At 45.7% G+C, this 57059-nt stretch carries 55 protein-coding genes (2 of these 55 cut by a window edge); 29 read left to right on the forward strand and 26 right to left on the reverse strand.

The features are described from left to right. The 8 genes from Q3W13_RS16560 to pta all read left to right on the forward strand — a co-directional run. Window positions 1-277 carry the 3' portion of an Hsp20/alpha crystallin family protein gene (locus Q3W13_RS16560; protein WP_302865618.1) on the forward strand. Its footprint begins 155 nt before the window's first position, so only the last 277 of its 432 coding nucleotides appear in the window; its start codon lies beyond the left edge, outside the window; its stop codon occupies window positions 275-277. 50 nt (window positions 278-327) lie between these two features. Continuing rightward, on the forward strand, window positions 328-2736 hold the full coding sequence (ppsA, locus tag Q3W13_RS16565) for a phosphoenolpyruvate synthase (protein ID WP_302865620.1): 2409 nt from the start codon (window positions 328-330) through the stop codon (window positions 2734-2736). Then, window positions 2733-3338: an HdeD family acid-resistance protein gene (locus Q3W13_RS16570; protein ID WP_302865622.1), complete on the forward strand. Its 606-nt coding sequence runs from the start codon at window positions 2733-2735 to the stop codon at window positions 3336-3338. The genes ppsA and Q3W13_RS16570 overlap by 4 nt, the downstream gene beginning before the upstream one ends. Before the next feature lie 180 nt (window positions 3339-3518). Beyond that, complete coding sequence (locus Q3W13_RS16575; RefSeq protein WP_302865625.1) at window positions 3519-4289, forward strand: ABC transporter permease; 771 nt, start codon at window positions 3519-3521, stop codon at window positions 4287-4289. 5 nt (window positions 4290-4294) lie between these two features. Beyond that, window positions 4295-5074 (forward strand): ABC transporter ATP-binding protein, encoded by a 780-nt coding sequence (locus tag Q3W13_RS16580; protein ID WP_302865628.1) that lies wholly within the window; start codon window positions 4295-4297, stop codon window positions 5072-5074. 2 nt (window positions 5075-5076) lie between these two features. Beyond that, window positions 5077-6057, forward strand: coding sequence for an MlaD family protein (locus Q3W13_RS16585; RefSeq protein ID WP_302865630.1), 981 nt, complete (start codon window positions 5077-5079; stop codon window positions 6055-6057). A gap of 92 nt (window positions 6058-6149) precedes the next feature. After that, complete coding sequence (locus Q3W13_RS16590) at window positions 6150-6908, forward strand: SDR family oxidoreductase (protein ID WP_302865632.1); 759 nt, start codon at window positions 6150-6152, stop codon at window positions 6906-6908. 6 nt (window positions 6909-6914) lie between these two features. After that, window positions 6915-9002 carry a phosphate acetyltransferase gene (gene pta / locus Q3W13_RS16595; RefSeq protein ID WP_302865634.1) on the forward strand — a complete coding sequence of 696 codons (2088 nt, stop codon included), beginning with the start codon at window positions 6915-6917 and terminating at the stop codon, window positions 9000-9002. Between the two features lie 51 nt (window positions 9003-9053). Here the strand turns inward: pta and Q3W13_RS16600 are convergent, their stop codons facing one another. Then, a complete protein-coding gene (locus Q3W13_RS16600; RefSeq protein ID WP_302865636.1) occupies window positions 9054-9437 on the reverse strand; it encodes a hypothetical protein in 384 nt (127 codons plus the stop codon). 182 nt (window positions 9438-9619) lie between these two features. Here Q3W13_RS16600 and Q3W13_RS16605 point away from each other — a divergent pair, with 182 nt between their 5' ends. Both Q3W13_RS16605 and Q3W13_RS16610 read left to right on the forward strand, forming a co-directional pair. Further along, window positions 9620-11023, forward strand: coding sequence for a L,D-transpeptidase family protein (locus Q3W13_RS16605; RefSeq protein WP_302865638.1), 1404 nt, complete (start codon window positions 9620-9622; stop codon window positions 11021-11023). A gap of 71 nt (window positions 11024-11094) precedes the next feature. Then, window positions 11095-11712 (forward strand): hypothetical protein, encoded by a 618-nt coding sequence (locus Q3W13_RS16610; RefSeq protein WP_302865639.1) that lies wholly within the window; start codon window positions 11095-11097, stop codon window positions 11710-11712. Here Q3W13_RS16610 and Q3W13_RS16615 read toward each other — a convergent pair. Both Q3W13_RS16615 and Q3W13_RS16620 read right to left on the reverse strand, forming a co-directional pair. Then, window positions 11709-12161, reverse strand: coding sequence for a pyridoxamine 5'-phosphate oxidase family protein (locus Q3W13_RS16615; protein WP_302865641.1), 453 nt, complete (start codon window positions 12159-12161; stop codon window positions 11709-11711). The two genes, Q3W13_RS16610 and Q3W13_RS16615, sit on opposite strands and share 4 nt — an antisense overlap. After that, entirely contained in the window at window positions 12151-12693 is a 543-nt protein-coding gene (locus Q3W13_RS16620; protein WP_302865642.1) for a flavodoxin domain-containing protein, read from the reverse strand. The genes Q3W13_RS16615 and Q3W13_RS16620 overlap by 11 nt, the downstream gene beginning before the upstream one ends. Window positions 12694-13083: 390 nt before the next feature. Between Q3W13_RS16620 and Q3W13_RS16625 the strand changes: the two genes are divergently transcribed. Continuing rightward, window positions 13084-13722, forward strand: a complete 639-nt coding sequence (locus tag Q3W13_RS16625) for a DUF998 domain-containing protein (RefSeq protein ID WP_302865643.1) — start codon at window positions 13084-13086, stop codon at window positions 13720-13722. Window positions 13723-13735: 13 nt separating this feature from the next. Next, window positions 13736-14431, forward strand: coding sequence for a CHAD domain-containing protein (locus Q3W13_RS16630; RefSeq protein ID WP_302865644.1), 696 nt, complete (start codon window positions 13736-13738; stop codon window positions 14429-14431). Window positions 14432-14782: 351 nt separating this feature from the next. Here Q3W13_RS16630 and Q3W13_RS16635 read toward each other — a convergent pair whose 3' ends face one another. The 4 genes from Q3W13_RS16635 to Q3W13_RS16650 form a co-directional block, all read right to left on the reverse strand. Next, window positions 14783-15391, reverse strand: a complete 609-nt coding sequence (locus Q3W13_RS16635) for a DUF4136 domain-containing protein (RefSeq protein WP_302865645.1) — start codon at window positions 15389-15391, stop codon at window positions 14783-14785. Between the two features lie 73 nt (window positions 15392-15464). Beyond that, window positions 15465-16301, reverse strand: coding sequence for a universal stress protein (locus Q3W13_RS16640; protein WP_302865647.1), 837 nt, complete (start codon window positions 16299-16301; stop codon window positions 15465-15467). Between the two features lie 79 nt (window positions 16302-16380). Continuing rightward, window positions 16381-16890 (reverse strand): hypothetical protein, encoded by a 510-nt coding sequence (locus tag Q3W13_RS16645; RefSeq protein ID WP_302865649.1) that lies wholly within the window; start codon window positions 16888-16890, stop codon window positions 16381-16383. Between the two features lie 20 nt (window positions 16891-16910). Beyond that, window positions 16911-17579, reverse strand: coding sequence for a BON domain-containing protein (locus Q3W13_RS16650; protein ID WP_302865650.1), 669 nt, complete (start codon window positions 17577-17579; stop codon window positions 16911-16913). A 336-nt stretch (window positions 17580-17915) separates the two neighbouring features. Here Q3W13_RS16650 and Q3W13_RS16655 point away from each other — a divergent pair, with 336 nt between their 5' ends. Next, the gene (locus Q3W13_RS16655) at window positions 17916-18761 is read left to right on the forward strand and encodes a universal stress protein (protein WP_302865654.1); all 846 of its coding nucleotides are present in this window, start codon (window positions 17916-17918) and stop codon (window positions 18759-18761) included. A 29-nt stretch (window positions 18762-18790) separates the two neighbouring features. Continuing rightward, on the forward strand, window positions 18791-19012 hold the full coding sequence (locus Q3W13_RS16660; RefSeq protein WP_302865655.1) for an SHOCT domain-containing protein: 222 nt from the start codon (window positions 18791-18793) through the stop codon (window positions 19010-19012). A gap of 423 nt (window positions 19013-19435) precedes the next feature. On the opposite strand, the gene Q3W13_RS16665 is transcribed toward Q3W13_RS16660, so the two are convergent. From Q3W13_RS16665 to Q3W13_RS16675, 3 genes are read right to left on the reverse strand one after another with little or no spacing between them, the layout of a single operon-like run. After that, window positions 19436-20014, reverse strand: a complete 579-nt coding sequence (locus Q3W13_RS16665) for a CDP-alcohol phosphatidyltransferase family protein (RefSeq protein WP_302865659.1) — start codon at window positions 20012-20014, stop codon at window positions 19436-19438. Next, a complete protein-coding gene (locus Q3W13_RS16670; protein WP_302865661.1) occupies window positions 20011-20832 on the reverse strand; it encodes a phosphatidate cytidylyltransferase in 822 nt (273 codons plus the stop codon). Before Q3W13_RS16670 ends, Q3W13_RS16665 begins: the two co-directional genes overlap by 4 nt. Then, a complete protein-coding gene (locus Q3W13_RS16675; protein ID WP_302865663.1) occupies window positions 20825-21694 on the reverse strand; it encodes a universal stress protein in 870 nt (289 codons plus the stop codon). The genes Q3W13_RS16670 and Q3W13_RS16675 overlap by 8 nt, the downstream gene beginning before the upstream one ends. Window positions 21695-21818: 124 nt before the next feature. Here Q3W13_RS16675 and Q3W13_RS16680 point away from each other — a divergent pair, with 124 nt between their 5' ends. Further along, window positions 21819-22829, forward strand: coding sequence for a metal-dependent hydrolase (locus tag Q3W13_RS16680; RefSeq protein ID WP_302865664.1), 1011 nt, complete (start codon window positions 21819-21821; stop codon window positions 22827-22829). Window positions 22830-22905: 76 nt separating this feature from the next. Here Q3W13_RS16680 and Q3W13_RS16685 read toward each other — a convergent pair whose 3' ends face one another. After that, window positions 22906-23655 carry an SDR family NAD(P)-dependent oxidoreductase gene (locus Q3W13_RS16685; protein ID WP_302865665.1) on the reverse strand — a complete coding sequence of 250 codons (750 nt, stop codon included), beginning with the start codon at window positions 23653-23655 and terminating at the stop codon, window positions 22906-22908. A gap of 296 nt (window positions 23656-23951) precedes the next feature. Between Q3W13_RS16685 and Q3W13_RS16690 the strand changes: the two genes are divergently transcribed. Then, entirely contained in the window at window positions 23952-25493 is a 1542-nt protein-coding gene (locus Q3W13_RS16690; protein WP_302865666.1) for a PAS domain S-box protein, read from the forward strand. A 64-nt stretch (window positions 25494-25557) separates the two neighbouring features. Next, complete coding sequence (locus Q3W13_RS16695; RefSeq protein WP_302865668.1) at window positions 25558-25923, forward strand: response regulator; 366 nt, start codon at window positions 25558-25560, stop codon at window positions 25921-25923. A 42-nt stretch (window positions 25924-25965) separates the two neighbouring features. On the opposite strand, the gene Q3W13_RS16700 is transcribed toward Q3W13_RS16695, so the two are convergent. Then, the gene (locus Q3W13_RS16700) at window positions 25966-27018 is read right to left on the reverse strand and encodes a response regulator (protein WP_302865671.1); all 1053 of its coding nucleotides are present in this window, start codon (window positions 27016-27018) and stop codon (window positions 25966-25968) included. A 217-nt stretch (window positions 27019-27235) separates the two neighbouring features. Here Q3W13_RS16700 and Q3W13_RS16705 point away from each other — a divergent pair, with 217 nt between their 5' ends. The 3 genes from Q3W13_RS16705 to Q3W13_RS16715 all read left to right on the forward strand — a co-directional run bounded on the left by Q3W13_RS16705 (window position 27236) and on the right by Q3W13_RS16715 (window position 30081). Beyond that, entirely contained in the window at window positions 27236-28243 is a 1008-nt protein-coding gene (locus tag Q3W13_RS16705) for a sensor histidine kinase KdpD (RefSeq protein ID WP_302865672.1), read from the forward strand. Between the two features lie 112 nt (window positions 28244-28355). Then, window positions 28356-29207 carry a universal stress protein gene (locus Q3W13_RS16710; protein WP_302865674.1) on the forward strand — a complete coding sequence of 284 codons (852 nt, stop codon included), beginning with the start codon at window positions 28356-28358 and terminating at the stop codon, window positions 29205-29207. Window positions 29208-29262: 55 nt separating this feature from the next. Next, complete coding sequence (locus Q3W13_RS16715) at window positions 29263-30081, forward strand: universal stress protein (RefSeq protein WP_302865675.1); 819 nt, start codon at window positions 29263-29265, stop codon at window positions 30079-30081. 4 nt (window positions 30082-30085) lie between these two features. Here Q3W13_RS16715 and Q3W13_RS16720 read toward each other — a convergent pair whose 3' ends face one another. The 3 genes from Q3W13_RS16720 to ftsH form a co-directional block, all read right to left on the reverse strand. After that, complete coding sequence (locus Q3W13_RS16720; RefSeq protein WP_302865677.1) at window positions 30086-31198, reverse strand: S1C family serine protease; 1113 nt, start codon at window positions 31196-31198, stop codon at window positions 30086-30088. A gap of 64 nt (window positions 31199-31262) precedes the next feature. Next, a complete protein-coding gene (locus tag Q3W13_RS16725) occupies window positions 31263-31577 on the reverse strand; it encodes a carboxymuconolactone decarboxylase family protein (protein WP_302865679.1) in 315 nt (104 codons plus the stop codon). Then, window positions 31543-33522 carry an ATP-dependent zinc metalloprotease FtsH gene (gene ftsH / locus Q3W13_RS16730; protein ID WP_302865681.1) on the reverse strand — a complete coding sequence of 660 codons (1980 nt, stop codon included), beginning with the start codon at window positions 33520-33522 and terminating at the stop codon, window positions 31543-31545. Before ftsH ends, Q3W13_RS16725 begins: the two co-directional genes overlap by 35 nt. 121 nt (window positions 33523-33643) lie before the next feature. On the opposite strand from ftsH, the gene Q3W13_RS16735 reads away from it, so the two are divergent. Genes Q3W13_RS16735 through Q3W13_RS16745 form a run of 3 tightly spaced genes read left to right on the forward strand, consistent with a single transcriptional unit; the run spans window position 33644 to window position 34789 of the window. Further along, entirely contained in the window at window positions 33644-33853 is a 210-nt protein-coding gene (locus tag Q3W13_RS16735) for a hypothetical protein (RefSeq protein WP_302865683.1), read from the forward strand. Between the two features lie 10 nt (window positions 33854-33863). Beyond that, window positions 33864-34364: a pyridoxamine 5'-phosphate oxidase family protein gene (locus Q3W13_RS16740; RefSeq protein WP_302865685.1), complete on the forward strand. Its 501-nt coding sequence runs from the start codon at window positions 33864-33866 to the stop codon at window positions 34362-34364. Beyond that, window positions 34361-34789 carry a hypothetical protein gene (locus Q3W13_RS16745; RefSeq protein ID WP_302865687.1) on the forward strand — a complete coding sequence of 143 codons (429 nt, stop codon included), beginning with the start codon at window positions 34361-34363 and terminating at the stop codon, window positions 34787-34789. The genes Q3W13_RS16740 and Q3W13_RS16745 overlap by 4 nt, the downstream gene beginning before the upstream one ends. Before the next feature lie 53 nt (window positions 34790-34842). Here the strand turns inward: Q3W13_RS16745 and Q3W13_RS16750 are convergent, their stop codons facing one another. From Q3W13_RS16750 to Q3W13_RS16770, 5 genes are all read right to left on the reverse strand, one after another. Further along, window positions 34843-35706 carry a universal stress protein gene (locus tag Q3W13_RS16750; protein WP_302865689.1) on the reverse strand — a complete coding sequence of 288 codons (864 nt, stop codon included), beginning with the start codon at window positions 35704-35706 and terminating at the stop codon, window positions 34843-34845. 5 nt (window positions 35707-35711) lie between these two features. After that, the gene (locus Q3W13_RS16755; RefSeq protein WP_302865692.1) at window positions 35712-36569 is read right to left on the reverse strand and encodes a universal stress protein; all 858 of its coding nucleotides are present in this window, start codon (window positions 36567-36569) and stop codon (window positions 35712-35714) included. 141 nt (window positions 36570-36710) lie between these two features. Continuing rightward, a complete protein-coding gene (locus Q3W13_RS16760; RefSeq protein WP_302865693.1) occupies window positions 36711-37550 on the reverse strand; it encodes a universal stress protein in 840 nt (279 codons plus the stop codon). A 95-nt stretch (window positions 37551-37645) separates the two neighbouring features. After that, window positions 37646-39025: a DUF3943 domain-containing protein gene (locus Q3W13_RS16765; RefSeq protein WP_302865695.1), complete on the reverse strand. Its 1380-nt coding sequence runs from the start codon at window positions 39023-39025 to the stop codon at window positions 37646-37648. A gap of 73 nt (window positions 39026-39098) precedes the next feature. After that, a complete protein-coding gene (locus Q3W13_RS16770; RefSeq protein WP_302865697.1) occupies window positions 39099-39767 on the reverse strand; it encodes a BON domain-containing protein in 669 nt (222 codons plus the stop codon). Window positions 39768-40161: 394 nt separating this feature from the next. Here Q3W13_RS16770 and Q3W13_RS16775 point away from each other — a divergent pair, with 394 nt between their 5' ends. Continuing rightward, a complete protein-coding gene (locus Q3W13_RS16775; protein WP_302865698.1) occupies window positions 40162-41043 on the forward strand; it encodes a sensor histidine kinase KdpD in 882 nt (293 codons plus the stop codon). Here Q3W13_RS16775 and Q3W13_RS16780 read toward each other — a convergent pair. Together Q3W13_RS16780 and Q3W13_RS16785 are read right to left on the reverse strand one after the other, a co-directional pair. After that, window positions 41040-42434 (reverse strand): L,D-transpeptidase family protein, encoded by a 1395-nt coding sequence (locus tag Q3W13_RS16780; protein WP_302865701.1) that lies wholly within the window; start codon window positions 42432-42434, stop codon window positions 41040-41042. The two genes, Q3W13_RS16775 and Q3W13_RS16780, sit on opposite strands and share 4 nt — an antisense overlap. Window positions 42435-42617: 183 nt before the next feature. Beyond that, entirely contained in the window at window positions 42618-43034 is a 417-nt protein-coding gene (locus Q3W13_RS16785) for a hypothetical protein (protein WP_302865702.1), read from the reverse strand. Window positions 43035-43292: 258 nt separating this feature from the next. Between Q3W13_RS16785 and glgX the strand changes: the two genes are divergently transcribed. The 4 genes from glgX to Q3W13_RS16805 all read left to right on the forward strand — a co-directional run bounded on the left by glgX (window position 43293) and on the right by Q3W13_RS16805 (window position 52073). Then, window positions 43293-45422 carry a glycogen debranching protein GlgX gene (gene glgX / locus Q3W13_RS16790; RefSeq protein ID WP_302865705.1) on the forward strand — a complete coding sequence of 710 codons (2130 nt, stop codon included), beginning with the start codon at window positions 43293-43295 and terminating at the stop codon, window positions 45420-45422. Beyond that, entirely contained in the window at window positions 45412-47190 is a 1779-nt protein-coding gene (gene treZ, locus Q3W13_RS16795; protein ID WP_302865706.1) for a malto-oligosyltrehalose trehalohydrolase, read from the forward strand. The genes glgX and treZ overlap by 11 nt, the downstream gene beginning before the upstream one ends. Next, window positions 47183-51163, forward strand: a complete 3981-nt coding sequence (gene treY, locus Q3W13_RS16800; protein ID WP_302865708.1) for a malto-oligosyltrehalose synthase — start codon at window positions 47183-47185, stop codon at window positions 51161-51163. Before treZ ends, treY begins: the two co-directional genes overlap by 8 nt. A gap of 112 nt (window positions 51164-51275) precedes the next feature. Then, window positions 51276-52073: a hypothetical protein gene (locus Q3W13_RS16805; RefSeq protein WP_302865709.1), complete on the forward strand. Its 798-nt coding sequence runs from the start codon at window positions 51276-51278 to the stop codon at window positions 52071-52073. A 291-nt stretch (window positions 52074-52364) separates the two neighbouring features. Here Q3W13_RS16805 and Q3W13_RS16810 read toward each other — a convergent pair whose 3' ends face one another. Next, a complete protein-coding gene (locus tag Q3W13_RS16810) occupies window positions 52365-52994 on the reverse strand; it encodes a hypothetical protein (RefSeq protein WP_302865710.1) in 630 nt (209 codons plus the stop codon). Window positions 52995-53393: 399 nt separating this feature from the next. Between Q3W13_RS16810 and Q3W13_RS16815 the strand changes: the two genes are divergently transcribed. Next, window positions 53394-53741 carry a helix-turn-helix domain-containing protein gene (locus Q3W13_RS16815; RefSeq protein ID WP_302865712.1) on the forward strand — a complete coding sequence of 116 codons (348 nt, stop codon included), beginning with the start codon at window positions 53394-53396 and terminating at the stop codon, window positions 53739-53741. On the opposite strand, the gene Q3W13_RS16820 is transcribed toward Q3W13_RS16815, so the two are convergent. The 3 genes from Q3W13_RS16820 to Q3W13_RS16830 form a co-directional block, all read right to left on the reverse strand. Next, window positions 53738-54886, reverse strand: coding sequence for an acyltransferase family protein (locus Q3W13_RS16820; RefSeq protein WP_302865714.1), 1149 nt, complete (start codon window positions 54884-54886; stop codon window positions 53738-53740). The two genes, Q3W13_RS16815 and Q3W13_RS16820, sit on opposite strands and share 4 nt — an antisense overlap. A gap of 170 nt (window positions 54887-55056) precedes the next feature. Continuing rightward, window positions 55057-56103, reverse strand: coding sequence for a right-handed parallel beta-helix repeat-containing protein (locus Q3W13_RS16825; protein ID WP_302865716.1), 1047 nt, complete (start codon window positions 56101-56103; stop codon window positions 55057-55059). 268 nt (window positions 56104-56371) lie between these two features. Continuing rightward, window positions 56372-57059, reverse strand: the 3' portion of a protein-coding gene (locus tag Q3W13_RS16830; protein WP_302865717.1) for a right-handed parallel beta-helix repeat-containing protein. It continues 350 nt past the right edge of the window; 688 of the gene's 1038 nt are visible here — the last part of the coding sequence; its start codon lies off the right edge, out of view; it ends in the stop codon at window positions 56372-56374.

Raw genomic sequence — 57059 nt, forward strand, 5'->3', positions numbered from 1 at the left:
CGTTGCCGCTCCCGGCTTTAAAAAAGACGATTTCAAGATCGCCACTGAAAACGGCGTACTGACCATTAGCGCAGAAACACACAAGGATGAAAAAGAGGAGACAGAAAATTATACCCGAAGGGAGTTTTCTTCATCTTCTTTTACCCGCACATTCACCCTGCCTGAGAATGTTGACGAAGATCATATCAGCGCAAATTATAATAATGGCCTGCTGGAGATCGAACTAAAAAAAACCGGCAAAACAGTTGCCGCAAAAAAAGAAATAAAAGTTGCCTAAAGGTTACTGCCCGCGGGCCAGGCCCGCGGGTTTCTTTAAAAAACCATAGCATGGGAAACTATATAAAAAAATTTAGTGAAACCACTATCGCTGATATATCTGAAGTAGGTGGAAAAAATGCGTCTTTGGGAGAAATGTATACCCAACTGGGTGAAAAAGGTGTGCTTGTTCCAAATGGTTTCGCTGTTACCGTATCAGCCTTTCAGCATTTTATCAACCATAACCAACTCAACGAAAAGCTCTGCAAACTAATGGCCGGGCTGGATAAAGTAAATTTCTCGAATTTGTCAGGTACCGGGTCCAAAGCGAGAAAGCTGGTTTTGGACGGTATTATGCCGAATGACCTGAAAATGGCTATCATAGACGCTTACGATTATCTTTTCGAGCAAACTGAACCAGCTGTAGCCGTACGCAGCAGCGCAACTGCAGAAGACCTGCCAGGGGCCAGTTTTGCCGGCCAGCATGAGTCTTACCTGAATATTAAAGGGCATGTAGCGCTGGTTGATGCCGTTAAGCGGTGCTTTGCCTCACTTTATACCGACAGGGCCATTAAGTACCGGGAGGACAAGGGTTTTGATCATAATAAGGTCTTTCTATCCGTCGGCGTTCAGCAAATGGTACACGCTGATACCGCTTGCTCGGGAGTCGGTTTTACGCTGGAACCGGAATCTGGCTTCCGGGATGTTGTTCATCTCGCAGGTGTTTGGGGGCTCGGTGAAAATATTGTGCAGGGTACAGTTACCCCGGATGAATTCCTGATTTTTAAGCCATCGCTAAAAAATGGCTTAAAATCCATCATTCAAAAAAACAAGGGCGCCAAAAGCCAAACGATGGTTTACGCCAGTGAGGGCACAATGAATAAAGACACGCCCTGGGAGATGCGAGAGAAATTTATATTAAATGACCAGGAAATTGAACAATTAGCACGCTGGGCCCTGATTATTGAAGACCATTATGAGCAGCCGATGGACTTTGAATGGGCAAAAGACGGGAATGACCATCGGCTTTATATTATCCAGGCACGGCCCGAGACGGTACACAGCCAGGAAAAAAAGCTACAGGTTAAAAGCTATACGATTATTGAAAAAGGTGAAGAAATTGTTCGCGGCGAAGCAATAGGTACCATGATTACTACAGGTACAGCGCGGTTGCTATCCTCACCGGGCGAGGCAGCGCGCCTGTTACCGGGCGATATTTTGGTGACCGATAAAACCAGTCCTGACTGGGACCCCATATTAAAAAAAGTGGCTGGCATTGTAACTAACAAAGGCGGAAGGACAAGCCACGCTGCAATTATAGCACGCGAACTGGGCGTGGTGGCCCTTGTAGGAACGGAACACGGTTCTGTAAATATCAAAGATGGCGAAACCATTACCATTAGCTGCGCTGAGGGCAAAACAGGTTACGCCTATCGCGGGAAATTGAACTGGAGGGAGACCATTACCGATGCAGGTGCAATAAAACTTCCGGGCACGGTTAAAGCCCAGTTAATCATCGGCGAACCGGAGAAAGCTTTCCAGCTCTCCTTTTTCCCAAACGATGGCGTAGGCCTGATGCGGCTTGAATTTATTATCAACAACTATGTACAGGTGCATCCAATGGCGCTTGTAAAATTCAGCCAGGTTACTAACGAGGCAGACAGCGTTAAAATAACCAACCTCACCCACACCTACCCTAACAAACAACAATATTTTGTAGATAAACTGGCTGAAGGAGTGGCCACTATCGCCGCAGCTTTTTATCCTAAAGAAGTGATTGTGCGCATGAGCGACTTTAAGACCAATGAGTATGCCGGCCTGATTGGGGGTACCTATTTTGAGCCCGCCGAAGAAAACCCAATGATTGGTTTCAGGGGTGCCTGCAGGTATTATAGTGAAAGTTACCGTGATGGTTTCCGGCTGGAGTGCGAAGCAATGAAAATTGTGCGGAATGAAATGGGCTTAACCAATGTAAAGCTGATGATCCCATTTTGCCGTACAGTAGAAGAAGGCAAAAAGGTAGTAGAACTGATGGCCTCTTATGGATTAAAACGCGGTGAAAACGGCCTGAAAATATTCGTAATGGCGGAGATTCCGAGTAATGTATTGCTGGCTGAAGAATTCGCTGAAGTGTTCGACGGCTTTTCCATTGGCTCCAACGACCTCACCCAACTCACGCTGGGCATAGATCGGGACTCGGCGCTGATTGCCGACTTGTTTGATGAGCAAAATGCTGCCAGTAAACAATTAATCGTTACCATGATAAAAAAAGCCAATAAGTTGGGCAAAAAAGTGGGTTTGTGTGGCCAGGCCGCCAGCGATTCCGAAACATTTATCCGCTTATTGGTTGAAACCGGTATCGATAGCATATCCTTTAACCCGGATGCTCTCGTCAGAGGTATCGAAAATATCAATACAGCGCTAAAAAGCGTCGGCAAAAGAAGCGAACCGGTGCTGCAAAAGACCGGCATTGAAACATGAAAACACCGGCAAACTATGAGCAGGAAAACGGTGCATTTTTAAAAAAAATTGCCGGTATCCTTCGGCATTGGTGGTTAATGCTGGTAACTGGGCTGCTGCTGCTCGGCATAGGCACATGGGTGTTATATCATCCTTTTCAATCGTACCTCAACTTAAGCTGGTTCTTTGCCATCGGAATGGTTATTACCGGCTTGCTTGATATCATTTTTGCCTTGAAGAACCGGCAAAGCAGGCGATGGATGTGGTGGCTGCTTGCAGGAATAGCCGACATAGTAGTTGGTATTTATCTATTTAACAACACCTTAATTACAATTGTTTTTTTACCCCTGGTAATCGGATTATGGACATTCTACAAAGGCTTTATGGCCATTGGCGACGCTTTTCACATCCGTACCTACAAATTCGGCAACTGGCGGCGGCTGTTATTTACCGCTGCAGTGGCACTCATGATGGCGCTGTTGTTAATGGCATGCCCGGTGATAGGTATCGAAAATATCTTTCTATTCAGCGGCCTGGCTTTTATTGCCGCCGGCATTTTCCGTATCTATCTGTCATTAAAATTATTAGCGATAGAACAGAAAATAAGGCAGACTGAAGCCTAACCATCGGTAGTGCATTACCGGAATTTTTTTTGATTCGTATCTATCTTAAAATGACGGTGGTCATTTTCTGCCTTTAGTTATATCAACAAACCTCATGCCTCAAGTCATAAATTGACAGTCAATCTCCCGCTATTTTTACAGTAAAATCATTTTTTTTATTGATTTAAACCAGTTACCGATATGGCGTTTACAACCAATATAAAAACCTTTTTTGGGGAAACAGGAAATATCGCCGGGTTCACCGGTCGCTTTTTTTCCACGGGGCTCAAACCCCGTTTCGAGTTTCGCGAGCTATTAAACCAATGCTACATTATCGGGTACAAATCGTTGCCGCTTATCGGGCTTACAGGGTTTATTATGGGTCTTGTTCTGACTATGCAGCTCCGCCCGTCACTGGTGGATTATGGCGTCGAGTCGCAACTGCCTGTTATGGTTGGTATTGCCATTGTGCGGGAGATAGGCCCGGTAATTACGGCTTTGATATTTGCAGGTAAGATAGCCAGCAGCATTGGCGCTGAGCTCGGCTCTATGAAAGTGACTGAGCAAATTGACGCCATGGAAGTTAGCGGCACTAATCCTTTTAAATACCTGGTAGCCACCCGTGTAATGGCTACAACACTAATGCTTCCGGTACTGACGGTAATGGGCGATGCTATTTCACTTTTTGGCGCCTATATTGGTGTCAACATCCGTTCGGTAACCAGCTTTCATCTTTTCTTTACTCAGGTTTTTCACAGCCTGGAATTTAGTGACGCACTGCCTGCGTTCGTCAAAACCTTTTTCTTCGGTTTCGCTGTTGGCATGATCGGCTCTTACAAGGGATATACATCCAGCAAAGGCACGCGTGGTGTGGGCAGCGCGGCTAACTCCGCAGTCGTACTATCGTCAGTTGTAATCTTTATTATAGATCTGCTGGCAGTCCAACTGACTGACCTGCTGGGATTAAATTAAAGCCAATGGAAACTGCAAGTAATCCTTTATCTGATATCAGCCCGGAGCACAAGCCCGGCACAGCCGCAATCATCATAGAAAACTTATGCAAACGCTTCGGCGACCATATTGTCCTGCAGGATTTTGGTCTTACGGTTCAAAGAGAGCAGAATGTGGTAGTGCTTGGCAAATCAGGTTCGGGTAAATCGGTGCTCATTAAATGCATTATCGGCCTCCTTAGACCCGATAGCGGTACTATCCGCGTATTTGGCGAAGATGTTACCAAACTGGATCATGACGCACTCGACAAAATCAGGGTAAAAATTGGCTTCCTCTTCCAGGGCAATGCTTTATATGATTCTATGACCGTCCGGGAAAACCTTGAATTTCCTTTGCGCCGGCACTGGTTCGATCATTCGCAGAAAGAAGTTGATGCCCTGGTTATTGAAGCACTGGAGAACGTTGGATTAGCACATACGGTTGACTTGATGCCCGAAGAACTTTCCGGCGGTATGCTCAAGCGGGTTGCACTGGCCAGGACAATGATACTTAAACCGGAAGTAATATTATATGATGAGCCTACGACAGGCCTTGATCCGGTTACTGCCCGTGAAATTGATAACCTGATAGTGAAGCTTCAACGAAAATATCATACGTCATCTATCATCATAACACACGATATGAATTGTGTTAGAAACACCGCCGACAGAGTCGCCCTCCTCCTTGACGGCCATTGTTACGCCCAGGGCACATATGCAGATTTTGAACGATCGGCAGACAAGAAAATTAAACAATTTTTTGAATAGCCATGGCAAACCAGGGAGAAAATCATATTAAGCTAGGTGTATTTGTACTGACAGGACTGTCTGTATTGATACTTTCTTTTTATCTGATCGGAAAAAATCACAACCTGTTTGGCAGTAATTTCCGGATCAGGGCACGCTTCTCGAACCTGAACGGGCTCACCGAGGGTAATAATGTGCAGTTTTCGGGTATACAGGCCGGCACCGTGAAGACAATTAATATGATCAACGACACAACGATAGAGGTGACTATGCTAATAGACAATAAGATAAAATCCTTTATCCGTCGGAATGCCATTGCGTCTATTGGGACAGAGGGCCTGATGGGTAATAAGATTGTAAATATCCTTCCGGGTAAAGTTGCCGGTCCGCCGGTTTCCGAAGGCGATCTGCTCGCCGCAGAAAGAATGGTGAGCACTGATGAGATGCTGCAAACTTTATCCAAAACAAACAGTAACATCGCGCAGATATCTGAAGCAATTAAGGCAACGGTGCTTAAAATAAACACCAGCAGCCTGATGGATCTTGCTAACGACAAGAGAATAGGCCCCAGCGTGAGGTCTTCATTACTGCGTGTTGAAAAAGCCGCCGGGAACGCTGCCCAGGTTACAGCAGGCCTGAATGAATTGATTAGAGGGATTAAAAATGGCAGGGGTGCCGCAGGGGTGTTGATTTCTGATACAGCGTTGGCAGGAAATCTGCAAATGGCTATATTAAAGATCAGGAAGGCAAGTGATAACGCAGACAGGTTAACACAGCAATTGAATAGCCTTACCCAAACTATTGATCAGCGTTTAAATCAGGGCGATGGGTCTCTGAACGTTCTTTTGAAGGATTCCGTTTTTGCTCAAAATCTTAAGCAAACTATGGAGAACCTTAAAAAAGGCACAGACGGATTTAACCAGAACATGGAAGCGCTTAAGCACAATTTTCTTTTCAGGGGATTTTTTAAAAAACAGGAAAGAGAAAAAGCTAAGCAAAAATAGAAAGCGGCTGTTATCAGGATTTTTAATGATCTGGGTCATTCTTTAAACAACAGGCGTGGGTCATTTTTGTCAGGGGTTAAATCAAAAAATTTATGAAGCTATTATCACAAAAGGTAGCCCTTGTGACCGGGGCCGGATCGGGAATTGGGAAAGCAATTGCTGAACTATTCGCAGTGCAGGGGGCGACAGTAGTACTGACTGATATTCATCAATCAAATATTGAAGCGGTGGCCGCAGAGATTACCGCGAAAGGGAATACGGCTGTATGCGTGGCCGCAGACGTTACAGTTAAGGCCGACGTACAGCTGGTGGTGAAATATGTAAAAGAGACTTATAAGGCACTTGACATCCTTGTGAATAATGCCGGAGTAATGGACAACTTTGCGCCGGTGGCAGATGTGACAGATGAATTGTGGGATAAAGTAATTGGCACCAACCTTTACGGGCCCTTCCTTACCTGCCGGGAGGCTATTCCGGTATTTTTGGAACAGGGCAGTGGGGTGATCATCAATATCGCTTCAATTGGCGGGCTGTTTGGCGGCCGCGCCGGGGCACCTTATACGGCTTCCAAACATGGTCTTATTGGCCTCACTAAAAATATCGGGTATCAGTATGCTGAAAAGAATATCCGGTGCAATGCTATTGCCCCGGGCGGCGTAAACACCAATATTACTTTCGGAATGGAGCCGCAGCCATTTGGTTTTGAAAGAATGAATGCCGGCGCCGGAAATGCCCCTGCACCGGCCAACCCCGAAGCAATTGCAGAAGCTGCATTGTTCCTGGCTTCAGAAAAGGCAGGCTTTATAAATGGCGCTGTACTAACCGCCGACGGCGGATGGACCGCCTATTGATATTATATGGGAAAGGCAATATATATTGCATGCACCGGGCCGCACAGCGGAAAGTCTGTTGTATCCGTCGGGCTGATGAATATGCTTTTGGGCAAGGCGCAGAACATAGCCTACTATAAGCCTATCACAAACTCAGAAAATGACAATCATATTCAAACCATCTTAAGCTATTTTACGCTGCCGCTAAAGTACCCTGATTTGAATGTGTGTACGTGGGATAAAGCCATCGCCCAATGGGAAAGTAATACCCGGGAAGCTTTGCTTGACCTTGTAATTCAGAAGTTCAGACGGCTTAGCGACAAGCATGACTTTACCATTGTTGAAGGCAGTGACTACCTGGGTGAAGGAGCACCGTTTGAATTTGAATTGAACGTACAAATTGCCAAAAATCTGCAGGCGCCAGTTATTCTTGTAAGTTCCGCCGAAAGAAAAACCGCTGCGCAGGTAAGCGCTTCACTTCTGGCTTCCCTGCATAATTTTGACGCACACAAAGTTCACGTATTGGCGGTGATTATCAACAAAACACCTCCGGGCCAGCGCGATGCCATAGAAAATATACTTAAGGCAAAGTTGCCGGCCAATCTATTAATCAGCATAATAGAAGAAGATATTAACCTGAGCAGCCCCACCCTTGCGGAAGTGCTTGAAGACACTGGCGGCGAACTGCTTTTCGGTAAAGAAGAACTGGCAAACCACGCCGATTACTTCCTGATCGGCGCTATGCAGGTACCTGACTTTTTGAATTATTTGCAAAAAAACGCGCTCGTTATCACCCCCGGTGACCGTGGGGATATTATCTTGTCGGTTCTGCAGGCGAATTTATCTGCAAGTTACCCAAAGGTTGCCGGGATTATTCTTACTGCCGGTCAGTCTCCTCAACCATCGGTTTTGAAACTGATCAGCGGGTTAAAAACCGTGGCGCCTATTATATCCGTCGGTACAGAAACATTCCCAACGTGCACTAAAATAGCGGCTATCCGCTCAAAAATCACACCTGGTGACACCCAAAAGATCCAGCTTGCCATACACACTTTTAACCAGGCTGTAGACGTAGCTGAACTGGAAAGAAGCATAAATACCGGCAAGGCCACGGGAATAACGCCCAGGATGTTCCAATATCAATTAACCACATGGGCGGCCAGGGAAAAAAAACGTATCGTTTTGCCTGAAGGCACGGACGAAAGGATATTGCGCGCGGCTGCTAAGCTGGTTGCCGCAAACCTGGTAGAAGTTACACTTTTCGGCCTCGAAACTGACATTCGCGCCAGGGCCAAACAACTGGATATTGAACTGGATATAGATAAGATTCACATCATTGACCCGGCAAGTGACCCGAACTTCAATGATTTTGCCGACACACTTTATAAATTGCGCAAACACAAGGGATTGACGCCGGAGGCTGCTCGCGATTTGATGATGGATTCATCATACTTTGCAACCATGATGGTTTACAAAGGACTCGCGGATGGCATGGTGTCCGGAGCAGTGAATACCACCCAGCATACTATTAAGCCAGCATTGCAGTTTATCAAAACTGCGCCGGGCGTATCTCTCGTTTCTTCGGTATTTTTGATGTGCCTGCCCGATAGGGTTTGTGTTTTCGGCGATTGCGCTGTTAATCCCAATCCAACTGCAGAAGAGCTGGCGGAAATTGCAATCGCCTCGGCCAGTACCGCTGTACGATTTGGTGTCGACGCAAAAATAGCCATGCTATCTTATTCCTCGGGAACATCAGGTACGGGCAAGGATGTAGAAAAAGTAAAACTGGCCACTGAAATAGTACGAAAAAATCGCCCTGACCTGCAAATAGAAGGCCCCATTCAATACGATGCTGCTATTGACCCGGCTATCGCTAAACTTAAGATGCCGGGCTCCGGCGTGGCAGGGCAGGCTAACGTACTAATTTTCCCCGAGCTGGATTCGGGTAATAACATTTATAAGGCTGTACAGCGTGAAACCGGCGCCGTCGCAATCGGCCCTATTTTACAGGGCCTTAAAAAGCCGGTGAACGATCTAAGCCGGGGCTGCACCGTGGATGACGTGTTCAATACAGTTATTATTACCGCTATTCAAAGCCAGGACCTTTCCACATAAACAGAAAAATGCCTGCTAATATGGAAAGGTGATTAATACCTGGAGGGGGTGTTACATCCATTCAGCCGCAAAGCGGTTAAATTCATGACGCAGCTCATTGAAAATTTTCTCTTCGCCGATGTAGCGCTCGTGAATACGCTTGTGTTCCTCAGCAATAGAATCAGAAACCAAATCCTCCGTCTTTAACAGTTCAGCCTCTATCGCCTGGTCATTAACATGAATGTCATGTTTCAATTCATCCAGGCAATTCCTATGTATCAGGAATTGATTTTGAAAGTGGTCAACCTTTTCCTGTACTTCACGCGCCGTGTTGTCACCGGCTATCTCCTGCAGCCTGTCCTGCAGAATATCAAGTTCCTGCTTGTAAAAAGCAATGCCTCTTAACCCGTCGTTATTCAGGTTCTTGATGTGTTTAATATTGGTATAAGTTTTCATAAGACAAGGTTAATACATGCCTTGCATCCCCGGAATGATTGGAAGCAGCCAGGAAGATGACGCTGGTCACGCCTGCTATAGCCAAAGTGCAAAGGTACTGTCGCCACATCAAGCCGGCGAGTGACCAAAGTCATTACTTACTCACCTGGCCTCGCGCAACTTTGTATAACAAATTCAGCATCATGAAAAAAATTGTATCAGCTGTTACAATGATACTTTTGGCCGTTACGGCATGGGCAAGTCAGGATCTGACCACCGAAATCAGACGCCAGTTAAGCACAAATGAAAACCGCAACATTTTATATTATCCGGTAAGTGTAAAACAATTTTATAACCATACCGGTTTTCAGCCGGCCTGGATCAAGCCACAGAGTGGTTCCGGACCGGCGTGGCAGGGAATGCTGTTGCTGGATTGTGTGATGCAATATGGTCTTGCGCATGACGATTACCATCCAAAAGAACTCTTATATAATCGGTTGCATGCTATTTTAGATACACCGGAAAAGGTAAGTCTAAAGGATCAGGCAAGTTTTGAAATTATATTGACCGATGCCATTGTTACCCTGATGAATCATTTGCATTACGGAAAATTAAACCCGGAATTTCCGGCAAACAGAATTGACACCATAAACACAGGCTTTCGTGCAGAAACCGCTTTACAGCAGGCGCTGCAGCAGAAGCAAGGATATGATTTTCTGGCTGCCGTAGACGATGTGCAGCCAAAGTCAAAACTTTATCGCGATATGCAACGCCAGATGCGCTTGCTTACCGGGTTATATACCGGTGACTGTTATGACGTTCCGGAAGGGAGTCCGCGTGTGATGGCCATTAATATGGAACGGCTTAGATGGGCAGATATAAGCGACAGCAGCGGCTTTATACACGTCAATATCCCGTCTTACACTTTAGAGCTTGTACTGCCCGATAGCGTGTATCAATTCAAGGTAGCTGTTGGTAAGCCTGACAATCCTACTCCAGTAATTAACAGCGCAGTAACTTATATTACAACCGCACCTGACGTGGTTATGCTGAAGAGCGTATTTCTGAATACAATATTACCCAATGTAATTAAAAACCCCGATTATCTGATACAGAACCACCTTTCCATCTACAATAAAAAAGGAGAGTTTATTGTAGTAGATAGCTCAACGCTTGCAGACATAGAAAAACATCCCGGCAACTACTTTGCGCGCCATACTTCCGGAAGTGGCCGGGCCCTGGGGAACCTTGTGTTTCATTTTGCAAATAAATTCGACGTCGACCTGCATGATATGCCCAGGAAAGAGTTTTTTACCCATGATGACAGGGCACTAAGCAGCGGTTGCATCTGGTTGGATGCCGCTGAAAAACTGGCCGCCTTGTTGCTGCAAAACGACGGAAGGGTAAATGAATTACCCAAGTTGCACAATGCAGTGACGCATTATCAGCGCGAAACATTCATCTTGCATAAACAGATTCCGATAAATATAACCTACCTCACCTGTGAGCTGAAGGCCGGCGAGCTGATCATCTATAAAGATATATATAACCTTGACAAAGGTGTAGAAGCTGCTTTGTATAATAAACCGGGGCTGGTGTCGCGCTAAGTATGACATGACTTTGAACTGCTTTACAGGGTACACGGCGGGTTTATAGCTGACGCTTATTTCGGGGTATCATGAACAGAAAAATCGCAATTGTTGGTAACTGTAGTTCATTAGCAGCATTCTTTGCGGCTGTGGGTTATGGTATTGTCCAGGTATTACAGGTAGCCGGCATTTTGGTTTATCCTTTGGATGCGCAACTTATTTATGGTTTTTCCCTCGCCATTGCCCCGCTTTTTTTATTAGCCATACTGGCATTGCATTATTCCGTACATGAGTCTCGCCGTTTTTTTAGCCATGCAGCGTTGTTATTCGCCTTGCTTTATACTGTATATGTGGTGCTGATGTATGGCGTTCAACTGGCAACGGTAATACCTGCTTCGCTAAAAGGTGCGCGGGAAACACTGCTTACTGTAACCCCGCACTCATTGTTCTGGACGGTGGACGCGCTGGGTTATATCTGTATGGGAATTTCCACTTTATTAGCATACTTTGCATTGCCCGGATCAGGGCATACGCTTTGGCTCCGCCGGTTCCTGCTCGCGAATGGTCTGGCCGTGCCGCTTATCTGCTTCGCTTACTTTTACCCGCAGTTTTCTGTATGGGTGCTGCTGGCAGGCGCACCATGGCTCATTACTGCGACCGGTTCGCTTTTGCAGCTTGCGTTATATTTTAAAAGTAAACGGGATTAAGGGTGCTCGAAACGCCCGGTTTTGGTAACCAGTACTACCTGGTAAAGTATAAGTTCCAGTTTAGTCCCGATATCCTCCTCTTTTTCTGACAAGCCGTGAGAGGCGTGGTCTGCAGGCCGGTCTGCCAGGGGCATAATGCGGTGTGTCAGTGCCTGCATGGCTCGTTCCTTTTCATCCATGTCGGTTATTTCTTCAAACCGTCCCCAGGCGATCACACTCTGCCAGTTAAAAACAGTTTTGATCTCGTCTACCTGGAAACAAACCTTCGGGTTTTTACGCATCATGTCTATCTTTTTGCCCGGCGTACTGTGGCTAACTATTCGTTTACCGTCATAAACATAATTTACCGGAACAATATAAGGCGTTCCGCGGTCTGTGCAGGCTATCCTGCCGGTAACCTGTCTTTTAAGCAATTGTTCTATCTGCTCCTGGCTCAGCTCACCCAACATATTGTACCTCCTCGTGTTTGCCCTCATTCATCAGTTCGCGGGCCCTGGCCAGCAATTGGTACAGGTTTTCACGCCCCATCTTATCAAATCCTTCTTTCATTGCCTTTTTCCTTTCAGGATCTTTTTCGCGCCATGCCCCGATTTTTAATAATAACCGGTCTATCCATGACAGGTGGGGCGGACTACACCTCCCCGGCACAAAAAATATACCGGCATACTTGCTCAATACATGGCCAAAATTATTATTAATAACCTGTTGTTGCAGAACCGGGTCGTCACACGCCGAGCCGCAAACGATGAAAAGTAAAACTTTCTTTTCACCTAATAAACCTGCATTTTCCTCAAGCCACTTTGCGATGAGCAATTTTCCGACATATAGAGGAGTACCGACGATAATGAGGTCATTACCGGCCACCATTAGCGGTGTAACGCTTTCTCTATTCACAAATGGCAGGTCAAGCGCCTCCGCTACCCATTGGGCATACTGGCTGGTCGCTCCGTATTTGCTTTGGTAAATAACTATCCCTTTCATAAGTTATTAATTAATGATCCGTTACAAGTTTACGGCTGCTAAGCGGCTGGTGGTATGATTACTGTCACCAAAAGCTGTGACTTTACTCAATCTTACCCGGACCCAGATCACCTAACCAGATGACGGGCATCCTTCATTCAATAAGCCCGCCTGCCTACCTTCGGATAAAACAATCAGATCACCAAAAAGAACAGCTATGAAAACTCACCAACGATCGGGAATTGCAGAGAAAATTTCCGGAGCAACCCGTGGCGGAATTATTAAGCCCCTCAAAGACAAACTACATGTTAAAACATTACAGGGTGACAGGCAAGCGCCGCCCCCCGCTACCCAAAATTTAACTCACCACAAGGCGAACAAGACTCTCAAATACCCGCCAAACAAGCTATTATGATTCGAAAAATTTTATTGAGTTGCGGTGTACTTTCCTCAGTACTTTATGTACTGTTAAATATTACCGTACCGTTGTACTGGCCGGCTTATAGCCCCGTTAAACAGACTGTAAGTGAACTCTCTGCCATAGGCGCGCCTACCCGATGGCTATGGAACTGGCTTTGTGCTCCTTATACTTTTCTCGTGATAGCTTTTGCATGGGGCGTGTGGTTGTCGGCCGGTAAAAACCGGCTTTTACGCGTTGCATCATTGTTGTTATTGGCATACGGTGCACTCGGTTTGATTTGGCCTTTTGCACCCATGCATCAGCGCCATGTGCTGGCTGCAGGAGGCGCCACCCTATCTGATGCCATACACATTACGCTGGGCGCGGTAACCGAGGTTCTGTTTCTTTCGGCACTGGGCCTTGCGGCAGCAGCTTTAGGCAAATATTTTTGCTGGTACTCCATCGTCACATTTACCATACTGCTGTTATTTGGCACGCTTACTTTCATTGACGCCCCGCTCATAGCCGAAGATTTACCAACACCACTTATTGGTGTATGGGAGCGGATTAACATTGGTGTTTTCCTGATCTGGATTGTTGCATTGGCCGTAAAGCTGTTACGGACAAGGATTATTATGAAGAGTAACTGATAAATCCAGCGTGATGAAAGGTAAAGAAATACGCGAATACTTAAAAAAAGAGTGGAGCCTGATGCGGTCTCATCTTGACGGCTTTTTGAATACCAGGGATCAGGAAGAGTTGCACAAATTCCGCGTAGAGATTAAAAAAATAAAAGCCCTGTTGACTTTATCGGAAAACGTTTCCCGCACCAGTTTTACCAATGCGTTTAAACCAATAAACGCACTATTTAAAAAAGCCGGAAAAGTGCGAAGTGACTATATAAAAAATACACTGACCAAAAAGGACCAGCATGACGACAAGGAGATAAGAAGTTTTTGCCGCTTGTCAGTAAAACGCGAAAAACACATCCGGTGTGCCTATCGTGAGCTACACAGTAATATCAGGCGTTTCAGTAATAAAAAAATACGGCGTTTTTACAAGGAAGAGATGCTTTCCGTAGCCAAAAAACTGGCAGACAGGCCATCGGCAGAGCAACTCCATGAATGCCGTAAGCGGATCAAAGTACTTTTGTACAATTATGCCTTAATTCATAACGCGCTCCTGTTCAACCTTAACACAGCGTACATCGACAGCCTGCAGGAAGCGATCGGTACCTGGCACGACCAATACCTTGCCGGAAAGATTACCGGGGATATGCCTTTGTCCATGAATTCGTTGGCGGGTAACTTTTACGAACGTGCAATTCAGCACGTTGACCAGCATCAGGTTCCCATCTGACGGCTGTCATCATCCAGGTATATTTTTATAGGCAAATTAGTAATATCATTTACCACAAAAACCATGAAATCGACACGCTTTACCCAACCAGGCAGGCAGCAACCAAAATGGTCCGAAAGACAAACTTATCTGGCCGCCATCATTGCCATTATTTTAGTCATTTTAGTGACCATTTATTTGTTCTTATTTCCATTATGGCGGTCCTGACCGACGACAACAACAAAATATGGCTTAGGCCACAGATCGTTAAACGGCGGACATAACTGATCAGCCGGATGAATAATATTACCGCGACAATTTAGTAAGTTAAACCTGTTGATTTTAACAGCTTTTCGGGCGTACCGGAAAAGATCAGGGGCGACGAATAGGCGCCAACGGTGTGATAGGCAATTTCTTCAAGATATTTTCAACCACTTCCGGAATATCATTTATTGCTCTTTCCGGGTCATCAACATCGCCTACGCCGTATCCTCTCCAGATCACCTGGTGGTTCCTGCGCTCAATAAGGTCGATAATCAATGTTCCTTCTTTGTAAGTAGCCTCCACAATATCTGTACCCACGTATACCGGGAATGGCCTGGCAATACTATAATAAAAATAACGTCCATACCGGTTGCGGGCTACCCCCACATAGGCAACGCCGGGCCTGTAAACATAGGTAGGATAATTGTAGGTCCTAGTCCGGTCTTTCACCTGGATGGTGTAGCGTACCAAAAGATCAGGTTCTCCGGTCTGCAGCGACAATCCGCGCTTCTCCAGTCCTGCAGTAACTTCATCTTTTATCTTCTCGTCGGCTATGTCGTTATAGTTACGTGAGCTGTCAGGCACAGGTAACCAGGCAAAAGTGCGGTATTTATTAAAGCTCGCCTTATCACTTTGTATAGCGTAATACTGATAGCTGCCACAGCCCCAAAGGCAGGCGATCAGCAATCCCGCATAAAACATATATAATTTTTTCATGGTTGATGGTTTAATGATATTTTAGACTTATCCATTTATACACTCTAAGTCAGTCAGCTGGAGCATATTCCGTTTACCGGTGCGATATAAATACCGGTAGGTTATTGATTTTAAGGACCAGTCCGGCAGTGCTGGGTTTAAACAGCCGTGAAAGCCAGTTACGCCCATACGCGCCCATTACCAGGCAGGCGTTATGCTCACGCAGCGTAAAATCAAATAATTCGTCCCTTGGTTTTCCCCGCAAATCCTTAAAATCAATGCGGCTATAATGCTCTTTAAGATATTCATAAAGCTTTTCCTTTTGTGTCTCGCTGAATACTGCGTCTTCGTCCGCCTGCAATACAATCATTTCAGTGGCATTCAGTTCGGGGAATAAATAGGTAAATTGTTTTATGGCAAACAAAGACGAAGCGCTTCCATCGCTGGCAAACAAGATTTTGGCGACAGGTTCGGCCCGCTGAGATGTAATCATAACCGGGCATTCTGACTTTATCAGCAGATCTTCCACCATGTCCGCGGGAATTTCAAGCGGCGACGCACCGAACAACATCGGTCCGGTAATAATTACGTCAGCATAACGGCTTTCTGTTAACAGTTCTTCTATCGGAACGCCCTGGTCACGGTGTACGCGGCATGCAATCCCCTGTTTTTCGGTGGCGGCTTTAAATGTCCTGATATTTTCAAGGCTCGCCTTTTCCTTGAATTTTATTTCCGGCTCACCGCCTTGTTTGTCTGTACCTGTAAATGCACTGCTATAAACGAAATCTTCGGCCTGAGTATCTTCAGCAGACAAATTTTCAAGAAAAATTCCGGTAATTCCGGACCTGGTAAGTCTTGCAAGGTAGTAACCGAACAATACACTTTGCTGATCCAGTTTTTCTGCATCGAGTGCGATCATTAACTTTCTCATATCAGTATTGAAAAAGGAAGCTTCCGTAAAAGACTTCACGTAAGCTTCCGGTCATTGTGAAAGATATGGCGGGTGAGAATTATATAAATTCTCCTTTTTCATTCAATCTTACCCTCATCCTCTTATCTCCGTTCTCCAGCAGTATCTTAAATGTCTTTTCGGCGTTATCTTTACCATCGTAATAATATACCTGGTAGGTATTCTGGGTCATTTGCCAGTTCGGGAACCGCTGAACTAAAGCAGTCCTTACGGCCTGGGGCAACTTGATGTTTTTGAATTTTTCTGCGGTGCGGAGTAACTTACCGTCTTTATCATAAGCGGCCAGTATTTTGCCGTCGGGTATATAAAAGGTTATATAATAGCCGTCGTAGTCGTCATCGTAAAATTCAGACTTTTTAACGTCGTAAGCAGCTGTTTTATACTGCAGCAGCTTTACCGGCTGGGCAGTTTCCTTATTATCCGTCGCATTCAGGTATTTATAGTTAGATGCCAGAATTTTCACTTCAGAAAGTATGATCTGCGCTGATGAACGCACTGCAAAGCCGGCTACTAACACTACCAGCATTGCCAATAATTTTAACTTTTTCATTGTCGTAAGTATTAGGATGATCAATAAACCAATTCCGGTTCCTCAACTGTCAGTTTGTTTTCTACATTATAGACCCCGGGTGCAGCCCAGGCTACGTCTTCTGCGTCTTCGCTCTCAATAAGCGATCGTACCTTGCCGGTTAAAATAACCTTGCTACCCACGGTACTAACGTTTACTTTGCTGGCATCAACAGTGGCATTTCTGCGAAAAGCCGCCGAGATTTTTTGCTCCAGCTCAAATGCGCTCAACCTGGGCTTGACTGTGATCAGGTTGATCACCGAACGCACGCCGGAGAGGTTTTGGATTGCTGTGCGGGCGTTAACACGCTGATATTCCCACTCCAGTTCACCTTCCAGGGTTACATTACCGTCTTCAACCTTTATTTTGATCTTTTCGTCAGGAACGGCCGAGTGCCATTTTAAGGCATTTAGTACCGCTTCGGCTATTTCGGCATCTGTTCTCCAGTAAGCAGGCGATACGCCGATCTGAATATCTTCTGCAATTGCCCTTACGCCCGCTACTTTTTTGGCCGCCCTTTCGGCGCTCAGTTTCTTCGAAAAGGAATCAACAATTCCCGACAAGGTCACAATGCCATTCTTAACCGCAACCCCAATTTCGGATGAATTTAAAAATGGCTGCCATTTCAATTCATCCATTACGTTTTTTTGGATTTCAATGTCTGTTTTCATGATATTTTTGATGTAAATAACTACTACAAATCACCGTAGTAAAGCCCGGGTGCGCCATGATAGTGGTCATCTGCTTTATTGACGCTCATCACCATCATTTATAAGCGCGATATAGCCTCTAACTTGACTCAGGAGACGCGTCGCTTGCTTCAAAAGGGTTTTTAATTGTGCCGTAATACTGACGAGGCAGCAAAATGCTTAAGGTCAATCCCGGCGATGCCGGCTGTCATTATTTTAACCTGCACCGCAGGGTAATTTTGATTCTGCCGGAAGGATGGCGAAAGACAGGCGGGAAATTAATTGAATTGCCGGACAGTATTTATTAAAAGACTATAGATGAAAAAAATACTTGTTTTAACGGACTTTACGCCTAATGCAGCCCATGCGGCCGAGGCGGCGTTACGGCTTTCAGCCGCCCTGGGACTCCGCATACTTTTATATCATACACTGCAATCTGTTCCATTAATTCCCGGTGACAGCGATGACCCTTATGTGGCTGAAACCGCTGGCGTACTTTTTGAAAACAGCCGGGAGCATTTACAGCAGGAGGCCGAGCGGCTGGAAAAATTGGCAGGGAACAGTTCTTATGCTGTTCCGGACATCGAAAACACAAACGGGGATGGTAGCATAAGTGACGTGATCGAAAAGCTCAGTGCTGATCCCGAAATCGAAATGATTATAATGGGCGGTCGTTCCGGCGGCGCTATGGAACACTTGCTGACCGGTAGCGATACTGCCGCCGTTATCCGGAAGGCCGTTAAACCCGTGTTGATTATTCCTGCCGCGGTGAACTGGGATATTCCAAAGAAATTTGTTTTCGCCTCTGATTTCGGCGAGGCTGATATAGCGGCGGTGAAGTTCCTGCTTGGATTGTCCAATCTCCCCGGCTTTCAGCTGGACGTGATGCATGTTATAAAACAGGGCGAGGTTGTCACCGACGTTAGCAGCGAGGTGGCCTTCCGGAAGTACCTGGCGCAGAACCAGGTAAATTACATCCAGGTATTCGGCGATGTTCAGCAGGCGCTGCAGCAATATTGCAGGGAAAACAATTCCGACGTATTGGCGATAACACACGGTCATCATTCTTTCATTTCAAGAATTTTCGGGCATAGCGAATCCGAGGCGATAATAGCAGGCAAGCAATTGGCAGTGCTGATTTTTCCTCCCGGCTTTAAACCATAAACAATGTTATCTCATTAAAAATACAGGTTATGTTTTACTTTTATCGCGGTTACCACTTCTGGGGTATGCACCTTATCTGGTGGATATTATGGATTATAGTATTGATTTGGATTTTCGTCACACCTTATGACGTTCCCGGCCAGCGCAAACGGAGAGACTCACCATTGGATATTCTGAAGAAACGCTTCGCCTCCGGCGAAATAACAAAAGAGGAGTATCACGAAAGGAAAAAAATTCTTGAAAACGAATAACCGGCCAGGTTTCGCGCAGCTACATACTGCTACCGGTTTACAAAGACATAATTTAACATACAAAATGAAAAAGCTATTAAAAACAAGAACTGAGCAGGGTAAGATCAACCCGTATCCTTTCTTCGTCCTCGTGGCATTAATTTTGGCCATTATTTTTATCGTCTTTCATTTTGTCTTCAGGAATCAGGTTTTTTGAATACATCGCGAATATGTGCCTGTTATCAGGTTAAGTAAAAGAACCGTTGTCCGTTCGTTGCGTATAAACGGCTTGGTTTGTCATCGCGGAGTGGCATTTGTTTGCGTTCCATTTTTTGCGGAACGCGCGGAACAGAGCGGAACATGCTAATTATCAATACATTAAAATTGCATCCATTAACAAGCGCCTGTTAATCAACAAGTTGCTCATGGGTTTACACTTAGGGTTTACACGCGCTGTTTGCGCTTAAGCATCCAGAATAAACCTTTCACATCGGCTTCCCAGGTTGGCAGTAAAAGTGTAAGGGCGATTTCTTCCGCCAGATCGGCGATAGTGAGTGCCGCAGCAAAATAAAATACACTTTCCATGGGTCCTGGAGAGAAGTAAAACAACAGCAGGAAACCGGCCTGGAAAACAGCCGCTATTTTAGCCGTATAGGTATGAAAACTTGTTAGTTTGCGGTACCGGATGAGTGCGAGACTATTTTGCGTTATGTATAAAAAGACAATTACAGCAACAAGAACCCATTCGGTACGTAAAAAGTCAGGTCTGTAAAGCACTATCCCCAAAATTGCTACGGCAATGGTCAAATCGTCGGCAACAGAATCCAATCGTGCACCCAGTACGCTTGTTACTTTGAATTTGCGTGCCAAAAATCCATCAATAGCATCTGTAAGAAAGCTAAAGGCAAGCAACCATTTAAAAAGGCCGGGTTGTTCATCAATCAGCAGCCAAAGCAATAGCGGGGCTGCCGCCAGCCTGTAATAGGTGAGTATATTCACCAGCCGGTAAACTTTCGTATTCATGATTTTAATAGCTTTAAGTAAATGAAAGCAAAGGGCGCCGACCCGAACCAGCTATCGAAACGGTCGAGCATGCCGCCATGGCCGGGCAGAATCGTTCCGGAATCTTTTACGCCTGTACTTCTTTTTAATAATGATTTAACCAGGTCGCCATAGGTTCCGGTTACAACTATAATAAGGGTCAATCCCTCCCATTCCATAAGGTTTAAAACCGGGAAACACAAGGAGAGTATGTACGCCATGCCTAAACTTGCTGCCGCGCCGGCAAAACTCCCTTCCCAGGTTTTGCCTGGAGATATTTTCAGAAATAGCTTATGCTTGCCAAACCGGCTGCCAAACAGGTAAGCGGTAGTATCGTTTGTCCACAAAAGCAGAAACACCGCGAAGGGGACTTCAAAACGATAGCTACCTGCGGGGGGCCACAAAAAAGGCAGGGCCACAAAAAAACAGGCCGGCAGCGATATACAGATAAGCCCCAAAAACGTGATAGCCAGGTCCGGAAAAGGCTTTTTTGCGGGGCCATAAAGGACGGCTATAAAAATGCCGTACATTGCCGGTATAAGCAGCAGCAACAATCTCCAGCTCCGGGGGCTGGCCGATACGATCATGCAGCAAATAATAAGCGCCGAAGACAAAATGGCCCCGGCCCTTTTCGAGGGCCTGTTACCAGGGACTTCCAACAAACGGTAAAACTCCATCAGGCTAAGCATATTAATCAATAATATCAGCCCGGTAAAACTGTATGGGCCAACCCAAATGGCAGTCACAATCAGGATCACCAATCCTGCACCGGTGAGTGTGCGTGTGGCAAAATTATTCATGACGGCGGGGGATTTCGGGGAAGATCAGCAAAGGTGTTTTGGCCCGCTGAATGGCTTCCTTCAATGGGTTTTCATTAAATAAGTGGTACCAGAAAGCATGTTTCTGGTAGCGCAGTGCGATAACATCCGCGTGTTTCTCTTCGCCGATTTTTTCGAGCGCGTCAATCACGTTGTGCTCACGTGCTGTCAGCCAGCCGATGCCCGGATAGCGCTCGGTAATTTTACCGGTAAACGCCGAAACCCGTGTTTCTTCAGCAAAATCGGGAATAATAACCGGCCGCGAAATATGGCTCAAACTAACCTTTGCTTTCAGGCGGGCAGCAATACTTACCAGGTCATCAATCACCCGGTCATCAGTTGCTGCCAGGTCGGTACCAAACACAATATGCCGGATCTCCTGCCGTGTCCATTCCGCCGGAATAACCAAAACCGGGCAGCTAACCTGCTGAAGAACGGCTTTTACGTCACCGGCGAACAGCAGGTCACCATACGAGTTAGGGGACACGCCCATAATAATCAGCGTACTTTTTTTTCGCCGGGCCAATACTGCAACCCGTTCTGCCAGCTGGCCTTCAAGCGCCATGGGCCGTATTACCGGCATATAACCATTGAGCTTAAGACCGGCCAGCCGTTTTTGCAACCGCCGGGTCTCGTTGTTTAAACGACTGGTGCTGACACGCCTTTTGTCTGCTGCGCTGCTTTGCGGCATTACTGCAGACCCTACCGGCGGTATATAGGGCGTTATAGGGTAAACATTTATCAACAATATTTCGGCGCCCAGTTTCGCCACAACAGGCAGTGCGTTTTCTGCCGCACGCATTGCACCAGCAGAAAAATCGGTCAGTATCAATACATTTTTCATAAAAAACCGGGACTTAATTGCATACTAAGCTCGGTTGGCGACGCCTTTTTTAAAATGATTATCATCACCTAATCAGGTGTTCCGGAACAGTAGCGCAGGGTCACCTTATCGTTATTTTTATTGTATGGATACGATAACACATCTGGCCCTTGGCGCCTGTATGGGCGAGGCATTTGCCGGTGAAAAATTAGGCAGGCGGGCCTTGTTATGGGGTGCTTTAGCGCATGGCCTTCCTGATATTGATTTTGTGTCCTCCCTGTGGCTTCCTGCGCCGGCTGCTTTACTGGCGCACCGCGGTATTACACATTCCTTTATATTCTGCGCTGCAGCCGCCCCCGCTATGGCTATTTCAGTCAGGCGCCTGCAAACCCAACGCGCAATCCGTTGGGTTAAATGGGCGCTGTTCTTCGGTTTGATGATTTTACTGCACGATGGGTTAGACGCCCTTAATAATTATGGCGTAGGCTGGTTTGAACCTTTCAGCCAGGCACGGATCTCTTTTAACACCATCTATGTGGCCGATCCGTTCTTTACCATCTGGCCATTAGGCGCATGCATTGCTCTGCTTTGCTTCGGAAAAAACCGGACGCGAAAAAAAGCATGGCTCTATGCGGGTTTGGGTATCAGTTGCTTATACCTGATTTATTGTGGTGCTAACAAGGTAATGACAGAACGCGCCGTAAGGAAACTGCTGGATAAGCAAAACATAGTGCACACCCGCTACTTTACCACACCGGCGCCATTACAAACCTGGCTATGGTATATAGTAGCCGGTAATGACAGTGGTTATTTCGTTGGCTACCGCTCCGTGTTTGACCGTAAGCAACAGCTCGGTCTCCGTTATTTCCCCCGAAATACATTTTTACTCGGAAAGGAACCGTACAGCAACGATTTAAAAAACCTGCTCCGGTTTTCGCAGCAATTTTATACTGTCGAGTTGCGGAAAGACACTTTGGTATTTAACGACCTGCGCTTTGGCCAGGTTATTGGCTGGCAAAATCCGGACGCCGGTTTTGTATTTCATTATTTTTTGGAATACCCGCAACAAAACAAGCTGGTGGTTCAGCGGGGCAGGTTTACGGGCTGGAGCTGGCAAACCACCAGGTCGCTTTTCCAGCGAATCAGGGGAAACTGAAAGTTCAGATAAAGCCGGACATGAAAAACAACAATCCATATATATTAAACCTGCGCCATTTGAGCATTGCCCCCTGTTATTGTGCCAGATACCCCCCGTCAACATTATAGTACGAACCGGTAACAAACGACGCCTTTTCGGAGTTCAGCCAAAGAGACAGTTCAGCCACTTCTTCAGGCTCGCCTAACCGCCCCATGGGATGTAAGGCTTTTACCTGGTTCAGGGTAGCATCATCCAATATGTTTAATAACGGGGTTTTGATATAGCCGGGGCCGATTGCATTTATGCGTATTCCGCTACCGGCGTACTCAAGTGCAGCAGCCTCGGTTAAACCGATCACTCCATGCTTGGCTGCAACATACGCCGGCGACCCCTTAGTACCCACTTTGCCCAGTATCGAGGCCATGTTAACTATGCTGCCGCCGCCGGAAGCGATCATTGCGGGAATTTGGTAGTGCATACCATAAAATACTCCGGACAAATTCACCCTGATCACCCTGTCCCAGCCGTCGATCGGATAGTCGGCGAGCGGGCTTAGAGGCCCGGCGATCCCGGCGTTGTTTACGGCGATGTGCAGACCGCCAAATTGCCGGACCGTTTGCTCAACCAATTTTCTGTTTTCATCGGCAACTGAAGTATCCGCTTTTATAAAAATGGCTTCGCCGCCCTTACTTTTAATCAAAGTAAGCGTCTCTTGTCCGCCTTTTTCATCAATGTCAGACACCACTGTTTTTGCGCCCTCCAAAGCGTACAAAACTGCAATAGCCCTCCCAATGCCCGAACCTGCTCCCGTAATAAGGGCAACTTTATTTTCCAAATCTTTCATATTATTTTCCGGAATATTTATCACTTAATGTTTAACAATCCATCTCACAAAGATATTAGTGCCCGGGCCGCTCATTATGTTCGCAATCACCCCGGGATATGACCTTAACCACTTTTTTTACCGATCAGGAAAGCGTAAAGCGGGGTATAAAAAGTACCGGCGGGGAAAAATCATTTAGAGCTACCCGCAATTTAACGCGCCTTTATCTATTATAATTCCTAAGAAATAAATACTTATTTTATTAGTTTCTAATAAATAAGTATATTTATTAATTAACTCATGTAAGGTCCTTCCCTATGACTAACGACCATCTGTCTTACATCCGGTATTATGAAGATCTGCCGGTAGCGGTATATGTCTGCGACCGGGACGACGCCTTAGTGGGATATAATACAGCAGCCGCTTCATTACTTGGTATTAAGCCCCTTCAGGGAAGTAGGGATTGGTATCCGTCCCTGCAAAAATTCGACGAGGAGGGCCGCAGTGTCGACGCTCAATATAAGCCTGTAACAATAGCAATTAAGGCCAGCCCGGGCAGCCACCAGCAGGAACTCCGGTTCCGGTTGTCCGATGGTACAGACCGGTACATTTTGGTTTCGTCTGTTGCCATACGGGATGAGCATGGGAATTACGATGGCGCCATACATACGCTGACCGATCTGACAGCATTGCGCCATTTTGAAAGCCAGCAGTTCCTGCTGGCGTCCATCGTTAATTCGTCGGCAGATGCAATTATCACCAAAGATATGGACGACCACATTATCAGTTGGAACAAAGGAGCAGAGGAGCTGTTCGGCTACACAGCCGGCGAGGCTATAGGGCAACACATAAGCCTGATCATCCCTGCCGACAGGCTGACTGAAGAAAAAAGAATTATAAAGGCAATAAGCAAAGGTAAGAAGATACAACGCTTTGAGACTAAGCGCAAAACTAAAAGCGGACACCTGGTGCCGATATCGGTTACCGCATCACCTGTACTAAATGCCCAGGGAAAAATTGTTGGCGCTGCAAAAATCCTGAGGGATATCAGCCAGCAAAAACATACGGAAGAGCAACTTAAAAATTACACAACTCACCTAGAAGATACAGTAAAAAAGCGCACAAAAGAGCTTGATCAGGCCCTGAATAAAGAAAGGGAACTCGGCCAGCTGAAGAGCCGTTTTGTATCGATGGCTTCTCATGAGTTCCGTACGCCGCTCAGTTCTATCAAGCTTTCGGCGTCGCTTATCGAAAAATACGCCCAACCTTACTCTAATCAGCAGATATCCAAACATATCGCCAAAATCAAGAACTCCGTCGACGATCTTTCTGCTATCCTCGGCGACTTTCTCTCGCTTGAAAAGCTGGAGTCCGGCAAAGTCACAACCTCGCTCGCCAAATTTGAAATTACTGACTTTTGCCAGGAGATAACAGCAGAAATGCAGTTACTGGCCAGGCAGGGACAAAAATTAGTTTATCACCACCAGGGGCCCGCTGCTTTAGTAGTATTAGATCAGCAACTGCTAAAGAATTGCATGCATAACCTGCTATCCAATGCTATTAAGTACTCCGGGGAAGGAACGCAGATCAGTCTTAGCACCGAGCTTAAGAATGGACAACTTTCGCTGTCAGTATCAGATCAGGGTATTGGTATCCCCGAAGCCGACCAGCGGCATCTATTCAGCCCCTTTTTTCGGGCCGGAAATACCGGAACGATCCAGGGCACAGGACTCGGGTTAAATATTGTCGCCCGGTATATGGGATTGATGCACGGTACAATAGATTTTAAAAGTGAACCTGGCCGGGGGACAACCTTTACAATGCACTTTGCCCAACCGGAAAAGACAAACAAACAATAAAACTATTAGGAATATTAAATATTTATGCTCAAATTTAATTTATTGTTTGTAACCGAAACCACAGATGAGAACAGTCCTGCTGATAGAAGACAACGACGATATACGTGAAAACACTTCTGAGTTGCTGGAACTGGAAGGTTATCATGTTCTGCCTGCAACCAATGGCCAGACCGGGCTGCAGTTTGCGCGGGAACATCTGCCTGACGTAGTGTTATGCGACATTATGATGCCGGTAGCCGATGGCTATGAGGTATTCAAACAGTTAAAGGCCGAACAGGCAACGTCGGCAATCCCTTTTATTTTCCTCACGGCGAATGCAGAAAACAAAGATATGGAAACAGGGATGCGGCTGGGTGCAAATGGCTATATCCGCAAGCCCTTTAGTGCTGAGGAACTCCTGGAAACACTCGCCCGCTGCCTGGGTGAATAACCGGTAACACATATACCCGCTAGTCCAACAATGCTAGCCAGCTTAATTTTTCATCCGCTCCAGCCGTTTAGCATCAATTACAGATATTATACTTCCTGTTTTGTCTATCAGGCCTTCGCTTTTAAAATCCGATAGGGTGCGGCTCACTGTTTCGGTAGCCATTCCTGCCAACGCTGCCAGGTCTTCGCGGGAAATTTTAATATTATTGTTTGCCGGGCCGCCCTGACGATAAAGCCGCAAAAGCGCGTCGGAAAGTTTTTTGCGAACGGATGAATAAGCCAACTGCAGCAGTTGTTCTTCATTTTCGCGAATTTGGCCGGCCAGCAGCTTAATAAATTGGCGGGAAACGTCGGGGTAAAGGGTCAATAATTCCTCCAGCTGATCTTTCGGGATCAGGCAAAGCTGACTGTCTTCCAATGCTGTTGCTGTATCGCTGTAGGTCTCATCCGCCAGCATGGCCTGTATACCCAGGTAGCGGTCGCTGCCATGCAAACCCGTTATGAGCTCGCGGCCATCTTCGGCCAGCTTACTGGTTTTTACCTGTCCGCTCAAAACAATATAAAGACCGTTGCCCTTATCGCCCTCGTAATAGATTACCTGGTTTTTTTTAAAATAACGGCTTTTACGGTCCTGTATAACCTTTTTCAGTTCCGCCAGGCCGTTGTTCCTGGCGATCAGGTGGCCCAGGTCATCAAGGCTTTTACTGTAAAATTCTTTTTGCCGCTCTTTCTTTTTCATGCGGCTTTCAATGGCATTCAATAATTCTACATCGTCAAATGGTTTTGTCAGATAATCATCCGCTCCCATGTCCATCGCCTTGCGCAGGTCTACCCTATCAGCTTTCGCGGTTAGGAAAATAAACGGAATCTGGGCAGTCTCCGGTGTTTTTCCCAGCATGTGCAAAACGCCGTAGCCATCCAGCTCGGGCATCATAATGTCACAAAGTATAATATCAGGCATATATGTCCGGGCCATTTCTACCCCTTCTTTCCCATTACCTGCCTCATAAACTGTATGACCGGCCAGTTCCAATATTTCAGCGACACTTTCCCGGATATCGGCGGTGTCTTCAATGATCAAAATTTTTATGCCCATCGGAGGTTTCTAATAACGCGTGACTAATTACGCACCTGAACCAAAATTATGAGAGTTTATACCGGAAAAAATGACCGCGGACACATAAGCTGATGACCATCCTCATATAAGCGTCATGCACGATCTGTAAATTTTATGACAAAAATCTCGCTGGGGCCTGTCAGCAATCATTTGTTAGCCGTCTATCCCCTGCTAATTTGCAGGCATTAAAATAATTATGGACTATAAAAAATTTGCGGCGAAAATTTCCGGACAGACCGGGGAGTGGATACCCGGCATGCCGTATCGGTTCCTTTTGGTTTTTTGTGCCGGGGCAATAGGTTCTGTCTTGCTGCTGGCGGCGTTCGCAGTAACTTCGTACCTCTTTTCAAGCTGGCCGGACGCCGGAATCATGCAATTTTTCGGGGGGATGGCTGTCATCCTGGTAGTGATAATAGTCTCTCTGCTTACTTACAACATTGTGAGCGAACATAACGGGAGGTTACATGCAGAACAGGAACATGAATTGGATGTGTTAAAAAGTAACTTTATAACGTTGGCTTCACACGAATTCCGCACCCCACTAAGCTCCATCCTGCTTTCTGCTACGCTTATAGAAAAATATGCCCGCAAGCAGGACACAGAAAATGCGGCCAAACATGCGGTGAAGATTAAGCAGGTTGTTCACCGGCTGGAAGGTATACTGGAGGACTTCTTGTCGCTTGAACAGTTAGACGCAGGACAGGTTATTTCAAACGCAACCAATTTCAATCTTGATGCGCTGTGCCAGTTTTCAATAGCCGAGGCGCGCTTATCGGGTGCACCGGGACAAAATTTTCGCTACGAAGCCGCCGGGAATGCCGCTTTGGTACGCCTTGATGAAGTATTGCTTCAAAAAACACTAAGCAACTTACTGTCAAACGCTGTAAAATATGCAGGGGATGAGGCCGATATCTGCTTGTCAACAAATGTTACCGATACGCAAGTCATCATCAGGGTAAAAGATAATGGCGTGGGTATCGCTACAAAAGACCATAAACAGTTATTCACAATTTTTTTCCGGGCTAATGATTCCGGCAATGTTCCGGGTACAGGGCTGGGATTGTACCTGGTAAAGCGCTATGTACAGCTTATGGGCGGTACCCTGCATTTTTACAGCGAACCAATGCTGGAGACCTGCTTCGAAATGGTGTTCCCTATACATACCGCGCCGGAGACTTCAAGAAAGATTTTAGCTGTCGGCTAAGTTAGATCGATATAATATCCGGCAATTATATCAGGCAGGCTGATGAACGTCATCCTGCAGGCTGATACGGGTCATTCTCCCTGACCAGCGGATGCGGGAACTTTGATCTATCATGAAAACAATACTTATTTTAACCGATTTTTCAGAAAATTCAGCCTGCGCTGCCGAAGCAGCACTATTGCTCAGCACGAAATTACACGCCAATTTGTTGCTTTTTAATACTTATATAGATTATGCAGCATTGCCGTATGAGGCCGGGGGCGGCTGGGACATTCACGGGTACTCGCGCAGGGAACACAGAAGCCTGAAGCAACTGGATTCCCAGTTGGATGGACTTGAATCCCTCGCCGCGCAAATGTCCCCCGCTGAATGGAAACCATCAATATTCGTACGCTCAGCCAATTCGGACCTTGGAATGGAAGTAGCAGATATAGTAGAGGATAACGACATTGAGTTGGTGGTAATGGGTGCAAGGGCGCATAAACCTGATGATCCGTTGCCCGGATCTGACACGGGGGCAGTAATAAAAAAAGCCCACCGGCCGGTGCTTGTGGTTCCGGCAAAAACAAACCTGCTGCAAACCCGTAAGATCATATTCGCGACTGACTTTGATAATGCCGGTATCAGCGCCATTCATTACCTGATGAAACTTGGCAGGCTGTTTAACTATCAGATTGAGGTTGTTCATGTAAATCCTCCCGGCCAACACAACGATAATGCGAAAGCGACGGGTTTTAAAGACCAGCTAAGCGCACTTAACTACCAGGGATTAAGTTACCACGAAATAAACGGAAACGACCTGGTGGGCCGCTTGAACCGGGAGTTAAGCGAAAGCGGACCCGCCATTTTAGCCATGGTACACCATCAGCTGCCCTTCTTTACCCGGTTATTTACACACAGTAAAACCAAATCGGCCTTGGACCGTCAGCATGTTCCGATGCTGATCTTTCCCGGCGGCAAATAGGCGACTGGTGTACAAACATTCCAAACACTACTGACGGCGCATCAAATTGATGAGCATGAAAAGACTGATTATAGTACCTACCGACTTTTCGCCGGCTGCTGAAAAAGCAGCGGCCTATGCAGCTATGCTGGCGGAACAGCTAAGCGCAGGTATACGGCTTTGCCATGCGGCACGGTCACCCGCATCCGAAACCATCGCTAATACACAGCTGGAAGCACTCGCCGGAAAGTTTAAAAGAGATATTAACAAGCTCGGCAATATTTTAACACCAGGGCCACAGGTAACGCTATTACATGGCGGACCAGGCCTGGCGGGGAATTTGGGTGCATGTTTATCTGCGGATATGATAGTGATAGGGACGTCCGGAACTGGCCGGCAACATACGGGCTGGACCGGCAGTGGTGGCAAAAACATACTTCAGAGCGCAACGTCGCCTGTATTGCTAATACCACCGTCAGCCACAATCCGGCCACCTGTAAAAATCGCCTTTGCTACAACGATGGGAAAAGAAGACTATCCTATTTTAAATATGCTGGAGGCCCTTGCCCGCGATTTAAAGACAGATATAACGATAGTTCACGTAGATACAGGCAGTTATGACCATGAGACTCGTAAAAACCTATGGTTGAGCTTTACCGGAAAAATCAGAAATGATAAAGAAACCGCCCCCCATTTTACTTACATCAATATTCCTGTTAATTCGCTTGCTGCCGAACTAAATGATATTGCTGCATCCGGGTCGGCAGACTTACTCGTTTTGAGCCGCGATATATATGATCAGCTGGCCGCAATGTCTACGTCGGGACATGCAGCTGCACTCGAAATGGCTGCCAACCTGCACATTCCTTTATTGGTCGCCGCTCCGTCTGCATAACGGCTTAATCCTTCCGGTATGTTCGCATCAGCGGCCAATTGTTCTGATTACTGCGGCGGGCAGCCGCCTGGTTGATGTCCACGGGGGATAATGTCACCATAAATTGAAGTTCGCTTTGCCCGCGTTCTATCGTCAGCAGCACCCTGTCGCCGGGCGCGTGTAAGGCCAATATTTCCCTTAGCTGGGCGGAATTTGTGAGCAGTTGCTGATCAGCTTTCACAAGGATATCGTTTCTGCGCAAACCAGATGCCGCTGCAACTCCGTTTCTTTTCAGGCTGTCAATCAGTAACCCGCCTGTACTTGTAATGCCAATACGCGCTGCCTTTCCGGCATCCATGTCGCTGAAACTCATTTCTGCATCTGCATGCTGTACCCGGCCATACTTTGCCAGCTCCTGCCATGCTTTTTTGACGATTCCCGCCGGAACAGCGAAGGCATAGCCTGCAAAAGTACCTGTTGGAGAAAGGATGGCTGAATTGAGGCCGATGAGCTTTCCGCTGCGGTCTACCAGGGCGCTGCCGCTCATCCCCTCGTTGGTAGCAGCGTCAGTTTGCAGATAGGAGTCTACCAGCGAAGCATTTACAGGATCATCAATACTTCTGAAACGGGCGCTTAATATCCCGGCGGTAACTGTTGAGGTCAGTTCAAGCGGGTTTCCTACCGCCAGTACCCTGTCGCCCACCCTAACCGCACCCGGATCGCCGAACTCCAGGAAGGGAAGGCTCATGGCCCGGATTTTCAGCAACGCCAGGTCTGCCACATCATCAGTACCCACCAGCATCGCCTTAAAGGCCCGGCGGTCGGGTAAAATAACGACAAGGCTGTCGCCCCCGGACAATACATGTGCATTGGTCATTATCTCGCCATCCGCGCTTACCAGTACACCCGATGCGCTGCCGGCAGGTAACCCCGCGCCGGGATGCGTGTTTTTTTTACCAAGCCGTGTCTCCAGCTCCGGATGTACATTAAGCAAGCTGTCGGATATAAAAGACTGCACCTGCACAACAGCCGGCAGCGCTTTAGCAGCCGCATTGCTCAAACCTGCAGGCGGCGCAGTAACCTGGGCAGAGAGCATGAAAGGGAATAAGCCGGCTATAAATAAAATATTTTTTTTCATCACTGTTTTTTTAAATACGTCTCTGCGTCGTAATATGCAGGTAACTGTTGTGCGTTATCGTTTTTCAGGATCTGTCGAAGGCCGCAAGGGCAACCGGCAAGCAACCGGCTACTCCATTTAGCCCGCATACAGTAACGGTAATCAATATGGTATCTTTAATCTCATCCCGTGTAGCACCCAATGTCTTGGCCATTGCCACATGGTAAAACACCGCAGCCGGATCGTTCAGGGCCGACTTAATGCCGATATAAACAAGTTGCTTGCTTTTGGCATCAAGCCCGGTTGTGTCTTTCAGTGCGTCTACCAAATGGTTAAAGGCTTTCGCTACCCCCGGAGCTTCTTTTTCAAATATTTGCAGAGGGTTCTGTTGCTGGTTCATACAATTCCTGTTTTACGGTTGTCAATTGAACTTTTCCGGCCTCCAGTGCGGGTCGTTTGCCAAGGATGTCTTCCAGCTGGTCTTTTTCTATTACCTCCTGTTTCAACAGGCATTCAGCCAGCTTTTCCAATGCACCCCGGTTTTCCGCCAGCAGCGCTTTTGCTGCCGAATAAGCGTCTGCCACCAGCGCGCGAATCTGCTTATCGATAAGTTCGCCCGTTGCATCGCTGTAGGGCTTCTGAATAGCGGTTTCACGCTGCCCGGTTGAATCATAATAACTCACGGGGCCAATCTTTTTATCGAATCCATAGTAAACAACCATGGTGTAGGCTTCCTGCGTTACTTTTTCCAGATCATCAAGGGCGCCGGAAGACACCTCACCGAAAACCAGTTCTTCGGCAGCCCGGCCGGCAAGCGTAGCGCATAGGTGATCGCGGAATGCACTTTCATTGCGTAATTGCTTTTCTTCAGGCAGATACCACGCTGCGCCTAACGATTTTCCGCGCGGTACGATAGATACTTTAACCAACGCATCTACCCCCGGCAGCAGCCAGCTTACTACGGCGTGGCCGGCCTCGTGATAGGCTATAACACGCTTTTCTTCCGCCGAAATGATCTTGCTTTTCTTTTCCAGCCCGGCTACAACCCGGTCAATGGCTTCTGAAAAGTCGCTTTTTACTATTGCCGTTGCCTTTCTGCGGGCGGCAATTAATGCAGCTTCGTTGCAGATATTAGCGATATCAGCCCCAGAAAAGCCAGGGGTTTCGGCCGCTAATAAGGCTACATCGATAGTCTTATCCAGTTTAAGGCCCTGCATATGAACACTAAAAATAGCTGCCCGCTCCGACCTGTTAGGCAATTCAAGGTAAATATGCCGGTCAAACCGCCCCGGACGTACCAGGGCTGTATCCAGCATATCGGCCCGGTTGGTAGCGGCCAATACTATTACGCCGGTATTGGTACCAAAGCCGTCCATCTCGGTCAATAATTGATTTAAAGTGCTTTCCCGTTCATCATTCCCGCTGTTTAAGAAAGCGCCGCGGCCCCGGGTCCGCCCGATTGCGTCTATCTCATCAATAAATATGATACAGGGCACCTTTTCTTTGGCCTGCTGGAACAGGTCGCGTACACGGGAGGCGCCAACCCCTACAAACATTTCAACAAAGGCCGAACCTGAAATAGAGAAAAAAGGTACCTGCGCTTCCCCGGCAACGGCTTTTGCCAGTAAAGTTTTCCCGGTACCGGGCGGGCCGATCAAAATCACGCCTTTTGGTATTTTAGCTCCCAGCCTGGTGAATGTATCCGGTTTTTTCAGAAAATCAACAATTTCCAGCACCTCCGCCTTCGCTTCTTCCAAACCTGCCACGTCGGCAAAGGTTACCGTGCTGTGTTCCTTCTCGATTAGTGTAGCGTTAGACCGCCCAAAACTGAAGACAGATTTACCGCCTTCACCCGGGAACCTCCGGAGAAGGAAGCCCATAACGAAATATATAATGGCAAAAGTAAGTATCCAACCTAAAATGCCCCGCCACCAGCTCGATTCTTCAGTATAGCTTACCGGAACTCTGTCGTTCATGGGTATGTTTTTCTCGGCTTCGTCAAGGTTCCGTTCAAAACCTTCTATTGACCCAATGGTAAACATATATTGTGGCCCTCCATCAGCCCGGCTGAATGCGGGCTTAAAGGCGGTGTCGGTCGCAAACGACTTTTTGATGTAAACTTCAACCCTCTCTTTATTTATCACCTGCAGTTTTGCAGCCGCTTTCCGGCTTAATATTTTTACCGCAAATTGCTGCCAGGTAATCTCGGTAACACCGCCGGAACCGGTTAGCAGTGGCGAAAGGACAAGGTACAGCAGCATGCCGCCATATATCCACAGCCAGGCCCACCGAAAAGTCCGCTTACCGCTTTTACCTTTCGGAGCCGGGTTTTGTTCTTTTTTCATAACATTAAATCTCCGAAGGGCGGCGTAATTATAAAATGACGCAGGTCAAAGGCATGACTGACCGCCATCATAGGCCCGCCGGCATGGCATGCGTTAATTTGTTCCGTTAAAACAACCAGCCATGTACAAAGGCAACAAAAGGGGCAAAGCTGAGCCGGAAACACCTGCCGGAACAGAAACGCCCCCGGCAATTTTACCTCCTGCCGAAGCAGGTAAACCGGCCATACCGGAAGATCAGCCAACCCAACCGGAAGAGGTGCCTCACCGCGTATCACCTTATGACTTCCCGCCACCGGGCGAAGGATTCTTCCCTGAAATATTTTCTGATTAATCATCTTTTTATGTTAGGAGAATTAAATGATAACCTGATCGAGGAATTGCTCAAAAGTCAGCTGCTTGGCCGCATCGGCTGCCATGCTGATGGAACTACCTATATCGTACCAGTGCACTATTTATATGAGCCGCCTTATGTTTATGCACATTCGGCACACGGAATGAAAATAGACCTGATGAGGAAAAATCCGGAGGTATGTTTTGAAGTTGACCAGGTTGAAAATTTTTTTAACTGGCGAAGCGCGGTCTGCTGGGGCACATTCGAGGAAATTACCGGAGTTAAGGAGTCGCAAAAAGCCATGGAGAAAATCATCGGCAAGATTGAACCTTATTTGTCAATAACTGCTGATGCGCACCCCTCGCACGGCATTGCCGATATGGCCAGCGAGATTGGAACTGACAAGGAACTGGTGCTTTACCGGATTAAACTACACAAAAGGACCGGCAGATTTGAGAAAAGGGACCTACCGGCAGCCCAAAACTCAACGACTATGAAATTAAAGCCATGAAAGATGTACGAACTGGTGATGAGTTTAAAAAAGATCTGCAGGAATTGTACATACTAACAAGGCATTGGTCGGCCGATCTGGGTTTTCTGGAAGAAGAATTACATTTTTTTAAAAACATTCTTCATAAGTATAATTCCAGCTTAGTTAACCGGCAACTGCCACAAGACATTGTTTTCGAACAGAAGGTTTTTGAGTTGGAGGACGACCTGGCAAGCATTCGTGCCAGAATACCAGCTTTTCTAAGCCTGCTGGCTCCTTTTGTTGAAAACCTGGAAAAGCCCATAGACGTGGCTTTTCCGGAAAAGTATAATATATTGCGTACCGAATTGCATTCGCTTTTTACCGCGGTCAGGATGACCAAAAAAGAAATTTTTGCTCACATTGAAGCCTTCATTTTCCGGGAAAAACAAAAAACGGATGAGTAACCACCCGCCCCTTCATTAAACTGATAATTCTTTTAATTAAGACCCCGGTTAGGCTACTGCACTTCAATACCGGCAGGAATAATCATCACAGGAAATTCTTGTTTTTCGAGCAAAGACTTAGCCTGGGTACTGTTGAAGAGCCTGCTTAACAGGCTATGTTTATCATGCACCAGCACCAGCAGGTCCGCACCATGCTGTTCGCAGAACTGGTTTAAACGATTAGCCAGGTCTTTCCCTGTAATATGCTGATAGGTAATATCAGGATAGTTAAATTTAGCAACGTGCTTTTCAAACACTATGCGTTGTCCTTCGTCAGCACCTTCCTTACCCCAAAGTTTTACGTTTACAATCTCGATCTTAAAATTAAATAGGCGCCCTAACCTGGTGAGATAATGTACGGCATTGATGTCAGGGCTATCCAAATCTGTTGCAATGGTTACCTTTTTTATTTGTTTAAGCGGATGTTTTTCAGGTATAACTAAAACGGGCCTGTTAGTATGGTTTATAACCGATAAAGTATCGCTGCCCATCAGAATATGATCCCAGGTGCTGCCGGTACGGGCGCCCATCACGATCATTTCAACAGATTCCTTACTGATTAAATCTTTAACCTGCGAACCTAAATCGCCCATGCCTTGCCTGCAATCGATACTTGCATGATGATCGCCTGCCGGCAGGCTTTCAACCAGCGGTTCAAGCTGTTCCTTCAAAAAATTCAGTTTTTCCTTCCCTTCATCGGCCCATATTAATTCTTCTACCGACCATGGGCTGCCGCCGTACTCCGGCAATACAGGCTGACTGATAAAAGTGTTGAACAAAATAAGATTAGCCCTTAATTTGCCGCTAAGCATGATCGCGGCTTCTGCCGCCAAACGAGACTGATCGCTAAGATCAGTAAGTGCAATAATTTTTTTCATAATTTTTATTTAACCGGTTTAAATACCAACAATGGCACGGTTAATTGCCGGGCGGCTTTTTGTGTAAAACTGCCTTTGAACAATTGTTCAAAAAAGCCGTGCTCCCGGTGTACCATCGCGAGCATGTCTATCTTGATATCGCGAACCAACCAGCCTAAACCATCTTCTACATCTTTGCTGCTTACCACGGCAAAGCTTATTTTAGCGTAATCTAAATCTTTAATCAGCTTATCAGCCAATTGCTTGCCTTTTAACATATAGCCGGGAGTGTCTGAGCGCTGATCGACATGCGCCAGGATTAATTCAGCCTTTAAGGCCTTTGCGAGCTCTGCCAATTCTTCAATTATTTTCACATCTTTCTCGGGCTCAGTAAAATCGCAGGCAAAGGCGATCTTATCAATCTTGCCGGCAACGGTTCCGGCAGGAACGAGCAATAAGGGCCGAACCGAATCCTCTATCATCTTACGGCTATGATTGCCCATTATTAATGTATCCAGTTTATCATTCCCGTGTATTCCTATTACAATCAGGTCTGCCTTATTAACTGCTGCCGCCTCGTTCAGTACATCGGTTACTAATCCCGCATCCTGAATGCAACTAACTTCCGGCTGATAAGCATCCGGCTCGCCTTTTGCAATCAGGCCTTGCGTAAGCTTAGCCAGCTCTTCATTGGCATCAGCCGAAAAATCATCGTAAACGTCAGCAGGCCATACTGCTATCCCGGTTTGTGGTATCTCGGCGGTAAGATTCATTACGTAACACAATAATACCTTTGCTTTGAGTTGCTGCGCCAGGTGATATCCATACGTTGCCGCGTGGTGCGCATTGACGGAAAAATCTGTAGCGATCAGGATCGTATTCATCGTAGTAATTTTGGTTAAAGTTCGTTAGCAGACAAACAGTCAGCCATGCCTGCGGTCAGCCGCTTGTGTGATTTTCATCATTTTATGAGCTTATCACCGCAGCAAATTGTAATTATTGTTGGCTGATTAAGTTTGCCGCAGCTATCGGTGATGCGCGATGAATACCGGGGTGTTCAGCACGCCGATCAGTTTGTCGGCCATGCTGGATTTAAACATACGGGAAACTGCGCCCCTGTTATATGCACCCATAACTACTAAAGTATTGGGCGATGTTTTTTGAAGGTGCATTATCAGCGCCTGCTCTGTCTCGCCCGTCAACGTGGTATAAATAGCTTCAGGATAATGGCAACGGATAAATTCTTTAATAAGCACATCGTCGGGCAAACTGCCCGGCGATGCAGGCCCGGCCGCATATACAATTTCTGTGGGAAGATTGCGCAAAAAAGGCATCAGGTAATTAAACATCTTAACAGCAAAAACCGAGGACGGGTGGCCATCATACAACACTACAACGCGTTCAATGGCATGATATGCTTGCGGCACCACAAGCACGGGGCATGAGGCATCGGCAAGTAATTCTCTGACAAATGGCGTTGGGGTATGCGTCTGGTAGCGGCTCATTGCCTCCGCGGCGCCGATGATCACCAGGTCGCTGTAAATGCTTTCCTTCAGCAGATCGTCAATAGCAAACTGATCATCCAGGTGCACTGTATTGCTAATTCCTGCTGTTTTGCAACTCTTTTTAAACAGTTTAACTGCTTGTTCGCGGGTTGCTTCATCCTTTTCCAACAGGCGATTTAACTTGGTTTTAGATATCCCCTGCGACCCAATCATATCATAAAGGTTGAAACTGTGGTAAAGAATATCTGTCAGGAAAACACCGGATAGTAACGCGTGACTTTGAGCGGACAAATTAGTGGCGTACTCAAGCGTAGCTTCGGAGAATTTTAAGCCATCGAAGGCCGCACTTATTTTTTTCATAATGCCGGAATTATCAAACAAAGATAGACCGGGACCTCACCCTGCTACATGACTATAGTCACACCGGTTAATGACGGGCATCATAAGCTATCAGGTCAGTTAAAGTTAGCATTATACCTTAGTGAGACCCTTACATAGGGATATTTTGCCATAACATCATTAAAATTTTTGTAAAAGCCGTGCAGGTAAAAATAACCGGGCTCGGCACACACCGAAAGATGATCTGCAAAGTGGTATCCAAACTCGCTGGTTACCGCCTGCAGGGCATAGTGCGACTCATTACCGTTAATGGTTTTTAACAGGCCACCCCGGTAGTTTAACCGGTAAAACAATTTATCAAAAAGGGTGATATTGACATTTACATATATACCGCCCCCGGCTGTGTAATCATAATTGCGGCCTTTGAAGAGATATTGATCAGGCACCGCAGCCAACAGCACCGGCCCAAACCCGGCTGAAGATACGATGCGGCTCTTGCCAATCAGGCTGAACTCTGAAAATAAATTGAATTTTACACTTTGCGCACTGTAAAAGAAAGCTTCATTATGGATATAATCGTAATTTGCGGACAATGTTGCCAAATGCCGCGATGTGCCGGAATGCTGTATCTGCCAGCCTGCCAGTGAACCATAAACGCTTATCATATTTATTTTTGAGCTGTCGTCGCTCCCGAACTCTGCGTTAACCGATATGTTACTGAAAGGTGTCCCGTAGTTTTCAAAGGGCGTGCCGTAAAGCAGTCTTATATGTCCGTACGCGGCGATCCTTCCATGATGATCAACATTAAATCTCCGCGCCCCTATATCAAATTCGGCGCTTACATAGGTTGAATCCCGCTCGCGTGAATTACGGTCAACTTTACCCCACTTACCGTCCAAAATCCTGTTAAGTCCATTCATCGGGTTAATAATTAACGAAAGCACTTCGCTAAACTGTCGTTTAAATCCGCGGGTGTGGTTGTTCACAATCTGATTAGACAGGCGGTAGGTCATTTCCCCCAGTACGATCCCTCCAAAAGTGGTGTTGATAAAGTCGTTAGGCGAGGGATATTGCTTTTCGGCAACTGTTTCCCAAATATAGCTCCCGGCCAATGTGGCGGGCGCCGATTGCCAAAAAGAATATCCGTTGGCACGAAAGGCGCTAAAATAAAGGCTGCCGTGGTAAGGGTGCGCAAATTGATTAGTACCGAAAGGATCATCATCCCACGACCAGTTGGAAGGCTTGAGGTTATGACCAACGGTACTGAAAGATATCTGCGCGAAATCAACATTCCGGATGTAGCGGTCTACTGCGAATGGAACTAATTCTGCCAATCCCCATTGAAATGCCGCACGCTTAAAGCGGTGGCGGCTTGTTGTATCCGGCGCTGACAATAACGGCGAAGCTCTTGATGCGGTGTCGGCAGGAGGGCTCGACTGGGCTAAGCTGTAATGGCCAAAAGCAATCAGAGCCAGCAATAGGTAAAGGCGCCTCATAGCGATAATCATGTCAATAAAAATTGCAAAGCGCGGGCCTGCAGTGGCCCGCGCTTTGGGAAAGGATTACCTTTCAAAAAACCAATTCCGGTTCCTCCACGATCAGCTTGCTTTCAACACTTAGAACACCCGGAGCGGCCCATACCGCGTCTTCAGCTTCCTGCTTTTCGGCGAATGAACGCACTTTTCCGCTGAGGATGGCTTTACTGCCGGTAACACTCACTGTAACTTTGTCCGCGTCGATAGTAGCGCTCCGGTGAAATGCAGCACGGATCTTTTTTTCCAGGTCGTCGGCGCTTAATTTAGGTTTAACGGTGATAAGATTAATAACAGAACGGACACCTGTAAGATACTGTACGGCGTTTTTAGCAGACGTGCGCTGAAAGTCCCACTCCACTTCACCCTCAAGCCTTACTACGCCATCTTCTACTTTTATTTTGATACTATCATCTGGTATCGCGGTATGCCATTTCAGGGCGTTTACTACCGCTGCTGCAATCTCCGCGTCTGTTTTTCGATAAGTTGGTGATATACCTACCTGGATGTCTTCGGCTACCGCTTTTACGCCAGCCACTTTCTTTGCGGCATTTTCAGCACTCAGTTTTTTGCCGTAATTATCCACCTGGCCCGACAGCGTCACTATGCCATTCTTTACCGCGACGCCTATTTCGGATGATTGCAGAAAAGGTTGCCATCTCAGTTCATCCATAACATCCTTCTGAATTTCAACATCTGTTTTCATGATCTTATAATTTAATTGGTAAATAACAATTTGCCAGCAAAATAACAGCTATTCAAACAGGGTATGCATGACGGCGGTCATTGCTGACGCTGATAGTAATCATGAAGTACAACGCCGTTAATTTTTACGTAACGGGCCGTCTTTAACAATGGATGCAACTGTTCCACAATGCCCCAGCCTCTGTGAGAAAATCATTGCCGTTATGACAATTATCAGCTATGGCTATGATTTCAGTCATTTGAAATGGCCACCGGAACAATGAAATTTGAAAAGTTTATTGAAATAGTTCTTAAGACCGGATAACTATATACACTGCCAGGTTACACAAGCATTCATGTTGTAAAACCTGCAGACCGGCCGGCAAACATATTTAATAATAAAAGCCACAATCGTTATGTATAAAGGAAATCTGATGAGCTCCATTCCTGGCAGGAACCATCCTTTAAGTGTTTTAAGCAAACGCAAACCTTCCGGGCAGGCCTTTATCATGTCGAATTATTTGCCCGTGGATTTTGGTTCGCGGCGGCGCCACAGGGTATTAAAGAAAGAGGAAGAGGCAAACAGATTTAAGAACCGGCAGCTTTTTACGCCCCCGCATGAATTTAAGTCTCCGCTTGAGGCAATAATGCACTCGGCAGAATTTATAGAACGAAATCTTGGCTCACCAGACCAAAAAACCGTAAGGCGGCAACTCCAAAATATCAAGACAGCTGCTTCCTTCATGACGATGCTTTTTAATGATTATTTATCAGCAGGGCAAAGCGAATCTGGTACTGTGCATCCAAACTTCAGCAAGATGAATTTAAAGGCCCATGTTGAAGAAGTCATATCCGAAATGAAATCGCAAGCGAAAGACTGGCAAGACATCAGATATACACATAAGGGAGAGCAGACACTCGTTTTGGCGGATAAAAATCTTTTACACCACTGCCTCACCAACTTGATAAGTAATGCCATAAAATATTCAGATGCTGTAAATCATATTGATGTTATCACCCAAGTGGAGGGCAATTCGTTTTCTATCATTATAAAAGATTCGGGCATTGGGATACCAGCCGAAGAAACAACCAACATTTTTAAACCCTTTTTCAGGGCTTCGAACGCTGATTGTGCAGACGGAAGCGGTTTAGGCCTGAGCGTTGTTAAAACATATACAGAACTAATGGGCGGAAAAATATCATTTAAAACCGAACTGGGTAAAGGCACTACTTTCGAATTGAAATTTGACAGTACCGCAGTAGTCCGTAATAAAAAGCGCCGTAATCATATGGCTTAATTGCCACTCGTGCCGAACAGCGTTTTCTCCAATCCTTCGTCCAGTCCGTAAATGTCCGGATAGGTTATATATTTTCCGTCAACAACCTCACAGGTAAGATAAGTAATCATGATAGGAACCGGCTGCTTTAACCTGATGTCCTGCCGGATATATTTGGCCATACCGTTGTGCAAAACCTGCATTTTGTCAGCCGATCCGTCGTTTATCAGTAACAAACGACCTAATTTTTCAGCCTGTTCTACCCGGACGCACCCATGACTAAAATGACGTTCCGTGCGGGCAAAAAGCTTTTGTTCGGGCGTATCATGCAGATACACGTCGTAAATATTTGGAAAACGAAAAACCAGTAGGCCCAGAGAGTTATCACATCCCGGAGACTGCCGCGTATAATACATTTCCGGATGGCTTTTCACTTTGAGCAGGTTAGCTCTCGTTGGTTCTATATACCGGCCATTATTGTCATAGATTCCATAATGGTTATTTTCGAGGAACGCCGGGTATCGCAGCATCTTTGGCAATAGCTCCCTGCGAAATATTTTGGCCGGTACCCTCCATTCCGGGGCTGTTGTAAAATAATTGACGGCGCTCTGCAGCGTTGGCGTGGGGTTACCCGGCTTGCCCACTATTACCTTGAACTTATAAACCGTGTCTTTAATCCAAAGTTTGAGTGTATACGAAGGGATATTGATGTGAATATAAGCGCCTGCTTCTGCACCAGCCCATCGGAGCCTTTCCATGTTAATCATAATCTTTCTGATCTCGTCTGGCAGAGGTTCGCAGCAACCATCCTGGTATTGTTTTTCAAGCAGTTCCAGTTGACGCTGCAGGGCTAAATAAGCCTCAGACGAGGGCCGCGAACCCAGGACAACTGCTGTAATATCTTTCTGTAAAAGTGCAGTTTGTAAAATCTGCCCGGCCTGAAATTTGCCGGTAGAATCCCTGTCAATCCTGCCGGAAGGGTGGTCTGAATTCATTTTACCAAAATGAAGATTATTTATCAATGTAAGCATGGCGTCTGTAAGCAGTATTTCATACCGTGCCCGGCGCAATGCGACTGCTTTTCCGGCTGTATCGGCGATGCCCGGCGGCCGGCCATCGGGCAACTCGTCAAGGTGATAATCAGTACACGAAAGGCCGTATTGGGACACACAGTTAATAATCTTTAAGGCCTGTAATGTCTTGATGTCCCCTCCTGCCGGGTTAAGCCAGGCGGGTCGAAAACCACGGACAGTGTAAAACCGTATGGCAGATTTTGGAAAATATAATTGTGAATACAAGCCTTTCCCGGCCAGTAGCCGCCGGATTTCTGAGGTTAATAAGGTATCAGCTTGATCAGCTCCTGTAATAGGCGTCACTGTGTTATTTGCCAGGCCCGTTTGGCTATTCATCATAAGCAATAGGGCCGGTATAAATAGAAAAAATTGTTTAACGGGTGTAATCATACCTGTTAGCTTACCACGTAAAATATCGGCAAAAGCTGTGCTGAATAATAACACAAGGCTCTAAAACCAGCGACGACACATAGCCCATAATCAAAATAATTTATCCACAAAGACGACAGAGGTTATATCACTTCAATTCACAACAGGGCGGGCCAAATGGTTCATCTGCAATACCAGCGCAAAAACATCCTGTTTCACTCCACGGAAACGGTTTGTCAGATCCGTCATGAAATACTCGAGCCTTACCTGTGTAGCAGCCAATGACTCTGCATCTTCAGGAATAATGTCTTCGGCCATCAACTCCAGTTGAGTGATCTGACCGCTCAGCAGATCGCCTTTCATGAGTTGCTGCAGTTGCTTAAGCTCTTTGTTAGCGGCTATCAGCAGTTTCAGGTAAGCCTTATCATGCAGATGTATCAGCATGTTGCGTTCCAGCAGGAGGTGAAGAAATTGCGCTTCTATTCTAAAAAACTCCATATCGGCCAGCCATCGTTTAGCTATAACGTAATATTGAAGTGACCTTGAAGACATTGACAGTGTGCTTTCCATATAAAATTTATTTTAAAGTATTGCTAAAATCCAAACATTATACCCTGTGGGAAATGACGTTGGTCATGCAAAGAAGTAAATCTTATCACTTAGCTCACTTAATTACGGCGTTGATTAGCAGAATTTAGTGCCGGTATTGGTAAAAAAACCGTGTCACTTTAACAGTCTCCCGATATCCCACTGCCGGTATCTGCTATTTAGTGTTTAAACAAATAAAAAATCGTTCAAACTTTTTTCAGGGATATTCATTGTGAGAATATGAAATACGACATCTACCCTGGAAAACCATACCCGCTGGGCGCCACCTGGGACGGCGAAGGCGTAAATTTTGCACTTTTTGCAGATTCTTGCGAAGGCGTTGAATTGTGCCTTTTTGATGAGGACGACCATACGAAAGAAATCGCCCGCATTAAATTGCCTGAACGCACACACCAAATCTGGCATTGCTATTTGCCTGGCTGCGGGCCCGGCCAGCTGTACGGCTACCGCGTTCACGGACCGTACGATCCGGAAAATGGCCACCGCTTTAACCCAAATAAGCTGCTGATGGATCCATATGCCAAAGCCATCGCAGGCTCTGTGCACTGGAATGATGCATTATTCGGATATGAAATAGGCCACCCCGATGGGGATTTAAGCTTCAGCGAGCTTGATAGCGCCCCATTTGTACCTAAGTCTGTTGTTGTTGATGCTGCATTCGACTGGGGAGACGATCAGCCTCTGCGTATACCTTATCATCAGTCTATCATTTATGAAGCACATGTGCGGGGCTTTACCAAACTCCATCCCGGCATCCCGGAAGATATCCGTGGCAGCTATGCGGCGCTTGGGCATCCGGTTACCGTCGAATATCTTAAATCACTGGGCATTACTGCAATTGAATTAATGCCGGTTCATCAGTATGTTAATGACAGGGGATTGGTAGATAAGGGACTGTGCAATTACTGGGGGTACAACACAATCGCCTTTTTTGCGCCCGATGTACGTTACTCAAGTTCGGGTGTATGCGGGCAACAGGTTACTGAATTTAAACAAATGGTACGCGAGCTGCATAAAGCAGGGATTGAAGTAATACTCGACGTTGTATATAACCATACAGCTGAAGGAAATGAGATGGGGCCAACTATATCATTTAAAGGAATTGACAACGCCGCTTACTATCGCCTGGTAGATGATAACAAACGCTATTATATGGACTACACAGGCACTGGCAACACGCTTAACGCCATGCTGCCCAATGTATTGCGCTATATTATGGACAGTTTGCGGTATTGGATACTTGAAATGCATGTAGATGGTTTCCGGTTCGATCTGGCTGCGACGCTTGCGCGTGAGCTGCACGAGGTAAACCGTTTGAGCGCCTTCTTCGATATCATTCACCAGGACCCGGTGATCTCGCAGGTGAAACTGATTGCCGAGCCATGGGACGTGGGTGAAGGAGGTTACCAGGTAGGGAAATTCCCGCCGGGATGGGCCGAATGGAATGGAAAATACCGGGATAGCGTTCGCGATTACTGGAAAGGAGCCGACAGCATGTTAGGCGAGTTTGCGCAGCGGTTTACCGGCAGCCCTGACTTGTACCAGGATGATTACCGCAGGCCTACGGCCAGCATAAATTTTATTACCGCGCACGACGGGTTTACCCTGAATGATCTGGTTAGCTATAACGAGAAGCATAACGAAGCAAATGGCGAAGACAATAACGATGGTGAAAGTAATAACCGATCGTGGAATTGTGGCGCCGAAGGCCCCACCGATGATCCTGAAATAAACGCCTTGCGAAGCCTGCAGAAGCGCAACTTTTTAACTACGCTCTTTCTTTCACAAGGCGTGCCGATGCTGGTAGCCGGGGATGAGTTTGGCCGTACACAAGGAGGAAACAATAACGCTTATTGCCAGGATAATGAAATATCGTGGTTGTATTGGGATAAGCAAGATGAGGATCTGCTGGGGTTTGCAAAAAAGCTTATTGCGCTACGGAAAAAGCACCCAGCATTTCGCAGGCGCAAATGGTTCCAGGGGTTGCCTATAAAGGGTAAAGGACTGGAAGATATTGGCTGGTTTTTGCCCGATGGTTCAGAGATGTCAGACGAGAACTGGAACCACGATTTTGCCCGTTCGCTGGGCATCTTTTTGAATGGTAAGGGACTGCACCACGTTGGGCCGAAAGGAGAAAAAATTGTCGATGATGATTTTTATGTGATTTTTAATGCACATCACGAAGCGCTTGACTATATGTTGCCGCAAAAGCTAGCCCACAAAAAATGGGTTAAGATATTGGATACCAGCGATGAAGAACTGAAAAAGCAAAGTGTGCACAATGATGAGATAGTGACCGTGCAGGGGCGGTCGGTGGTATTACTGCAACATACCGACGATGCAAAATAAGCTTACACCCGGAATTGTATTTGAAGATGGACTGGCAAAGATTGCAGTATGGGCGCCCTTTTGTAAAAAGGCTGAAATGATTGTGAACGACCGGACGTTAGCCCTCCAAAAGCAGGAGTTTGGCTATTGGATGCTTGAAAGCAACGAGATTAAACCGGGTGACCGGTACCAATTTGACATTGATGGTAAACACCTGCCGGACCCGGCTTCACGGGCGCAGCCTGACGGTGTGCACGGGACATCGATGGCCGTCGATCTGACCAACTTCGAGTGGACAGACGATCACTGGCGAAACCCATCCATGGAAAACTACCTGATCTATGAGCTGCATACGGGCACGTTTACTCCGGATGGCACGTTCGAAGGTATTATTCCGAAACTGGATCATTTGCTCGGTATCGGTATAACGGCGATTGAAATTATGCCGGTCGCCCAGTTTCCCGGCCAACGCAATTGGGGCTACGACGGGGTTTTTCCGTATGCCGTGCAAAACAGTTATGGCGGGGCCGCAGGGTTAATGAAATTGGTAGACGCTTGTCATAATAAAGGGCTGGCGGTTATACTCGACGTAGTTTATAATCACCTTGGTCCGGAAGGCAATTACTTTAGTGCATTTGGCCCGTATTTTACCGGCAAATATCATACGCCATGGGGCGATGCGATAAATTTTGACGATGCCTGGTGCGACGAGGTACGACGATTTTTTATCCAGAATGCACTGCAATGGTTTCGTGATTTCCACATTGATGCCCTGCGCCTGGATGCGGTACATGCGATAAAAGACTTTAGTCCGAAACATATTTTACGGGAGATAAAAGAGAATGCAGATGAACTGATGCATCAAACCGGAAGAACGCACCATCTTATCATCGAGTTCGATTTAAATGACAAGCGGTTTATTAACCCTATAGAAAAAGATGGTTACGGAATGGATGCGCAGTGGATAGACGAGTTTCACCATGCCCTGCGCGTTACGGCCGGTGGCGGCAGAGAGGGATATTATACTGATTTTAATGGTATTAACCACCTCGCAAAGGCCTATAACGATGCTTACGTGTACGATGGCATTTATTCGCCTCACCGGCTGAAGGTTTTCGGAACCAAAACTGATAACCCCGGAAAGCAGTTCATCGTATTTTCGCAAAACCACGATCAGGTAGGAAACCGGATGCTGGGCGAGCGGAGCAGCCAGCTGTTTAGCTTTGAGATGCAAAAATTGATGGCCGGCGCAGTGATGGTAGCGCCATTTGTCCCTATGCTTTTTATGGGCGAGGAATGGGCCGAAAGTAACCCATTCCTTTATTTCGTAAGCCACACTGATCAGGAATTGATTAACGCGGTACGCAAGGGACGGAAAGAGGAATTTGCCGCCTTTCATGCTGAGGGCGAAGCCCTAGATCCGCAGGCTGTGGAAAGTTTTAATAAGTCAAAATTACAGTGGCATTTGCCTGATAGGGGTCTGCATGCCATAATGCTCAACTACTACAAGGCGTTGATTGGGCTAAGAAAAGCGCTGCCTGCACTTGCAATTCCCGATCGCCAAAATCTGAAAACAACTGTAGATGAAAAGGCGAACACTTTGTTGCTGGAGCGCTGGACAAACGGGCAGCACGTTGGCTGCCTGATGAATTTCTCGGACCAGCCCCGGTTTGTCAATATTGAAGACGAAAACACTCTACTGAACTCTGCGAACAGCCAATGGGGAGGCCCTGGCGCCGACAAGGGAACTATTCAACCACAGTCAATTATTATTTACAGATATGTATAACCCGGTATCTACCTATCGCATACAATTTCATAAGGGCTTTACATTTGATGATTTTGAGCCGCTCATCCCCTATTTTGAAAAGCTGGGCATCGGCGCCATTTATGCTTCACCGGTTTTTACATCAGTACCGGGCAGCACTCATGGTTATGACGGCATTGATCCTTTGTCCATTAATCCGGAGATCGGTACGTTGCCGCAGCTTAAGCGTATCTGCAAAAAGCTAAAAGCAAAAAAAATTGGCTGGATACAGGATATTGTTCCAAACCACATGGCCTATCAACCTGATAACGAACGGCTGATGGACTTGCTGGAGAATGGACCCAATTCGCGTTATAAGGCTTATTTTGACACCGGCTTAAGCGGCAGTTCGTTATTTGGCAGCGAACCGCTCATGGTACCTTTTCTCGGTGATGAGCTGGACACTGTGCTTGAACGCGGCGAACTTTCTATTGAGCAAACCGGGGAAAAATATGTATTCAATTATGGCGGCAACCGCTGGCCTTTGCGGCCCGGCAGTTATCCGGATGGCGAGCGCCTGGATGTTATCAATAAAAATATTGCCGTCCTGAAAGATATCACGCAAAAGCAATATTACCGCTTGTGCAACTGGAAAGAAACCAACAACCGCATCAACTTCCGCCGCTTTTTTACGGTGAACAGCCTTATTTGCCTTAATATGCAGAACGATGCGGTTTTCAACGATTTCCATCAGTTAATAGCACAGTTGGTTAAGGAAGATGTTTTCCAGGGATTGCGCATTGACCATGTGGATGGTTTGTATGATCCATCAAGTTATCTTTCGCGTTTGCGGAATCTTGTTGGCGACGACATTTATATTATTGCAGAAAAGATTCTGGAACCCGGTGAGCAGTTGCCGCAGTGGCCGATACAAGGAAGCACAGGATATGATTTTCTGTCGACAGTAAACAATCTGCTAACTAATCGCGCAGCAAAAAAGCAGTTCACAGATTATTATGAAAAAATAGCCGGAAATAAAGTTCCGGTCAATGAGCAGATCCGGCAAAAAAAAGCCTGTATTTTATATCAGCAAATGGCCGGGGAACTTGACAATCTGGTCCAGTATTTTACAGACGAGCATTCCATATCAGCGGGGACATTTAAGCGAGCCATCGCTGAATTTTTGATCCGTTGTCCGGTATATCGCTATTACGGAAACCGGACACCTTTTAAGCCTGATGAAAAAAAAGCCATCAGTTCGGTATTAAATAGTATCGCGGCCGACGAACCCCACTTAAAGTCTGCTGCAAGCCTGTTAAAGAAAAGCTGGCTGTCTGGGGATGCAAAGGGACTGCAATTTTATCAGCGGTGTATGCAGTTTACGGGGCCATTAATGGCAAAGGGAGTTGAAGATACGCTGATGTACACGTACAACCGCTTTATTGCTCATAACGAAGTGGGCGACGGTCCGGCCTCCTTTGGGATACCGGTTGATGAATTTCACCGGCAGATGGAACTGCGCCAGCTCAACTGGCCGCTGGCGATGAACGGAACTGCTACCCATGATACCAAACGCGGCGAAGACGCACGGGCACGTTTAAACGTGCTAACCGATGTAGCTGACTTATGGCTTAAAAAAGTAAATGAGTGGCGAAAGCTTAATCGTAAGCTTATTGTCAACCACGCCCCTGATGCCAATGACGAGTATTTTATATATCAAACACTTATAGGAACTTATCCTATGCCGGGGGAGCCGGCAGATGAATACCTAGACCGGTTGGAACAATACCTGGAAAAAACGATTCGCGAAGCCAAAGTACACTCAGATTGGACCGATCCTAACGAAGAATATGAAGGTGCAGTCAAACAATTCGCCGGCCGGTTGCTCGACCCTAAAGGCAGTTTTTGGCAAAGCTTTGCTCCATTTCATGAGCAGATTTGTAAATATGGTATTGTCAATTCGCTGACGCAGGTATTATTGAAGCTCACCGCCCCGGGCGTGCCTGACATTTACCAGGGCTGTGAGCGATGGGATTTAAGCATGGTAGACCCTGACAACCGGCGACCGGTTGATTACCTGTTAAGGAAGAAATTTTTTCAAACTCAAGGTAATCCCGATGATCTTTGGGCTGAGTTATTCTCAGGCAGTATCAAGCAGTGGCTGGTGAACACGTTACTGAAAGAGCGCAGAATAAACAGCAAAGTATTTGCTGAAGGGCAATACATTGCACTGCAAACCACGGGTGCGTATAACAACCACATTATAGCCTATGCCCGACGGTTAGAGAACACCTGGTACACTACCATAGCCCCGCTGGGATTGGCCGGTATAGACAACCTGGAAAGTACTTTCAACTGGAATGACACCGCTGTTAGTTTGCCTGAAAACCTGGTGGGAAGCTATGAAAATATACTGACCGGAAAGAAAGGTACATTACCCCGCAATTTAAAGGTGGCCGAATTATTTGGCACATTACCGCTTGCACTGCTAAAGATAAAAGCGCCTGTACATCAACGATCTGCCGGAATTCTAATGCATATCACTTCGCTGCCGTCCGCCTTTGGCATTGGCGATTTCGGCCCGCAGGCACGTTTTTTTGCCGATAAGCTCAAAGACGCTGGGCAAAGATACTGGCAGTTGCTTCCACTCACTCCCGTCAGTGCCGAAAGCCACTACTCACCATATAGCGGATGGTCTGCTATGGGCGGGAACATACTTTTGATAAGTCCGGAAATGTTGATTGACGAGGGCCTGTTAACCCATGAGGATTTGAAACCATATCGGCAGCATACTGCTGATTGTGTAAACTTTGAGATTGCCCAAAAAATAAAAACAGAACTTTTGATGGTTGCATATCAGCGTTTTAAAGACAATACCTTCGCTGAATTGCGATATGCATTTGATAAGTTTTGCGGGGACGAAAAGAAATGGCTGGATGATTTCGGTATGTACGCTGCTATAAAAGGTCACTATGCTAATAAGCCCTGGTATCAGTGGCCCGGCAAGTATAAATTTCGAGATAAAAAAACGTTAGCGGCCTTTGCTAACAGCTATGCGGAACGGATTCAAGAGAGAAAATGGCAGCAATTTATTTTTAGCCGGCAGTGGAAGCAACTAAAAACATACTGCAATGGCCGGAATATTCTTTTATTTGGCGACTTACCTTTTTATGTAGGCTACGATTCTGTCGATGTGTGGGCTAACCCGGATATTTTTAGTTTGCAAAAAAATGGCGATATGCACTATGTTGCGGGCGTACCGCCTGACTACTTTAACGCCAATGGCCAGCTTTGGGGAACGCCTGTGTTTAGGTGGGACAAGCTGAAAGCGCAAAACTATAGTTGGTGGGCAGAACGTATGCGGCAGAACGTCGCTATGTTTGATTTGGTGAGGCTGGATCATTTCCGTGCCCTTTCGGCATACTGGTCGGTTCCGGCAGCAGAGGAAACAGCAATAAATGGAAAATGGGAACCGGGCCCTGGCGTTGACCTGTTTAATGTACTCAAACGCGAGCTTGGCAAATTGCCTTTTGTGGCAGAAGACCTGGGTGATATAGATGATGCGGTATATGCATTACGTGATGCTTTTGGATTACCCGGAATGAAAGTACTGCAATTTGCATTTGGCGGCTCAATGGCTGCTTCGCCGCATATCCCTCATAATTATACACCGAACCATATCGTCTATACTGGCACTCACGACAACAATACCACCACTGGCTGGTATCAGCATGAATGCGATAAAACAGCCCGTAAAAACATTGTTAAATATATAGGTGGTAAAGTTAACGCAGGCGGTATCGCTAAAACATTTATTAAAATGGCGCTGTCTTCTGTCGCCAAAGTTGCAATCATCCCCATACAGGATGTTTATGCATTTGGAGGTAAAGCCCGTATGAATACACCGGCGATTGCTGGGGGAAACTGGCAATGGAGACTTACGCCTGCACAATTACAGAAGTTTCCAACGAAGCAATTATTAAAATGGACAAGGCGTTTTAATCGTGTCATTTGATTGTCAATCTATTTAAGTTTTTTAATTAGAAATAAAATTTCCTTCAAACAACTCAAACACTAACCACGACTAAAGTGTTATGCCCTTAAAACCTTTCCTATTTTATTTCAACATGACGGATATTCTTTTAATAAATGATGGCTCGCCGCAGAGTTTTCACGCTGCTGAATATGCACTTGCGCTTGCTAAAAGTGTCAAGCGCAATCTTTTACTGGCCAACATTGTGCCTACTCACCAGCCGGTAAAAATTACCATTGGCGCCGGAGCGGGATTTATCGAGGCGGAGGAACAAAGCCTTGCAGACAAATTACATATCATAAATGATTCATATGATGGTTTTCACCCGGCTATAAAGAATTGCAACCTGTCTCATTTGAATGAAAAGGAAGTTGTCTCTTTCATTAATCAGCAGCAGTTGTTCCTGATCATATTAGCTTCAGGGCAGCAGGCAAAAGGCTTTAATCTCCAATCTGTATTTAGCCGGGTGTATTGCCCGTTATTGTTGTTACCGTCTGATATAGCCACTAAACCCATTGAGCGTATTATGTACCTTACTGATCTTCGTTTTTGCCAGGTTCCGGTATTGAACTACCTGGGTAAACTTGGGTACGGCAACAGCATAAACATTGCCCACATTTGCGCCCAGGGCCTGCCTGAACTGGACGGCCAATATGCAGAAGATATTTTTAGCAAATCCGTTAGTCCGAATGTAAAAGGCTCGACGCTATATTTCAGCCATATCCGGGAAAAAGACATTAATAAGGCTGTAGATACTATGATACACGGCATGCATGCCGACTTACTGGTTTGCCAGAACCGGTGGTTCCACTTTAAACAACTATTTGGCGAAAGCATCCCGGTAAAGGTTCCGGACCATATTTCGGTGCCTGTATTGATATTCCCGTCCTAACTGCACATTGTTCTATACCTCGATGAGCTCCATTTATAGCGATGGGGCTTTTTTTGTGACATATTTTAATAACGGAGGCTGAAGCCAAATACTTGAATTAGATTGGGTAAATACCTGATTTATTAGCCTGCTTCGCTTGGTGCTATATTGTAATGCATTGTCTAACTAACAAACCGATCAATAGGTGCGCTTCACCTTTCAACACGGGAGATAAGGACGGTGACATTCTCGTACGTAATGGATAGCACCGTTCTTATTTTTGAAAGCCCGATCGCTGTAAAAAATATATATCTAAGGCTTTGTTGATGATAATAGTACAGCCGCATTTCCCTGTTCATTGTATTGTTTGCGGTGTTGGCCCGCAGCCATTTCTTTAACTTCAACAAGGTGACGTACAAGCGGGTTGTATGTAAATATGGCCACCCCATCATCAAGATCAGCTCTATACATCAAGGACAAATTCACCGCGGCTGAATCCCAAACATAAATATTTGAATATTCAACGGGTTTAGAGGTGAATACTCCATATATCGATAAAAATTTATTAAGAACGACATACGCATCTGCTTTGCGAAAAAAAAGATAAATATTTACAATCTTACTATTATAAGTCCGTATACCTATCATATCCAGACTAACGTTTTTATCAATTCTTAAAGCGGCACTATCGCTAATCGCAAACTTTAGGCAACTATCCGCATCAAACCTGTCATCTCCATCCAAATAACTTATTTGAGAATAGTTTAAGTTTTTGATATCCGCACCTAAATATATACCGTTAATACCGTTGGTAGCATTAAGAAACCCTAACGTTCCAATTTTTGCTTTTTGAGCCGAGGACAAGCCGTGGGCATTGAAAAATATAATAAGGAAAACTGCTACATACTTGCTAATGATTAACCGGTGAAAGAGCGCGTTCATGACGTTTTTTTAATAAGGTTGTACATAATTACGACCAATCGCTTGGTATGTATAAAATATCAATAAAGTAAAATTGTTTTATATTAAATAATAAAATATTTTATATAAGAAATTAATTTGATAATAAAGAATTCATACATAACATGAGTGACAAGTTTCGTAACACGACACCGTTTATTCAGTCGAACTTTTGATGCCCTTTTGAACCATATTTACGCAACCAAATGAAAAGTTTTTTCGTAAAATGCATGTAAAGATTATTTCGTCATTACTCCATCAGGTATAATTAAAAACATTTTTTTCTGTATATTTGAGAGTGTAATTAATTGGTAACGTCTTTTAATTAAATTATTTACGGCAAACAACAGTAGCATTCCTATGGGGAATGCAAGTACTAGCATGGATTCAATCGGAAAAAGAATTAAAGCACTGCGCCAGCAAAAAGATTGGCTTCAGAGTGATGTTGCAAAAAAATTGAACATTTCTGTACCCGCATTTTCCAAAATTGAGTCGGATATTACAGATATAAATATTTCGAGGTTAAGAGAAATAGCAAATATTTTTGGCGTCGGGATGACTGATTTATTATCCGACAATTCCAGCCCCGCGAAGGAGTACGTAGATGAGTTAAAGAAAACGAAGGAAATTGTGGAGGCCCAGGATGCAAAGATTAATAAACTACAGGAATATATTATCCGGCTTTATGAAGAACTGCATACGCTTAAACAAGGCGTAACAAATGGTTAGATAGTAACTATTTTGGGTGTGCCGTCTGCTGTTACAGCATTGTTAACGTCTGACAGCTGTTCTTGTTTTTTGGGCTTGCGAAAGGTAAACAGCCACCACATTCCGTATTTCATGCAAAAGTTATAGAAGACCATCGGGATAAATATGCCGGCCGACCAAATAACTCCAATTAAAACCGGCACGTAGGTGATATTTAATATGTTTAAAAGAAAGATCCTGGCAATCGTCATCACAATAATTTGAAGACAATAAATATACAATGAGTGAAAGCCAATAACGCGCAGAAAACGCAGCGCGTTGTATTTCTGCAGAAGGAATGAAAAATTCATTGATATAGTGCACCCTACAAGAGCTTCCAGCAAAAAGAAAAATGGCATCTTATGTTCCACATAATTTATGCCTTCGGCGCCTCCATGCAAATTGTAAAACGTAAACCGGTATTGCAGTAGCAAAAACACGGCTAACAACGGAAAAAATATTTTGAACGATGCAAAACGATTAAAATTCTTTTCGCTTAACACGACGTTAGTAATGACATCTCCGATTGCGAAAAATAAATAATATTCAAAAATATCCGTTAAAGAGCCGGCATAAAGGTTGTTGATGTGAATATAGGATGATATAACATAAAGCAAGCCGCCCAACGCAAGCTGTTGTCCTGGTTTCATTTTTAAATAGGCCTTACATACAGCGTAAATAATACCAATAAAAAACAGGGCGTTTAGATACCAGAAATGCCCCGTCTTTCGGGCATCAATAAGCAGGTTAACATAGTTTAAGGGGCTAACAGTATTATTTGTAAACCGGCCGGCCAGCAACTGGAATGAAACCTCGATAAATCCCCATATTAATAATGGGTATAATATCGTGTCTGCACGGTACGATGCATAACCAATCAGTCCCTTTCGTTTTAAGCTGCCCGAGATAAAAATTCCGGATATTATAAAAAATAACGGCATCCTGAAACCATACAAAAACACGCTGATGTAATTGACCAAGGGGTAAGAATTTAAGGCAAGCCCGTGATTTTGCATTACCAGAAGACAATGACCAAAACCCACTAGTAATATGCTGATACCTTTGTCAGTATCAATCCATACCCGGCGTTTCTCCTTTAATATGGCTTTGGTATTAAAAATTGTCATAGCTGTGCGTAATACGTCGCGGAAAAAATTTGCTCTATCTCAGTTGCACTTTAAAACCCCGGGTAGATTAATTTGTTTTTAAATTAAACCATTTTCTAAATAGAGAAACGACTAAGCACAAAAGGGAAGCCTTCCGGCCTCCCTTTTTAAAACCCCTATCTGGTGACAGATTATTTTTTTGTGATTAAAACAGCAGGTAAAATCGAGCTATCTATATTAGCATTCCAGTTATTTGTACTCCACCCCGCAGGTGCAAGTAAACCATCTGCAAGCCACACGCCGTTGGCAATGCCGGAAGAATTATAGAATTTCACCCTGTTGCCAGCCACCTGGGCGCCTGATATTAATATACCGCTGAAGGACGCTACATATAAGCCAACGTTTGTAAATGACTGCGAGACGCTATATATCAGGTTGTTTGTTATGGAATTGTGGCTACCTCCGGAAATAGCAATGCCGTACTGCCCGGCGTTAACAAGTGTATTACCGTCGGCTATCTGGTAGGCGCCACCACTATCACCAAGCATAATGCCACCACCGCTATTGCTAGGCCCGCCGCCACGTATCTGATTACCCCTTATTGAGATGGGACAAGCGGAGGTACCATAAGACTGGTACAAACTTATCGCGTCTTCAGGGTTGCTCTGACCTAATATATTTTCGCATTGGTTGCTGTTTATTTGATTATTAGCGCCCTTTACATTATTGAATTGCACGAATTGACCGCGGGGAAACGGACCCTTCATATTTAAAAACTGATTGCCGTTCACTATGATGCCGCCTTTTGCAGCATGATCTACATAAATACCGGTGCTAACATTGGTCAGGTAATTTCCATTTATCGTGATATTATAACAATTGTAGAGATAGATGCCAACATTGGTGGAGTTATATAGTTTACAATTCGTGATATGTACATCATGGCAATTAGTCAACGTAATTGCCGCTTTAGTACCACCCGCTATTGCTTTACCGCTTATTGTTATGTTGCTAGCATTGCTAAGCGAAATGACCGGCGACGATACATAAGTTTGGGCCACTGTGCTGCTGGTTGCCAACGAGGCCGACATGTTTGGTGTGTTTTCGGTAACAGAAATAGCAGCAGGTGAACTTTGTGGAATCACCGCGTCCTCTTTTTTACAAGAGAACATAAAAATTGTAACAAAAATGATTACAAAGGGCACAAAGCGGTGCCAGCATGGATTTTTTGGGTTCATGTTTAAATCAATTAGTTTAACGAATATATTGAACCTTCTACGTTTTCGCCATGCCAAAAGTTAATAAAATTTCAAATTTTTTAACTTTTTTCATTTTAATGTTATAAATACTTGATTATCAAAGAAATAAATTTTCCTTAAACTCATAAAAACTTCGTCACAAAAAAAATACAATGTCTTAATTATCATACAAAAAAGATAAATTACAGGACATTGCAATTTTCTTGCCAGTTATTTCTGGTAATTTTTAAGAAAAAATTTTAATTATTTATTTTACTTTGGAAAATACATCCGGACCTATAGGGGCACCCCAGATATTAGTTTCCCAGCCAGAGGGCATGGATGTGTTTGGCCCAATCCAGGAGTGATTGGGTTTTTGTTGATTATTAAAATAATTAACCTTATTATGTTCTACAGTACTATTTGTGCACTTTGCGCCGTTGTAACCGGCTACATATATACCAACATTGGTAAATCGCTGCGGCCGGCCGAATATATAATTCCCCACGACTGCGTTTCTATCGCCGCCGGAAATAGCGATCCCGTACTGCCCCGGGTCGACAAGAATATTTTTTAATGCAATTTGATAAGAACCTCCGCTGTCGCCCAGCATTATTCCACCACCGCTCTTGCTTGGTCCGCCGCCTCTTATGCGATTACCTTCTACCATAATAGCACTTTCGGCGGTACCATTACTTTTATAAAGACTAATAGCATCCTCGGGGTTACTTTTTCCTGCTATATTTTCACATTTATTGAAGCAAATTTCATTGCCGGCTCCGTTTACTTTGTCAAACTGGACGCATTGCCCCCGCGGATAAGGGCCTTGCATGTTAAGGAAGGAATTATTGTTAACTACGATTCTTCCACGCCGTATATCCACAGCATACACTCCTGTGCTTACATTAGCAAAATAATTGAATCGGATATCAATATTATAACAGCCATATAAACTA

It is taken from the genome of Mucilaginibacter sp. L3T2-6 (genome assembly GCF_030519355.1).
Lineage (GTDB): Bacteria > Bacteroidota > Bacteroidia > Sphingobacteriales > Sphingobacteriaceae > Mucilaginibacter.

What these genes read in the sequence shown, in the direction of transcription:
- ppsA (WP_302865620.1), top strand. Translation starts at nt 328, where the DNA reads ATGGGAAACTATATAAAAAAATTTAGTGAAACCACTATCGCTGATATA.
- Q3W13_RS16570 (WP_302865622.1), top strand. Translation starts at nt 2,733, where the DNA reads ATGAAAACACCGGCAAACTATGAGCAGGAAAACGGTGCATTTTTAAAA.
- Q3W13_RS16575 (WP_302865625.1), top strand. Translation starts at nt 3,519, where the DNA reads ATGGCGTTTACAACCAATATAAAAACCTTTTTTGGGGAAACAGGAAAT.
- Q3W13_RS16580 (WP_302865628.1), top strand. Translation starts at nt 4,295, where the DNA reads ATGGAAACTGCAAGTAATCCTTTATCTGATATCAGCCCGGAGCACAAG.
- Q3W13_RS16585 (WP_302865630.1), top strand. Translation starts at nt 5,077, where the DNA reads ATGGCAAACCAGGGAGAAAATCATATTAAGCTAGGTGTATTTGTACTG.
- Q3W13_RS16590 (WP_302865632.1), top strand. Translation starts at nt 6,150, where the DNA reads ATGAAGCTATTATCACAAAAGGTAGCCCTTGTGACCGGGGCCGGATCG.
- pta (WP_302865634.1), top strand. Translation starts at nt 6,915, where the DNA reads ATGGGAAAGGCAATATATATTGCATGCACCGGGCCGCACAGCGGAAAG.
- Q3W13_RS16600 (WP_302865636.1), bottom strand. Translation starts at nt 9,437, where the DNA reads ATGAAAACTTATACCAATATTAAACACATCAAGAACCTGAATAACGAC.
- Q3W13_RS16605 (WP_302865638.1), top strand. Translation starts at nt 9,620, where the DNA reads ATGAAAAAAATTGTATCAGCTGTTACAATGATACTTTTGGCCGTTACG.
- Q3W13_RS16610 (WP_302865639.1), top strand. Translation starts at nt 11,095, where the DNA reads ATGAACAGAAAAATCGCAATTGTTGGTAACTGTAGTTCATTAGCAGCA.
- Q3W13_RS16615 (WP_302865641.1), bottom strand. Translation starts at nt 12,161, where the DNA reads ATGTTGGGTGAGCTGAGCCAGGAGCAGATAGAACAATTGCTTAAAAGA.
- Q3W13_RS16620 (WP_302865642.1), bottom strand. Translation starts at nt 12,693, where the DNA reads ATGAAAGGGATAGTTATTTACCAAAGCAAATACGGAGCGACCAGCCAG.
- Q3W13_RS16625 (WP_302865643.1), top strand. Translation starts at nt 13,084, where the DNA reads ATGATTCGAAAAATTTTATTGAGTTGCGGTGTACTTTCCTCAGTACTT.
- Q3W13_RS16630 (WP_302865644.1), top strand. Translation starts at nt 13,736, where the DNA reads ATGAAAGGTAAAGAAATACGCGAATACTTAAAAAAAGAGTGGAGCCTG.
- Q3W13_RS16635 (WP_302865645.1), bottom strand. Translation starts at nt 15,391, where the DNA reads ATGAAAAAATTATATATGTTTTATGCGGGATTGCTGATCGCCTGCCTT.
- Q3W13_RS16640 (WP_302865647.1), bottom strand. Translation starts at nt 16,301, where the DNA reads ATGAGAAAGTTAATGATCGCACTCGATGCAGAAAAACTGGATCAGCAA.
- Q3W13_RS16645 (WP_302865649.1), bottom strand. Translation starts at nt 16,890, where the DNA reads ATGAAAAAGTTAAAATTATTGGCAATGCTGGTAGTGTTAGTAGCCGGC.
- Q3W13_RS16650 (WP_302865650.1), bottom strand. Translation starts at nt 17,579, where the DNA reads ATGAAAACAGACATTGAAATCCAAAAAAACGTAATGGATGAATTGAAA.
- Q3W13_RS16655 (WP_302865654.1), top strand. Translation starts at nt 17,916, where the DNA reads ATGAAAAAAATACTTGTTTTAACGGACTTTACGCCTAATGCAGCCCAT.
- Q3W13_RS16660 (WP_302865655.1), top strand. Translation starts at nt 18,791, where the DNA reads ATGTTTTACTTTTATCGCGGTTACCACTTCTGGGGTATGCACCTTATC.
- Q3W13_RS16665 (WP_302865659.1), bottom strand. Translation starts at nt 20,014, where the DNA reads ATGAATACGAAAGTTTACCGGCTGGTGAATATACTCACCTATTACAGG.
- Q3W13_RS16670 (WP_302865661.1), bottom strand. Translation starts at nt 20,832, where the DNA reads ATGAATAATTTTGCCACACGCACACTCACCGGTGCAGGATTGGTGATC.
- Q3W13_RS16675 (WP_302865663.1), bottom strand. Translation starts at nt 21,694, where the DNA reads ATGAAAAATGTATTGATACTGACCGATTTTTCTGCTGGTGCAATGCGT.
- Q3W13_RS16680 (WP_302865664.1), top strand. Translation starts at nt 21,819, where the DNA reads ATGGATACGATAACACATCTGGCCCTTGGCGCCTGTATGGGCGAGGCA.
- Q3W13_RS16685 (WP_302865665.1), bottom strand. Translation starts at nt 23,655, where the DNA reads ATGAAAGATTTGGAAAATAAAGTTGCCCTTATTACGGGAGCAGGTTCG.
- Q3W13_RS16690 (WP_302865666.1), top strand. Translation starts at nt 23,952, where the DNA reads ATGACTAACGACCATCTGTCTTACATCCGGTATTATGAAGATCTGCCG.
- Q3W13_RS16695 (WP_302865668.1), top strand. Translation starts at nt 25,558, where the DNA reads ATGAGAACAGTCCTGCTGATAGAAGACAACGACGATATACGTGAAAAC.
- Q3W13_RS16700 (WP_302865671.1), bottom strand. Translation starts at nt 27,018, where the DNA reads ATGGGCATAAAAATTTTGATCATTGAAGACACCGCCGATATCCGGGAA.
- Q3W13_RS16705 (WP_302865672.1), top strand. Translation starts at nt 27,236, where the DNA reads ATGGACTATAAAAAATTTGCGGCGAAAATTTCCGGACAGACCGGGGAG.
- Q3W13_RS16710 (WP_302865674.1), top strand. Translation starts at nt 28,356, where the DNA reads ATGAAAACAATACTTATTTTAACCGATTTTTCAGAAAATTCAGCCTGC.
- Q3W13_RS16715 (WP_302865675.1), top strand. Translation starts at nt 29,263, where the DNA reads ATGAAAAGACTGATTATAGTACCTACCGACTTTTCGCCGGCTGCTGAA.
- Q3W13_RS16720 (WP_302865677.1), bottom strand. Translation starts at nt 31,198, where the DNA reads ATGAAAAAAAATATTTTATTTATAGCCGGCTTATTCCCTTTCATGCTC.
- Q3W13_RS16725 (WP_302865679.1), bottom strand. Translation starts at nt 31,577, where the DNA reads ATGAACCAGCAACAGAACCCTCTGCAAATATTTGAAAAAGAAGCTCCG.
- ftsH (WP_302865681.1), bottom strand. Translation starts at nt 33,522, where the DNA reads ATGAAAAAAGAACAAAACCCGGCTCCGAAAGGTAAAAGCGGTAAGCGG.
- Q3W13_RS16735 (WP_302865683.1), top strand. Translation starts at nt 33,644, where the DNA reads ATGTACAAAGGCAACAAAAGGGGCAAAGCTGAGCCGGAAACACCTGCC.
- Q3W13_RS16740 (WP_302865685.1), top strand. Translation starts at nt 33,864, where the DNA reads ATGTTAGGAGAATTAAATGATAACCTGATCGAGGAATTGCTCAAAAGT.
- Q3W13_RS16745 (WP_302865687.1), top strand. Translation starts at nt 34,361, where the DNA reads ATGAAAGATGTACGAACTGGTGATGAGTTTAAAAAAGATCTGCAGGAA.
- Q3W13_RS16750 (WP_302865689.1), bottom strand. Translation starts at nt 35,706, where the DNA reads ATGAAAAAAATTATTGCACTTACTGATCTTAGCGATCAGTCTCGTTTG.
- Q3W13_RS16755 (WP_302865692.1), bottom strand. Translation starts at nt 36,569, where the DNA reads ATGAATACGATCCTGATCGCTACAGATTTTTCCGTCAATGCGCACCAC.
- Q3W13_RS16760 (WP_302865693.1), bottom strand. Translation starts at nt 37,550, where the DNA reads ATGAAAAAAATAAGTGCGGCCTTCGATGGCTTAAAATTCTCCGAAGCT.
- Q3W13_RS16765 (WP_302865695.1), bottom strand. Translation starts at nt 39,025, where the DNA reads ATGAGGCGCCTTTACCTATTGCTGGCTCTGATTGCTTTTGGCCATTAC.
- Q3W13_RS16770 (WP_302865697.1), bottom strand. Translation starts at nt 39,767, where the DNA reads ATGAAAACAGATGTTGAAATTCAGAAGGATGTTATGGATGAACTGAGA.
- Q3W13_RS16775 (WP_302865698.1), top strand. Translation starts at nt 40,162, where the DNA reads ATGTATAAAGGAAATCTGATGAGCTCCATTCCTGGCAGGAACCATCCT.
- Q3W13_RS16780 (WP_302865701.1), bottom strand. Translation starts at nt 42,434, where the DNA reads ATGATGAATAGCCAAACGGGCCTGGCAAATAACACAGTGACGCCTATT.
- Q3W13_RS16785 (WP_302865702.1), bottom strand. Translation starts at nt 43,034, where the DNA reads ATGGAAAGCACACTGTCAATGTCTTCAAGGTCACTTCAATATTACGTT.
- glgX (WP_302865705.1), top strand. Translation starts at nt 43,293, where the DNA reads ATGAAATACGACATCTACCCTGGAAAACCATACCCGCTGGGCGCCACC.
- treZ (WP_302865706.1), top strand. Translation starts at nt 45,412, where the DNA reads ATGCAAAATAAGCTTACACCCGGAATTGTATTTGAAGATGGACTGGCA.
- treY (WP_302865708.1), top strand. Translation starts at nt 47,183, where the DNA reads ATGTATAACCCGGTATCTACCTATCGCATACAATTTCATAAGGGCTTT.
- Q3W13_RS16805 (WP_302865709.1), top strand. Translation starts at nt 51,276, where the DNA reads ATGACGGATATTCTTTTAATAAATGATGGCTCGCCGCAGAGTTTTCAC.
- Q3W13_RS16810 (WP_302865710.1), bottom strand. Translation starts at nt 52,994, where the DNA reads ATGAACGCGCTCTTTCACCGGTTAATCATTAGCAAGTATGTAGCAGTT.
- Q3W13_RS16815 (WP_302865712.1), top strand. Translation starts at nt 53,394, where the DNA reads ATGGATTCAATCGGAAAAAGAATTAAAGCACTGCGCCAGCAAAAAGAT.
- Q3W13_RS16820 (WP_302865714.1), bottom strand. Translation starts at nt 54,886, where the DNA reads ATGACAATTTTTAATACCAAAGCCATATTAAAGGAGAAACGCCGGGTA.
- Q3W13_RS16825 (WP_302865716.1), bottom strand. Translation starts at nt 56,103, where the DNA reads ATGAACCCAAAAAATCCATGCTGGCACCGCTTTGTGCCCTTTGTAATC.